The sequence below is a fragment of the Streptomyces sp. NPDC059906 genome (assembly GCF_042730645.1).
Taxonomy (GTDB): domain Bacteria; phylum Actinomycetota; class Actinomycetes; order Streptomycetales; family Streptomycetaceae; genus Streptomyces; species Streptomyces rubrogriseus.
The window spans coordinates 56036-112553 of the sequence record NZ_JBHWKU010000006.1; the positions used below are offsets into that span (position 1 = coordinate 56036).

Sequence of the window (56518 nt, forward strand, 5' to 3'; positions counted from 1 at the left end):
TCGACCCGATCTACGGGCCGATCTCCCGCCGGTTCTACGAGAACCCGGAGGAATTCGCGGACGCCTTCGCCCGCGCCTGGTTCAAGCTGACCCACCGCGACATGGGCCCGAAGTCGCTGTACCTGGGCCCGGAGGTTCCCGAGGAGACCCTGGTCTGGCAGGACCCGCTGCCCGAGCCCGAGGGCGAGGCCGTCGACGCCGAGGACGTCGCCACCCTCAAGACCAAGCTCCTCGAGTCCGGCCTGTCGGTGTCGCAGCTGGTGACCACCGCGTGGGCATCGGCGTCCACCTTCCGCGGGAGCGACAAGCGCGGCGGCGCCAACGGCGCCCGCATCCGCCTCGAACCGCAGCGCGGCTGGGAGGTCAACGAGCCCGACGAACTGGCGCAGGTGCTGCGCGTCCTGGAAGGCGTCCAGCGGGAGTTCAACTCCGGGTCCGGCGCCAAGAAGGTCTCCCTGGCCGACCTGATCGTCCTCGGCGGCACGGCCGCGGTCGAGAAGGCCGCCAAGGAAGCCGGCTTCCCGGTGCAGGTCCCCTTCACCGCGGGCCGCGTGGACGCGACGGAGGAGCACACCGACGCCGAGTCGTTCGAGGCCCTCGAACCGACCGCCGACGGGTTCCGCAACTACCTGGGCAAGGGAAACCGGCTGCCCGCCGAGTTCCTGCTCCTCGACCGGGCGAACCTGCTCACCCTGAGCGCACCCGAGACGACCGTCCTGGTCGGCGGTCTGCGCGTGCTGGGCGCGGGCCACCAGCAGTCCCAGCTCGGCGTCCTCACCCGCACGCCCGGCTCGCTGACCAACGACTTCTTCGTCAACCTGCTCGACCTGGGCACCGAGTGGAAGTCGACGTCCGAGGACCAGACCACCTTCGAGGGCCGCGACGCCGCCACCGGCGAGGTCAAGTGGGCCGGCAGCCGCGCCGACCTGGTCTTCGGCTCCAACGCCGAGCTGCGGGCGCTCGCCGAGGTCTACGCGAGCGACGACGCGGCGGAGAAGTTCGTGCACGACTTCGTCGCCGCCTGGGTGAAGGTCATGAACCTCGACCGCTTCGACCTGGCCTGATCCACCTCGCCCCGCCCGGGACACCCCGGGCGGGGCGGAAACCGGTGGCCGCGCGCGGTGCACGGTGCTGGGATGGTCCGATGCTCAGTGACACGCCCGTGACCGTGGACCGGGGGCGGTACCAGGACACCGTCACCCCCTGGGACGAACCGGCCTGGCGTACCGAGGCCGTCGGCTGGATCGAGGCCCGGCTGGCCGCCCACGGCCTGCGGCCGACGGGACGGTGGCGGGTGCGGCTGCGGCCGTGGTCCGTCCTGCTGCGGCTGTACGTCGGGGGAGACGACGCCGTCTGGTTCAAGGCCAACCCGCCGGCCAGCGCCTTCGAGGGCGCGCTGACCGCCTCGCTGGCCCGCTGGGTCCCCGGGCACGTACTGGAGCCGCTGGCGGTGGACGCCGCCCGGGGCTGGTCGCTGCTGCCCGACGGAGGGCCGCTCTTCCGGGACGTGCTGGCACGCGAACCGGTCGACCCCGGCGACTGGGAGGAACTCCTGCGCCAGTACGCGGCCATGCAGCACGCCCTCACCTCGCGCACGAGCGAGATCGAACGCCTGGGCGTGCCCGCCGTGACCGCCGCTGCGCCGGCCGGCCTCCTGGACCGGCTCGACACCACGCCCCTGCCCGCCCGGGACCGGGCCGCGCTGCGGGAACTGCGCCCCCGCCTGCTGGACTGGTGCGCGGAACTCACGGCCCTGGGTGTCCCCGACTCCCTCGACCACGCGGACCTGCACGACGGCCAGCTGTTCCGCCCCGCGCCCGGCAGGTTCACCTTCTTCGACTGGGGCGACGCCGTCGTCGCCCAGCCCTTCTCCAGCCTCGCCGTCCCCGCCCGCCGCGCCGCCGAACGCTACGGGCCCCAGGTACTGCCGCGCCTGCGCGACGCCTACCTCGAACCCTGGACCGGCGAGGGCCGTACGGCCGCGCAGCTGCGGCGCGCGGTGAGCCTCGCCTGGCGGCTCAGCGCCCTCAACCGCGCCGCCGCCTACGGCAGGCTCTTCCCCGGCGCATCCGGCGCCGCCGGTGCCGAGACGGCCGCGGCGGGCGCACGCTGCCTCCTCGAGCTGCTGGACGAACCACCGTTGTAGGGAGGGCTCGTCCACAGGTCCGTCCCCGGCGTTCGGGTGCCGTTGTCAGTGGCGGATGCGAGGCTTCGAGTCATGGATGAGGTGGAGTTCATGCGCGGCAGGGTCTACGGCGCCGACCACGACAACCCCGGGCCGCGCGCCGGACGCGTCTACGCGCACCTGGTGGGCGGGCCCCTGGACGGACTGCTGCTGGACGTCACGGACCTCACGGAACAGGAGCGCGCCCGCGGCGTGACGCTGGCGACGGAGATAGGCCGCTACGGCCCGGGCGGCCGCTCCGCCTACGCGCCGAGGCCGGGCGACACCCGCCGCTTCGACTGGCGGGGCGACGTGCCCTGATCCGGCACCGCCCCCGTCCCCGCGGTCAGCGCCGCCAGCAGCCAGTCGTGCGCGGACCCGGGCGTCGGTTCCGGTCGCGCGCCCGGAGCGGTGGTCACCTCGGCCACCAGCTCCCAGTAGCCGTCCAGCCGAGGGTCTGCCGCGAGCTGCCCGGCCAGCCGGCGGCGGAAGCCGGGGGTGTCCCGCACCCCGTACGCGCTCGTGTACGAGGCGACGAACGCGTCCAGGGCCTCACCCGGACGCGGTTCCCGGCCGCGGCGCAGGTGCACCCCGGCCAGCTCGTACGCCTCCGCGAGCCCCGTGTACAGCAGGGCGGCCCCCCGTGCCCCGGCGGCCCGGTGCGCCTCGGGCTGGGGCTGGACGGTGCCGGGGCGGCACGGGGCGAGGGTGAGGGCGTTGAGGCGGGCGAAGGCCAGGACCTGGGCCGGGGCGGGTTCGTCCGGGGGCTGCGGGACCGCCACGTCCAAAAACGCGCCGGCCGAGCGGGCCGGCATCCTCGCCGGAAGCCAGCCCCGCCAGAACCGCACCAGCGGGGCCGTGCTCGGCGGGACGGACACGGCACCGATCAACCGCAGCCGGTCGGCCTGCTCGCCCGGCGGGGCCTCCTGCACCAGCCGCAGCGCGGCCTCGCGCCAGCGCAACGCCCTCAACTCCGAGCCGACCTCACGCAGCCGGCCCGCCACCGCGGCCTCCAGCGCCCCGCCCTCGCCGCCCGCCGTGCCGTGCGCGTGCCGCTCGTCGAGGATCCGGCGCACCTCGGGAACGGCCAGCCCGAGGGCACGCAGCGAACGGATCAGCCGCAGCCGGTCGAGTGCCTCCGGACCGTACCGCCGGTGCCCGCCGGCGCTGCGGGACGCCTCCGGCAGCAGACCCCGGTCCGAGTAGAAACGGACGGTCTTGACGGTGACACCCGCGCCCTCGGCCAGCTCGCCGATGCCGCACAGACCGTCGCTCGAGGTGAACACTTGAACCTCCCTCAGGGGGAGTTCCTACCGTACCGGCGACAGCGGGCCGGTGACCGGGCCGGGCCGCGCAGTGGACGGAGGAGAGAAGACCATGACCGCGTTCATCCTGGTGTCGGGCATGTTCACCGGCACGCACATCTGGCAGGACACCGCCGCGCGCCTGACCGCCCGGGGCGCCGAGGCACACACGGTCGCCCTCACCGGCCTCGACGGACCGCGCGCGGCCGCCGCGTCCGGCGTGGACCTGGAGACCCACATCGCGGACGTGCTCGCGGTGATCGACTCGGTGGGCGCGGCCGGGGACCGGCGGATCGTGCTGGTCGGCCACGACTACGGCATCCACCCGGCGGTCGGCGCCGCCGACCGGCGTGCGGAGCGCGTCGACCGGATCGTCCACCTGGACTCGGGACTGCCGCGGGACGGCGTCCCCGCCCTGGCCGCCCTGCCCGACCAGTCCCTGCGCGAGCACCTCACCGCGGCCCCAGCCGCCGACGGGGCCGACGGGGTGCTGCCGCCCCCGGCACCCGAGGAGTGGCCGCGCTGGGGCAGCACCGCGGGCGTACCGGACGCGGCCCTGGACCGGCTCACCGCCCTCGCCGCGCCGCAACCGCTGGGGACCCTGCTCCAGCCGCTGCGGCTGACCGGCGCCGTCGACCCGGTGCCCACCACCGGCGTGCTGTGCACCGGCAACGGCACGAGCATCGAGCTGGTCCAGATGCTGGTGCGCCTCGGAGATCCCGCGCTGCGCCCCCTGACCGACCCCCGGGTGAGCTTCTTCGAACTCCCCACCGGGCACTGGCCGATGCTGTCCCTGCCCGCCGAGCTGACGGACGTACTGCTGCGGGCCGCGGCGGGCGAGGGGCACCGGCTGGAGCCGGTCGACGACGCCGCGGGGCCCGGCCACCTGCAGCCGTTCCTGATGGACGTGCCCGACGTCCCTAGGGAGCGGCACGGGAACGTCGACCTCTACCTGCCCGACGCCGAGGAGCCGCGGCCCGCCGTGGTGCTCGTGCACGGCGGACCGGTCCCCGCCGACGCCCGGCCCACCCCGCGGGACTGGCCCGGGCTGACGGGGTACGCGCGGTGCGTGGCGGGGGACGGAGCCGTGGGCGCACTCCTCGACCACCGCCTGCACGACCTCGGCGACTTCGAGCGTGCCGCCGCGGACGTGGCCGCCGCCGTCGAGGCGGTGCGGGCCGACCCACGGGTGGACGGGGACCGGGTCGCGCTGTGGTTCTTCTCCGGCGGCGGCCTGATCGCCGCCGACTGGCTGGACGCCCCGCCGGCCTGGCTGCGCTGTCTGGCGGCCACCTACCCCGTCCTGGCGCCGCTGCCGAACTGGGGACTGTCCGAATCCCGTTTCCGACCGGTGCGCGCCGTGGCGAACGCCGGTGCCCTGCCCGTCGTCCTCACCCGGGTGGGACGGGAGATGCCCGAGATCGCCGCCACCGTGGAGGAGTTCCTGGCCGCGGCCAAGGACTGCGGGGCCGACGTGGAGGTGGTCGACGTTCCGCACGGCCACCACGGTTTCGAGACCATCGACCTGACCGACGAGTCGCGCACGGCGGTGCGGCACGCGCTGCGCACGGTGCTGGACCACGCCTTCGGCGGGCACGCGCGATGACGGTGGGCGCCGCCCTACCAATCCGGCCTCCGCCCGGTGTCGGATTACCCGCGTGAGCGACCACGACAAGACACCACGGAATCCGTCGGCCAGGACCTGGACACGCCTCGGGCTGGGCGCACTGAGCGGTCTGCTGGCCGGTGGCGCCGCGCTCGCCGTCGCCGAGTTGGTGGCGGCGGCGGTACGTCCCCAGTCCGGCCCGGTCGTCGCGGTCGGCGGGGCCGCCATCGACCGTACGCCGACCGCCGTGAAGGACTGGGCGATCCGCACCTTCGGCACCAACGACAAGCTGGTGCTCCAGCTCGGCATCCTCGCCGTGCTGACCCTGTTCGCCCTGGCCCTCGGCGCGTTCGCCGTCCGCCACCGGCGCACCGGCGCCGCGGGAGTCCTCGTCTTCGGCGTCGTCGGCGCCGCGGCGGCCCTGGGCAGGCCCGACTCCACCGGCGTCACGGACGCCTTCCCCTCCGTCCTCGGGGCGATCGCGGGCGCGGTGCTCCTGTACCTCCTCGTGGGCCTCCTGCCGGCACCACGCCGCGAGGCGCCGGGGGAGCGGGGCGAGGGCTGGGACCGGCGCCGTTTCGTGATCGCGGCGACCGCCGCCGCGGCGGCCTCGGCCGGGGCCGGTGTCCTGGGCCGGGCCCTGAGCGGCGCGGGCGGCCGGGAGGCGGTCGCCTCCCGCGAGAACATCACCCTCCCGCCGCCCGACTCGCGTGCCCCGGCGGTGCCCCGGCGCGCGCAGGCCAGGGTGGAGGGGGTCAGTCCTTTCACGACTCCCAACAGCGACTTCTACCGGGTCGACACCGCCCTGGTGGTCCCCAAGGTGGACGCCACCGCCTGGCGGCTGCGCATCCACGGCGACGGGGTCACCCGGGAGAGGACGCTGACCTTCGACGACCTGCTGAGGCGGGAGCTGATCGAGCGGGACATCACCCTCACCTGCGTGTCCAACGAGGTCGGCGGCCCGTACGTCGGCAACGCCCGGTGGATCGGTGTCCGGCTCGCCGACCTGCTGGAGGAGTGCGGCGTCCGGCCGCCGTCGGCGGGCGGTCCGGCTGATCAGCTCGTGGCCCGCTCCGTGGACGGCATGACCATCGGCAGCCCCGTCGAGGACGTCATGGACGGCCGCGACGCGATGCTCGCCGTCGGCATGAACGGCGAACCCCTCCCGTTCGACCACGGATTCCCCGTCCGCATGGTCGTGCCCGGCCTCTACGGCTACGTCTCGGCCTGCAAGTGGATCGAGGACATCGAACTGACCACGTTCGACTCCTACGACTCGTACTGGGTCAAGCGCGACTGGGCTCGCGAGGCACCGATCAAGACCCAGTCCCGGATCGACACGCCGAAGCCGTTCGCCCGGCCGAAGGCGGGCACGGTGATGGTCGCCGGTGTGGCCTGGGCCCAGCACCGCGGCATCGACAAGGTCGAGATCCGCGTCGACGACGGCCCCTGGGAGGAGGCCGTCCTGGCCGCTGAGGACTCGCGCGACACCTGGCGACAGTGGACGTACGCCTGGCGGGCCACCAAGGGCGGTCACACCCTCACCGTGCGGGCCACCGACCGGACCGGCGAGGTGCAGACGGACAAGCGCACCCGCACCGTGCCCGACGGCGCCAGTGGACGGCACTCGGTGGTGGTGACGGTGGACTGACGTCCCACCGGACGGCAAGCGTTTTCTGTCCGTTGCCTTGACGTGTACGCGCCCTAGTGAGTTTCATGGGGGCAGGCGTGGGAGCGCTCCCACGCCTGCCCCCATGTCCGCACTACCCAGCCCTGGAGTCGCCGTGCGCCCAGCAAGACGCGATACACCGAGAACCCTCCCGGCCCGCCTGCTGGCCGGACTGGCCGCGCTGATCGGGCTGGTCGTCGTCGGCGCCCTCTGTCCGGGCGCGGCCCTGGCCCAGTCGCCCGCGGTGCGGTCCGCCGGAGTCCCGTCACCCGACGCGCAGGCGGCGGGCCTGCACATCAGTGACGGCCGGCTGCTGGAGGGCAACGGCAACGACTTCGTCCTGCGCGGGGTCAACCACGCCCACACCTGGTACCCCGGCGAGACGCAGTCGCTGGCGGACGTCAAGGCGCTGGGCGCCAACAGCGTCCGGGTCGTCCTCTCCGACGGGCACCGCTGGAGCGAGAACGGCCCCGCGGACGTCGCCGCCGTCATCGAGCAGTGCAAGGCCAACCGGCTCATCTGCGTACTGGAGGTGCACGACACCACCGGCTACGGCGAGGACGCGGCGGCCGGCACGCTCGACCACGCGGCCGACTACTGGATCGGCCTCAAGGACGTCCTGGCCGGCCAGGAGGACTACGTCATCGTCAACATCGGCAACGAGCCCTGGGGCAACACCGACCCGGCCGGCTGGACCGATCCGACCGTCGCGGCCGTCAAGAAGCTGCGCGCCGCCGGGCTCCAGCACACGATCATGGTGGACGCCCCCAACTGGGGCCAGGACTGGCAGGGCGTCATGCGTGCCAACGCGCGGTCCGTCTACGACGCCGACCCCACCGGCAACCTCATCTTCTCCATCCACATGTACAGCGTCTTCGACACCGCCCAGGAGATCACCGACTACCTGAACGCGTTCGTCGACGCCGAACTGCCCATCCTCATCGGTGAGTTCGGCGGACCCGCCGACCAGTACGGCGATCCGGACGAGGACACCATGATGGCCACCGCCGAGCAGCTCCGCCTCGGCTACCTGGCCTGGTCGTGGAGCGGCAACACCGACCCGGTCCTCGACCTGGCGCTCGACTTCGACCCGAGCAGGCTCAGCGGCTGGGGCGAACGCATCTTCCACGGCGTCAACGGCATCGCCCAGACCTCGAAGGAGGCCACCGTCTACGGCGGCGGCGCCCCGGACGACACCGAGGCCCCGACGGCACCCGGCACCCCGAGCGCCACCGCGGTCACCGACACCTCCGTCACACTCGGCTGGGCCGCCGCCACCGACGACACCGCGGTCACCGGATACGACGTCGTCCTGGTCGGCGACGGCACCGGGACCACGGTCGCCTCCTCGACCAGCACCACCGCCACCGTGACCGGACTCACCGCCGCCACCACCTACACCTTCGCCGTCCACGCCCGCGACGCGGCGGGCAACCGGTCCGCACGCTCCGCGACGGTGGAGGTCACCACCGACGAGGGCGGCGGCACCCCCGGCGGCACCTGCTCCGTCGGCTACCGCGTCGTGGGCGAGTGGCCCGGCGGCTTCCAGGGCGAGATCGCCGTCCGCAACACCGGGGGCGCCGCCGTCGGCCCCTGGACGCTCGCCTTCGCCTTCGCGGACGGCCAGACCATCACGAACATGTGGGGCGGCACCGCCACCCAGGACGCCGGCGCGGTGAGCGTCGCCCCGGCCTCCTACACCGCCACCATCCCGGCCGGCGGCACGGTCACCCTCGGCTTCACCGCGGGCAAGGGCGCCGACAACACCGCACCGACCGCGTTCAGCCTGAACGGGACCGCCTGCGCCACGCCGTGACCGAGGGGAGGGCGCGGGTGAGGAACGTCACCACGACACCTCGCGGACGTCGGCCCGGCTCCGCGGCTGCGTCGTGGCGGTGATCTCCGAGCGGTGACGGCTCGCCTCGAAGGTCACCTTCAGGGTCTGCGGCGCGCTCTGCTCCGTACGCACCGTGAAGCCCTGGTTCGGCACCGCCGAGATCAGACACACCCCGCCACCGCCGAACCGCACGGTCGCCTTGCCACCCTCGGAGGGCACCGTGTACACCCCCGCCCCGCCCTCCTCGCACCCCGGGGCACCCCCGCCCCCGGGCGGCCGCGGCGCCGTGGTGCGGGGGCTCGGCGTCGGCGTGGGGGTCGGCGTCGGCTCCGGCGGCTCCTCGCTGGTGCGGGACGGGGCCGGGCTGGGCGCGCGGCTCGTGGGCGACGGGCTGGGAGTGGCCGTCACGGTCTTGGACACGGTCGGCCGGGGCGGTGCCGGGAGCTCCTTCGGCGCGGTCTGCGCGACCGGCGCGGTCGGCCGGGTCGACCCCACCACGAAGTGGATCGTGATGATGACGGCCGTGACACTGGCCGCCGTGCAGGACAGCCAGATGATCAGGTAGCGAAGGAGGCGGGACACGACACCATAGTGACGGACCGGCTAACGTGCCTGCCCATGGCCTCCGTACTTGTCGTCGAGGACGACCCTGTGATCCGGGCCGCGCTGATCGAGGTCCTCACCGGACACGGCTACGCGGTCAAGACCGCACACCAGGGTTTCGAGGCGCTGCGCGACATCACCCAGAGCCCGCCGGACATCGTCGTGCTCGACCTCGGGCTGCCCGACCTCGACGGACTCGACGTGCTGCGGATGATCCGGGGCATATCCCGCGTCCCGGTGCTGGTCGCCACCGCCCGCGACGACGAGGCCGAGATCATCCGGCTGCTCAACGCGGGCGCCGACGACTACATGGTCAAGCCCTTCTCCGGCGGCCAGCTCGCGGCCCGGCTCGCCGCCGTGCTGCGCCGCTCCGCGCCCGCCGACCTCCCCGCCGCACGGCCGCCCGTCCTCCGGGTCGCCGACCTCCGCATCGACCCCACCGCGCGCACCGCCCACCTCGCCGGCCGGGAACTCCCCCTCACCCGCAGGGAGTTCGACCTGCTCGCCTACCTCGCCGCCAACGCCGACCAGGTCATGTCGCGGCAGCGGATACTCGCCGAGGTGTGGCAACAGCCGTACGTCGAGGACCAGACGGTGGACGTCCACCTCTCCGCACTCCGCCGCAAAATGGGCGAGAAGGCGCGAAAGCCGCGCTATCTCCACACCGTGCGGGGGATCGGCATCAAGCTGGTCAGCGCGCCATGAGACGTGCCCTCGCCGGGATCGCCCTGGCCGTCACCTCCATGGTGGCGCTGTCGTTCCTCATCCCGCTCGCCCTCCTCGTGCGCGAACAGGCCCGTGACCGGGTCACCACCGCCGCCGAGCAGCGCGCCGCGGCCCTCTCCCCGGTCCTCGCCCTCACCACCCGCCGCGCCGACGTCCAGCAGGCCGTCGCGGAACTCGGCTCCGCCGACCAACTGGTCGTCCGGCTGCCCGACGGCGGCTTCGTCGGCACCCCGCACGCGCCCGAGGAGGCCCTCGACCGGGCCGTACGGGGGCGGGAGACGCTCGCGGTGGACACCGCGGACGGCTGGGCCTACCTGCAGCCCGTCGTCCTGCGGGGCGAGCGGGTCGCGGTCGTCGAGGCCTACGTGCCCGCCGCCGACCTCACGCGGGGGGTGACGGCCTCCTGGGGTGTGATGGCGCTGCTCGCCCTGGGCCTGGTGGGCGGCTCGGTGCTGGTCGCCGACCGGCTGGGCGCCCGGGTGGTGCGCTCCTCCCGGGGCCTCAAGCGCGCCTCGCTCGCCCTCGGCTCCGGCGACCTCGGGGTCCGGGTGGAACCGGACGGCCCGCCCGAGCTCCAGGAGGCCGGAGCGGCGTTCAACACCATGGCCGACCGGGTCGTCGACCTGCTCGCCGTCGAGCGCGAGCTGGTCGCCGACCTCTCGCACCGGCTGCGCACCCCGCTGACCGCCCTGTACCTGGAGGCCGACCGGATGGGCGCGACACCGAGCGCCCTACGGGTCACGGAAGCCGCCGGGCAGCTCGAACGCGAGCTGGACTCGATCATCGCGGCGGCGCGTACACCCCTGGCGGCGGCACAGCTCGCCGGGACCGGGGCGGGCACGGCGAAACCGTGCGACGTCGCCGAGGTGGTCGCGATGCGCCTGGACTTCTGGTCGGTCCTCGCCGCCCAGCAGGAGCGGCCGTTCGAGCGCTCCCTCACTCCGCGTCCGGCCCCCGTGGCCTTCCCCGAGGACGACCTCGCCGCCGTCGTCGACGCCCTGATCGGCAACGTCTTCCGGCACACCCCGCAGGGCACCCGCTTCGTGGTGCGCGTGGAACGCCGGGACCGGCACGTGCGCCTCACGGTCGACGACGCCGGGCCGGGCGTCGCGGACCCCGGGGCGGCCCTCACCCGGGGCGTCAGCGTGGGCGGTTCCACGGGGCTCGGCCTGGACATCGTGGCCCGGGCGGCCCGTACGGCGGACGGCGAACTGACGATCACCCGCGCGCCGCTGGGCGGCGCACGGGTGACGGTGTCGTTCGCGCTGGCCGACGCGCGGGCGGCCGGGCGGCCGGGTGGCGGTGACCGGTGACGCGCCGACCGCGGTGACCGGTGTCAGCGACCGGTACCGAAGTCCTGCGTCCACCAGGGGCCGCCGTCGCCGAAGTGGACGCCGACCCCCAGCTCCTTGAAGGAGCAGTTGAGTATGTTCTCGCGGTGGCCGGTGCTGTTCATCCAGGCGTCCATCACCGCGGCGGCGTCCGCCTGGCCCTGGGCTATGTTCTCGCCCAGCGCCGACCACTGGTAGCCGGCGGCCTCGACCCGGCTCGCCATCGTGGAGCCGTCGGGACCCGTGTGGGACATCACACCGCTGCTCGCCATGACGTCGCTGTAGTCGTCGGCCGCGCGGGTCAGTCTGCTGTTCGCGGTGACCGGGGAGCAGCCCGCCGCGGTCCGCTCCTCGTTGACCAGCGCGAGGACCTGCGCCTCGGCACCGCCCGTCGAGCCGGAGCCCGAGCCGGAACCCGAACCCGAGCCGCTGGACGCCCCCGAACCGCTGCCGGACCCGCTGCCCCCCGACCGGTCGCCGCCGCTCTTCGTGGTGGCCCTGACGGGAGCCTTGGAAGTCGGCGCGGAAGCCTTGGGGGCACGTGTCGTGGGGCTCGCCGTCTTCGTCGGTGTCCTCTTCGGCTCGGCACTCGGACTCGGCGAGCCGCCGGCCGTGGCGCTCGGGCGCGCCGGCGCGGAGGCGAGCGGTGCCGCACCGCCCGCCGCTTCCCCGGCGTTGGACGCCTGGTCGGCGGCGTTCGCGGTGACCCGGTCGGAGGCCCCGCCGTCGTCGCCGTCGCCGACGGCCAGGGTGATTCCGACGCCCGCGGTCAGGGTGACGGCACCGAGTGCCAGCGCGGTACCGCGGTTCCTGAGTCCGCCGCGCGGGCGGGCGTGGGAGCGGGACGGGCGAGCGGCTCGGCGGGAACCCATACGCAGGACACCTCGGCTTGTCGGTCGGCTGGCGGAGCCCCCGTACCCGGTGGACGCGAACGCGCCCACCGGGACTGTGGGGGGTGTTCGAGAGCCTAGGGCGCGACCGGCGTGGAAACGCCCGTTCGAGGGCCGTCTTCAGAAAGCCTTAAAAGAGCCGCCAAAGTCCGTTGAGGATGTCCGGCGCCCCGTTTCGCCCCGTCCGGTCCCTTACGCGCCCGCTGCCTGCCACCCTCGGTCGGTCCCGGGGCGCTTCAAGGTGAAGGGGGGACAGGGGTGCTCGCAGGAGCCCGTCCCGTGCTCCCGATGCTCCGCCGTCCCCCCGTCCCCGGCGCTTACCGTGCCGCACGGCCGGACAGCCTGTCGGCGTGCACCGGCAGGTCGCCGGACACCACCGGCGCGCCCGAGGAACGGGTCCTCCCGCCCACCGCCTCCGGGCGCGCCGTGCACCGACCAAGGGAGTACCGGACATGCCGTCCACCGCCGACGAACGACAGCTGCTCGACGAACTGCGTGACCTGCTCGCCGCCACGGTCGAGGACCTGACCGTGGAGGAGATCGGTCCCGACTCCTCGCTCCAGGACGACCTGGGCGTCGACTCGCTGGCCCGGCTGGAACTGGTCGCCGCGATCGAGGACCGCTGGCAGATCGAGGTCCCCCAGGAGCAGGCGGACCGGCTCACGACGGTGCGGCAGATCGCCGCCCACCTCGCCGAGGCCGTCGCCGCCCCCGCGGGCGGCACCGCGTGAGTCCACGACACGCGGCCGATCCGGCCCCCGAGGAGCGGGCCGCCGTCGTCACGGGGCTGGGACTGACCACCTCGCTGGGCGGCGACGTCCCCTCCACCTGGCGGGCTCTGCTGGACGGCGTGTGCGGCGTCGAACGCGTCGACTTCGGCGGGCCGGCGGGGCCCGCGCAGGTGTACCTCGCGGCCCGGGCCGCGGTCGACCCCACGACGGTCCTGTCGTCCGCCAAGGCGGCGCACTGCGACCGTTCGGCGCAGTTCGCCCTCGTGGCCGCCCGCGAGGCCGTTCGCCACGCGGGGTTCCCCGACCCGTCGGCGCTCGCCGGGGACGGCTCGCGGGTGGCGGTGGTCGTCGGGGTGGGGCTGGGCGGCCTCACCAGCGTCCTGGAGCAGAACCACCGCCTGCAGACGCGGGGCCCGGGGCGGGTGAGCCCGCGCGCCATCCCGGTCATGCTGCCCAACCACCCGGCCGCCGAAGTGGGGCTCATGGTGGGCGCGAAGGCCGGGGTGCACGCCCCTGTCAGTGCCTGCGCCTCCGGTGCCGAGGCCCTCGCCCAGGCCCTCGGCATGATCCGGGACGGCCGCGCGGACATCGTGGTCGCGGGCGGCACCGAGGCCGCGCTGCATCCGCTGGCCCTGGCCGGGTTCGCGCGGCTGCAGGCCCTCTCCCTGCGCCACGACGATCCCAAGGGGGCCTCCCGGCCCTTCGACGCCGACCGGGACGGCTTCGTGATGGGGGAGGGCGCCGGCATGCTCGTGGTCGAGAGCGCCGCGCACGCCGCCGCCCGCGGCGCCCGCGTCCACGGCCGGCTGTCCGGGGCGGGCATCACCAACGACAGCCACCACGTGGCCCAGCCGGCGCCCGGCGGTACCGGCTGTGCGGCGGCCGTCGACGCCGCGCTGCGCGACGCGGGGCTCGTGCCGGAGCAGATCCAGCACGTCAACGCCCACGCCACCTCCACACCGCTCGGCGACCTCGGCGAGGCGCGGGCGCTGCACAGCGTCTTCGCCAAGGGAGTGGACGACGTGACGGTCAGCGCCACCAAGGGCGCCTTCGGACACACCCTCGGTGCCGCCGGAGCCATCGAGGCCGTCCTCACCGTCCTCGCCCTGCGGGACAGAACGGCACCGCCGGCCTGCAGCCTCCAACGGGTCGACCCCGAGATCGGCCTGAACGTCGTCGGCCGCGACCCGGCGGCACTGCCCTCCGGGCCCCTCGCGGCCGTCACCACGAGCATGGGCTTCGGCGGACACAACGTCGCGCTCGCCTTCGCCGGCGCCTCATGACGGACGACCGTCTGGCCCCCGCCGGCGGCACACCGCGCACCGTGCTGATGTGCCCCGGCCAGGGGGCCTACCTGCCCGGCGCCCTGCGTCACCTGAGCGGGGTCCCGTCGGTCGCGCGGGTGCTGCGGACGGTCGACGCCCACAGCACCGCACTCGGCTCCACCGGCACCCCCGTGGGCCGCCTCCTCACCGACAGCGCCGCGTCCGACCCCGACCTGCTCGTGCGTACCGACCCCCTCGCCTTCGACCTGGCCACGTACGCCGCCGTGGTCGCCTCCGCCGCCGTCCTGCTCGATCTCGCGACGCCGCCCGTCCACGCGGTGCTCGGCCACAGCGTGGGCGACCTCGCGGCGCTCACCGTGGCCGGGGTCATCACGATCGAACAGGGCGTGCGGCTGCTGCACGTCCGCGACCGGCTGCTGCGCGACGCCGCGCTGCCGGCCGCGGGCCTGCTGGCCACCGACCTGACCGCCGAGCTGGCGGCCGACCTGCTGCGCGCCGAGGGCCTGCCGCAGGTGCGGATCGCCGCCCGCAACGCCCCCGGCCAGACCGTCCTGGCGGGACCCGAGGACCAGTTGGCCGCCGTCGGGAGAGCGGCCCTGGCGCTCGGCCGACGCGCCACCCCGCTGACCACCCGCACCGCCTACCACCACCCGCTGCTCGCCGAGGTGCAGCGGGCCTTCCGGCGCCTGCTGCGCGCCCAGCCCGTCGTCCCGCCCACGCTCCCCGTGTACACGGCCGCCACGCCGGGGCCCGCCCGCACCCCGGCCCAGCTGCGCACGGTGGCGGCCGCACACCTCTGCGAGCCGCTCGCCTTCCACCGGACGCTGCGCGCGCTGCGCCTGGCCGGATTCACCACCTACCTCGACAGCGGCCCCCGGGCGCTGCTGAGCACCCTGGCCCGGGCCGGCCTGCCCGGCTGCACCACCGCCGCCCCCTCCCGCACACCGGCCGGTCTCGACCGCATCCGCCTGCGCCTGACCGCCGCCCTGCGGTGACGCGGCCGGGAGTGGCCCGGCTCACATGGCGTACGGAGGGCGGCGCCGACACCATGGTCTCGTCACCCGGCAGGCTGAAGGGATCAAGAATGTTCCGCAAGGTGCTGGTCGCCAACCGCGGTGAGATCGCGATCCGTGCGTTTCGGGCGGGCTACGAGCTCGGCGCGCGCACCGTCGCCGTCTTCCCGCACGAGGACCGCAATTCGCTGCACCGGCTCAAGGCCGACGAGGCCTACGAGATCGGGGAGCAGGGGCATCCGGTCCGCGCGTACCTCTCCGTGGAGGAGATCGTGCGCGCCGCCCGCCGTGCGGGGGCCGACGCCGTCTACCCGGGCTACGGCTTCCTGTCCGAGAACCCCGAACTCGCCCGCGCCTGCGAGGAGGCCGGGATCACCTTCGTCGGTCCCAGCGCCCAGATCCTGGAACTGACCGGCAACAAGGCACGGGCCGTGGCCGCCGCCCGCGAGGCCGGAGTACCCGTGCTCGGCTCCTCGGCGCCCTCCACCGACGTGGACGAACTCGTACGCGCCGCCGACGACGTCGGCTTCCCCGTGTTCGTCAAGGCGGTCGCGGGCGGCGGCGGGCGAGGCATGCGCCGCGTCGAGGAGCCCGCCCAGCTGCGCGAGGCCATCGAAGCCGCCTCCCGCGAGGCCGCCTCCGCCTTCGGCGACTCCACCGTCTTCCTGGAGAAGGCGGTCGTCGAACCCCGCCACATCGAGGTGCAGATCCTCGCCGACGGCGAGGGCAGCGTCATCCACCTCTTCGAGCGGGACTGCTCCCTGCAGCGCCGCCACCAGAAGGTCATCGAGCTGGCGCCCGCGCCGGGCCTCGACCCGGCCCTGCGGGAGCGGATCTGCGCCGACGCGGTGAACTTCGCCCGGAAGATCGGCTACCGCAACGCCGGCACCGTCGAGTTCCTCGTCGACCGGGACGGCAACCACGTCTTCATCGAGATGAACCCGCGCATCCAGGTCGAGCACACGGTCACCGAGGAGGTCACCGACGTCGACCTGGTCCAGTCCCAGCTGCGCATCGCCGCCGGCCAGACACTGGCCGACCTCGGACTCGCCCAGGAGAACATCACCCTGCGCGGTGCCGCCCTCCAGTGCCGGATCACCACCGAGGACCCGGCCAACGGCTTCCGCCCGGACACCGGCCGGATCAGCGCCTACCGCTCGCCGGGCGGCTCGGGCATCCGGCTCGACGGCGGTACCACCCACGCCGGTACGGAGATCAGCGCGCACTTCGACTCGATGCTGGTCAAGCTCTCCTGCCGGGGACGGGACTTCACCACCGCGGTGAACCGCGCCCGGCGTGCGGTCGCCGAGTTCCGCATCCGCGGCGTCGCCACCAACATCCCCTTCCTCCAGGCGGTCCTGGACGACCCCGACTTCCAGGCCGGACGGGTCACCACCTCGTTCATCGAACAGCGCCCGCACCTGCTGACCGCCCGGCACTCCGCCGACCGCGGCACCAAGCTGCTGACCTACCTCGCCGACGTCACCGTGAACAAGCCGCACGGCGAGCGCCCCGAGCTGATCGACCCGCTGACCAAGCTGCCGGCGGTGTCCGCCGGTGAACCTCCCGCCGGGTCCCGCCAGTTGCTGACCGAGCTGGGGCCGGAGGGGTTCGCCCGCCGACTGCGCGAGTCGTCCACCATCGGCGTCACCGACACCACCTTCCGCGACGCCCACCAGTCGCTGCTCGCCACCCGGGTGCGCACCAAGGACATGCTCGCGGTGGCGCCCGTCGTCGCCCGCACCCTGCCCCAGCTGCTGTCCCTGGAGTGCTGGGGCGGCGCCACCTACGACGTCGCCCTGCGCTTCCTCGCCGAGGACCCCTGGGAGCGGCTGGCCGCGCTGCGCGAGGCGGTGCCCAACCTCTGCCTCCAGATGCTGCTGCGCGGCCGCAACACCGTGGGCTACACCCCGTATCCCACCGAGGTGACCGACGCCTTCGTGCAGGAGGCCGCCGCCACCGGCATCGACATCTTCCGCATCTTCGACGCCCTCAACGACGTCGAGCAGATGCGGCCCGCCATCGAGGCCGTACGGCAGACCGGCACCGCCGTCGCCGAGGTCGCGCTCTGCTACACCGCCGACCTGTCGGATCCCTCGGAGCGGCTCTACACCCTCGACTACTACCTGCGGCTCGCCGAGCAGATCGTGAACGCCGGAGCGCACGTGCTGGCGGTCAAGGACATGGCGGGTCTGCTGCGCGCCCCGGCCGCCGCGACCCTGGTGTCCGCGCTGCGCCGGGAGTTCGACCTGCCGGTGCACCTGCACACCCACGACACCACCGGCGGTCAGCTCGCCACCTACCTGGCGGCGATCCAGGCGGGCGCCGACGCCGTCGACGGTGCCGTGGCGTCCATGGCGGGCACCACCTCGCAGCCGTCGCTGTCGGCGATCGTGGCCGCCACCGACCACACCGAGCGGCCCACCGGACTCGACCTCCAGGCCGTCGGCGACCTGGAGCCGTACTGGGAGAGCGTCCGCAAGGTCTACGCCCCCTTCGAGGCGGGCCTCGCCTCCCCGACCGGCCGGGTCTACCACCACGAGATCCCCGGCGGCCAGCTCTCCAACCTGCGCACCCAGGCCGTCGCGCTCGGCCTCGGCGACCGCTTCGAGGACATCGAGGCGATGTACGCCGCCGCCGACCGGATGCTGGGCCGCCTCGTCAAGGTCACCCCGTCGTCCAAGGTGGTCGGCGACCTGGCCCTGCACCTGGTGGGCGCCGGTGTCTCCCCGGCCGACTTCGAGCAGGACCCCGACCGGTTCGACATCCCGGACTCCGTCGTCGGCTTCCTCCGCGGCGAGCTGGGCACCCCGCCCGGCGGCTGGCCCGAGCCGTTCCGCAGCAGGGCGCTGCGGGGCCGTGCCGAGGCCAGGCCGGTGGCGGAGCTGGACGCCGACGACCGCGCCGGGCTCGACAAGGACCGCCGGGCGACTCTCAACCGGCTGCTGTTCCCGGTTCCGGCCCGCGAGTTCGACACCCACCGCGCCTCGTTCGGTGACACCAGCGTCCTCGACAGCAAGGACTTCTTCTACGGGCTGCGCCCGGGCAAGGAGTACACGGTCGACCTCGACCCGGGTGTCCGGCTGCTGATCGAGCTGCAGGCGGTCGGCGACGCCGACGAGCGGGGCATGCGGACCGTGATGTCCTCCCTGAACGGCCAGATCCGCCCGATCCAGGTCCGCGACCGGTCGGCGGCCTCCGACGTCCCGGTGACGGAGAAGGCCGACCGGGCGAACCCCGGCCATGTCGCCGCGCCCTTCGCCGGGGTGGTGACCCTCGCCGTCGCCGAGGGCGACGCGGTGGAGGCCGGTGCCACCGTGGCCACCATCGAGGCGATGAAGATGGAGGCCTCCATCACCGCCCCGAAGTCCGGCACGGTGGCCAGGCTCGCCATCAACCGCATCCAGCAGGTCGAGGGCGGCGACCTCCTCGTCCAACTCGCCTGAGTGTCCGGGTCCTTTCACCCGGTGGGTGACGCGCCCCGCACCAGGCGGGGCGCGTCGTCCCTCACGGGAACTGGACGACCTTGGACGGCACGGTGTCCGTCCCCGACGTGGCCGCGCCGGTGTCGTTGACGACATGGCGGTACTGGCCCATGCCGCCCAGTGAGATCACCTGGAGGTTGCGCATCCTGACCCCCGGCTTGACCGGCACCTGGAACCCGTGGTGCTGGACGATGCTCGGGTCGGCGGTGAAGTTGCAGTAGCTGCCCAGCGCCACCGCGTCGTGCACGTTCACCGAGTCGGCGACCTTGTAGGCCGCGTAGCCGACGATGCCGTCGTGGGTGATGGCGGCCTCGTTCGGGGCGTCGTAGGCCTTCTCGTTCTGGAAGAAGATGGTCCGGCCGCGCTCACCGTTCCAGTAGACGTCGTACTTGTTGAAGTGCTCGACGAACAGTCCCGTCGCGAGCACGTCGTCGCCGTTGACCCTGAGGCCGTAGTCGGCGCGGTTGGTCTCCCAGCCGACGCCCTCGCCGTGGTCGGCCCGCCAGATCCAGGTGTGGTCGATGAGCACGTCGTCGCTCTCGACCACGATGGAGTCGGTGGCCTTGCCGGGTCCCGCGCCGCCGACGCGGATGAACACGTCCTGCATGGTCGTGGGGTTGGCGGAGTGGTCGGCGTTCCCGCCCGGCGTCCCGATCCGCAGCAGCGTGTCGGAGTTCTGCGGACCCGCGTCGATGAGGAAGCCCGCGAGCCGCACGCCGTCGACGTCGGCCACGTGCATGGCGTCGACGCCGCCGTCCGGAATGATCGTGGCCAGACCGAGGCCGAGCACGACGGTGTTGGCGCGGTCGACCTCGATGGTCTGGTCGATGTGGTAGACGCCAGGGGTGAACAGCAGGTTGAGGCCCTGGTCGAGCGCGGCGTTGATGGTCGCCGCCGTCGCGCCGGGCTTGACGACGTAGAACTGGCTGAGCGGCAGCGAGGTGCCGCCGGCGTTGGCGGGCCAGGAGACGCCGCGCGCGTTGGTGCGCTTGGCGGGGACCCGCACCTTGTACTCGTTGCCGTCCAGGTACAGGAACGGCTTCTCGCGCGAGACGGGCGTGGTGTCGAGCGTCGTGTACGGGCCGGTCTCGAAGTTGCCCGCCGGTGCGCCCTCGACGCCCGTGAACGTCATGTTCCAGACGCCGTTGGTCCAGCCGCCGACCGAGCTGTCCCGGGTGTACCACTGCTGCTGGGAGTAGGGGCCGACGGTGCCGTCGATCTTCGAGTCGGCGATGTAGCCGCCGGAGGCCCAGCCGTAGCCGTTGGGGGCGAGGTTGAGACCGCCCTTGACGTGGATGCGCCGGAACGGGGCGGCCTGGGCGACGGCCCAGCGGTCGGTGCCGTTGGACGGCGTGATGGCCAGGTTCTCGGCCGAACGCCAGAAGTTCTGGGTCGCGTTGCCGTTGAACCAGCCCGCGTCCACGGTGATGTCACCGTTGATCTGGGTGTCGTCCGGGTTGAGGCCGAGACCGGAGATCGAGGTGTAGAAGCCCAGTTGGGCGTTGATCCCGTTGTACGTGCCCGGCTTCAGCAGGAACTGGTAGCGCCCGCTGCCGAACTGGTTCGACTCCTGCTGGGCGAAGACCTGGTCGAACTTCTGCTGGAGGTTCGGCGTGGACGGGTCCACGACGATGACGTTCGGCCCCAGGTCGCCGCCGCCCTCGACCGGGGGAGTGCCGGTGGTGCCCGTGTGCACGGCGACCTCCCACAGCGAGTAGCCGTAGCCGGTGGCGCGTGCGGTGCCGTGGACGCGGACGTAGCGGCCCGAACCGCCGACGTCGTAGGAGGCCTTGCCGCCGGTGGCGCCGGTGACGCTCTTCAGCGTCTGCCAGTTCTGCCCGTCGGAGGACGCCTCGATGCGGAAGTCCTTGGCGTGGGCGGCCTCCCAGTTCAGGTCCACCTTGCACAGGTCCTTCACGGCGCCCAGGTCGACCCGCACCCACTGGGGGTCGGAGGCCTGGCTGGACCAGCGGGTGCCGGTGTCGCCGTCGAAGGCCGCGGCGGCCGGTGTTCCGGCGTTCTCGACGGAGGAGGCGGAAGCGGGCCTGCCCTGCGCGGCGTTGGCGGTGTCGCAGGAGCCGCCCGGGGCGGTGCCGCCGGTGGTGCCGAAGACCTGGAACTCCCACAGCGAGTAGCCCCAGGGGGTGGCCCGGTGGACGCCCTGCATCCGGACGTAGCGGCCCTGGCCCGACACGTCGAGGGTGTCGGTGCCGCCGTCGCCGCCGGTGACCGTCTTCGCGTCGGTCCAGGTGCTCCCGTCCTGGGAGAGCTGGATCTTGTAGTCCTTGCCGTAGGCCGCCTCCCAGTCGAGCACGACCCGGGTGACGGAGGCGGTGGCGCCGAGGTCGACCTGGAGCCACTGGTCGTCGCTCGCGGCCGACGACCACCGGGTGGCCGTGTCGCCGTCGACGGCGTTCTGCGACGGCGTGCCGGCGTTCTCGGCCGAGGACGACGTGGCCGTCCGGCCCTGGGAGAGGGGAGTGTCGGCCGCGGTGGCCGTCATCGGAGCGGGGAGGGTGACCAGCGCCGCCGTGGCGACGAGCGCGACACCCATGGATCTCAGTCTCATGCGTGAGCTTTCTGCGGATGCGGACAGGACCGACCAACCGCTGTGCGCAGCGGCTTAGTTCAAGGTGTGATTTAAGTGGTGAGGCTTCGATCCGGCAAGACTCCGCACAGGAGTTGTCGCCGTTCAGTGTTCGAGCGGGGCCCGCAGCGCGGGATCCGACGCGGCCCGCCACACCCCGGGCAGCTCCCGCTGCCGGGCCTCCGCACCCGCCCGTTCCCGGCCGTGCAGCACCCCCCACGTGAACGCCGACTCGCCCGCCCCGTGGGCGGCCACCGCCAGCCGGCGCAGGATGTCCTGGGCGACCACGGCGTCCTGGTGCTCGCCGAGCAGCTGCTGCACCGCCTTGGCCTGCTTGCCGAGCCGGGCGACGGGCTTGCCGAGCGCGGGACGCGCGACCTCGGCCGCGTAGCGCAGCCTCTTGGCCGCCTTGCGCGCCTCGTGCAGCTCCCTCTCCCGGGACCGGCCGGACGGCCGCGCGAGCGCGAGGTCCATGCGACCGGCGAGACGGCCGTACTCCTTGAGCACCGCCCGGGCCATCGTCCGGGCCGGCTTCCGCCCGGCCCCGGCGCGCAGGGGCGGGCGCCGGACCAGCGCGTCCAGCGCGTCCAGGAGGCGCAGCTGGCGCGGGCTGCCCAGGGCCTCACGCGTCCGGGACCGCACGTCCTGGTCCCGGGACACGTCCCACACCCGCAGCCGGGCGGCGACGGGGCCGAGCACCAGCTCGTCGGGGAGCCCGTCCAGCGCGGCGCCGATGCGTTCGCGCTGCACCTCCTGGTCCCGCGCGGCCCCCAGCTCGCCCGCCAGCCACCTGAGTTCCGCGGCCACGGGATCGGTGACCCGCCGGTCAAGGACCGACCGGTACGAGCGCAGGCAACTGCGCAGCCGGCGGCACGTGACGCGCATCTGGTGCACCGCGTCGGGCAGGTCGCGGCGTACCGCCGGATCCAGGCTCACCAGGACGCCGACCTGCTCGCGCAGGTAGGAGAGCACGTACGAACCGGAGGACCCGGCGACCACTGCTTCGGGCGGCCGGCGCACGCCCGCGTCGCCCACGCCGGTGTCCCGCAGCGCCCGGGCGAGCTTCGACGGACTGTCGGCCCGGACGATCCCCTTCTTGCGGAGCTTCTTCTCCACGGCGTCGAGCAGTCCGGCAGGGACACCCTCGGCGAGTTCGACCTCCAGCTCGCCCCACTCGGCACGCCCGCCGCCCGCCGCCGTCGCGTCCGCCCGCACCTCGTCGAGGCTCAGCTCGGCCAGCACCCCGCCCTCGGCGTCGTGCAGCCGCCGCACGGCCCGGGTGGACCGGATCCGCACCACCGGACGCAGCGGGGCGCCCCGCGTGCGGGACAGCACCAGCTCGCGCAGCGCCGCGGGCACGTCGTCCGACAACGGGGCCCACACCTCCTCGCGGGTGTCCCCGGTGAGCGGCAGCTTCAGGTGCCAGCCCGCGTCGGGGCCGCCCGTACGGCGGCGCAGCGTGGCCGAGGACCCGGCGAGCCGCAGATCCACCGTGTCGTGGTAAACCGCGTCGAGCTCCTCGGGCCCGGCCGCGGTGACCGAGGCGACGGGTCCGGCGCCTGTGAGGTCCGGCAGCCCGGCGAGGCCACCGGACGGCGGCTCGTACTTCCGCTCTGTCTCGCGCTTCGACTGGGTCATGTTGAGGTTCTCGACACGATCCGCCGGATCAAACCCCGTTCGCGACGACCCAGGGGCGCGGATCGGTGTAGTACCCGTCGAGGATGACTTCGAAATGCAGGTGCGGGCCGGTCGACAGACCCGTGGAGCCGACCCGTCCGATCGGGGCCCCGGCCTCCACGGTCTGCCCCACCGACGCCCCCAGGGAGGCGAGGTGGCTGTAGGTCGTCTCCACCCGCTTGCCCTGGATGGTCCCGTGGTCGATCACGATGCGGTTGCCGTACGCGCTGGTGAGCGCGGCGAACACGACGCGGCCCCGCCGCGCCGCCACGACCTGGGCGCCCTGCGGCGCGGCGAAGTCCACGCCGGTGTGCAGCTTGGTCACGCCGGTCAGCGGGTGCTCCCGGGACCCGAAGGGCGAGGTGATGGTGAGCGGGCTCACCGGCGCGGTCAGCAGGGCACCGGCCGGTCCGCCCGCCCCGTCGGCGGAGTCCTCCCGGTCCAGCGCCTCGTACCGCGGTACCAGGGCCTGGACCTCGGCGAGGTACGTCTTGGCCGCCGCGGGTACCCGCCCCTCCCCGGTCACCGCGTCGGGTCCCACGGCGTACGCGGCGAGGGTCAGCTCCACGAGGTCGCCGTTGACCCGGCCCTCGGTACGCAGCCCGGTCACCTTCTCGGCCAGGGAACAGTCCCGCCGGCCCAGCGCCATGATGGCGTCCGCCGGATCGCGGGGCGAGGCGTGCCCGTTGCCGTCGTCGTCCTTGCCCCAGGTCCGCCACTCGCTGTCGGTGAAGGCGGCGATGCCCTTCTGGCCCGAGAGTTCGTCCGAGTCGTCGCTCCAGCCGGAGAGCTGGTCGATCTGCGCGGCGAGCACCGACGGCTCCAGGACGGTGCAGGCCGAGGCGGCCTTGCGCAGCCACGGGACGTAGGAGGGGTCGATGTTGGCCGCGGTCGACGCCTTGGCGTCCGAGTCGTCGGGCCACGGGTCCGGCAGCCCGCCCAGTACGAGGAAGGCGGCCACACCGGTGACGGTCACGAGAGCCGGCAGCAGCAACAGGGTGACGGGGCCCGGTCCGCGGCGCTTTCGCCGGGGGCCGCGCTCGGGGCCCTCCGGCCGTTCCGGCCGCTCCGGTTCCTGTCGTGGGTCGTCCGCGTCGTCGGCCGTCGGCGCCACGGTCAGCCGCTCGTCGTTCATCTGGCCGCTCGCCGGAACGTGTTGCTCACAAGGCGACGCTATCGCCACCCCTGAGCCGGCGTCACGAGCCGCCGAGGCAGAGGGAGATGCCCGAACGGGCACCTGGGTCAGGGCGGCGAGGGCCGGACGGCGAGGACCGCGATGTCGTCCGCGCTGTCCGCCCCCAGGCCGATCAGCAGCTCGTCGCAGAACGTGTCGAGGGGCTCGTGGGCCAGGTCGGCGGCGTGCCGGCGCAGCCGGTCGAGGGCTTCGTCGCGGCGCTCGACGAGACCGTCCGTGTACAGCAGCAGCGTCGAGTGGGCCGGCAGTACGTCACGCGCCGTGACGCGGGGCGCGTCGGGGTCCATGCCCAGCAGCAGGCCGGTTCCGCCGTCGAGACAGTGGGTCCGGCCGTCCCGGGTGGTCAGCAGCGGTGGCGGATGGCCGGCGGAGGAGTGCTGTGGTTCGCCAGGTCCAGCCTGCGCAGCACCTCCGCGGGCGGCTCCTCGCGGTCCACGGCGATGCCGCGCAGCATGCTGCGCAACTGGCTCATCGCGATGGCCGCGTCGAGGTCGTGCCCCGTGACGTCGCCGATGACCAGCGCGGTGTTCCCGCCGGGCAGGACGAAGCTGTCGTACCAGTCCCCGCCGACCTGGGCGGTGGTCGCTGTCCGCCCCGAACCGCGAGGCCAGCTGCTCCACCAGTGCGAGACCCTGCCCCGTACCGGCGTACGGCGAGCAGTGCACCAGGAGCTGGGCCGTGTCCGCCAGGTCACGGGCGGCGCCGTCCAGCGCGGCACGCACGAACCGGCGGGCCGCCGCCACGCTCGCCGGCCCGTCGGGGAAACGCCGTGACACCGCCGCCGGCGGATCGGGGCAAACCATGACCACAGTGTGTTGCCGCACGGCCCGCCCCGCAGCGCGCGCCGTCGCCGCGCCTCCCGCTCCCGGCGACGCTCCTGCCCGCCGGTCGGGTGACGGCACCCGGTACGAGCCCGGGGCGGAGCCCGCCGGTGGCGGCCGGGTACGGGAGTTCGTACCGGCCGGGGGACGCGCCGGGTCTGGCAGGCGGCCGATTACTCCGATAGCTTGCTGGTGCGGCCCCGCGTTCTCCCCCGTACGCGGGGCCGCACCAGCACGCCCGGGCGGCGGCTCAGGGGGCGAGTACGCCCCGCAGCCCCGGCTGCAGCCGGTCCCCGTGGGCCCGGACCATGTCGTCGCACAGCTGCCAGATCTCCTCGACCCGCAGGGTGGCCGCGGTCGCCGGATCGGCCATCGCCGCGTGCCTGATGTGCCGCGGGTCGTCCTCCGTCGCCGCCCGCACCACCAGGTCGGTGGTGCTGAGGTAGGCCCGGTTGAGGGCCGCCAGCTGCGGGGGCAGCGCACCGACGCGGGTGGGCTGGAGGCCCGCGGAGTCGACCAGGCACGGCACCTCGACGGTGCCCCGGGCGGGCAGGTTCTCGATCAGACCGTGGTTCGGCACGTTGCCGTAGACCGTGCGGGGCGTGCCGGTCACCATGCTGTGGATGATCTGCGGCGCGTACTCCATGGTGCCCTCGACGGTGAGCGGCGCGCCGCACGCCAGCGCGTCGCGGGTCCGCTCGTACTCGGCCACGTTCTCGTCCACGATGCCGAGGTACGCGCCGACGGGCAGCCGCAGCCGCTCGACCTCGCTGTCGTGGTGCAGGTACCAGGGCACGTACTCGGAGGAGTGCTCGCTGGTCTCCGTCGGGTAGTGGCCGAGCCGCCGGTACATGTCCATGCGGACCCGGCGCCGCAGTTGCGGGTCCTCGTCGATCAGGGCGTCCAGGCGCGGATGGAGATCCTCGCCCTGGTGCTCCAGACGCAGCACCCACGCCTGGTGGTTGACGCCCGCCGCTTGGTAGGTGACCTCCTCGTAGGGGACCTTCAGCAGCTCGCACAGACCCTGGACCGTCCAGTACACGGAGTGGCACAGTCCCACCACGCGCGTCAGGCCGGTCGCCTCGGCGAGGTACTGGACGTTCATCGCCATCGGGTTGGTGTAGTTGAGCAGCCAGGCGTCCGGGCAGACCTCGGCGATGTCCTCGCCGAGCGCCTTGAGCAGCGGGAAGGTGCGCAGGGCCCGGAAGATGCCGCCGACGCCCAGGGTGTCGCCGATGGTCTGGCGCAGCCCGTACCGGGCCGGGACCTCGAAGTCGGTCCGGGTCGCCTCTCCCATGCCGACCTGCACGATGTTGATGACGAAGTCGGCGCCGGCCAGGGCCTCGCGGCGGTCGGCGTGCGCGGTGACGCGCGGCCGGGCGCCGCGTTCGGCGGCGATGTACTCGGCGGCGGCCCGCGCGGTGGCCAGGCGTTCCGCGTCGATGTCGTGCAGCGCGATGTGCGCGGACTTCAGCTCGTCGAAGGCGAAGAGGTCGGCGAGCAGGCCCTGGGTGAAGACGACGCTGCCGGCTCCGACGAAGGTGATCTTGGGTGCGGACGGGTGGGCGGTGGTGCTCATGCGGGGTTCTTTCCGTTGCGGGTGGCGGCGGACGGAGGGCGGGCGGTCAGCCCTTGAGTCCGCTGGAGGTGATCGACTGGATGAAGGTCTTCTGCGCGCCGAGGAAGGCGAGCAGGACCGGCAGCACGGTGATGACGTTGCCCGCCATCACGGCCGCCCACTGGGTGTGGTGCTGCCCCTGGAACGTCGTCAGGCCCAGTTGCAGCGTGTACTGCGTGTCGTGGTTGATGGCGATCAGCGGCCAGGTCAGGTCGTTCCACGTGGTCAGGAAGGTCAGCACGGCCACCGTGGCCAGCGCCGGACGGGACAGCGGCAGCACGATCCGCCACAGCACCCGCAGCCGTGAACAGCCGTCGATCCAGGCGGCCTCCTCCAGCTCCCTGGGCAGCGAGAGGAAGAACTGCCGCAGCAGGAACACCGCGAACGGCGTGACCAGTGACGGCACGATCAGCGCGCCCAGGGTGTCGATGAGGCCGAGCTTCTTCATCACCAGGAACGTCGGGATCATGGTCAGCTGGAACGGCACCGCCATGGTGGCCAGCATCAGCCCCATGAGCACCCTGGAGCCCGCGAACCGCATCCGGGCGAAGGCGTACCCGGCCAGCGACCCGAAGACCAGGTTCGCGGCCACGGTGACGGCGGAGACGATCAGCGAGTTGACGAACCAGCGGGGGAACATCGCGTTGCCCAGCACGTACCGGTAGCCGCCGAGGTCGATGCCGGACGGCCACAGGGCCGGCGGGAACCGGTTGATCTCCGCGTTGCTCATCACCGAGCTGAGCACCAGCCACACCAGCGGCACGGCGAAGACCAGGGCCAGCGGCGCGAGCAGCAGGTGCCAGGGGCTGAACGGGAGCCGCGGGCGGCGCCGTAGGGCGGCCGGGCGCGTCGCGACGGCGTTCGCGGTGGCCGGCCGGGTGGAGGTCGCCGTCATGATCGGGCCCCTTCGAGACGGTGGCGTCCCCGACGCCGGACGATGCGGACGGCCCCGGCGACCAGACCGAGCGCGACGGCCAGGACGTAGGCGGCCGAGGCCCCGTATCCCGCCGTGGCGTTCTTGAAGGCCTGCTCCCAGATGAAGTAGACGATCACCGTGGTCGAGCCGAGCGGACCGCCCTTGGTGGTGACGTACACCAGGTCGAAGACCTGGAGGGACTGGATGGCCTGCCACAGCACCAGGAAGACGGTGACCGGGGTGAGCGTGGGAAGCGTGACGTGGCGCAGCAGGTGCCGGCGCCCGGCGCCGTCCAGGCGGGCCGCCTCGATCAGGGACTGCGGCACGTCCTGGAGGGCGGCGAGGTAGACCACGACGCAGAACCCGGTGCCGCTCCACAGCGTGATCGCCACCAGTACCAGCAGTGCCTGGGAGGGGTCGGACAGGAAGCCCTGCGAGGAGACGCCGAGGCGGTGCAGCACCGAGTTGGCGGCGCCGAACTCCGGGTCCAGGATGAACGAGAACAGCACGCCCTGCGCGGTCGCCGACAGCACGAACGGCACGAAGATCAGGGTGCGGTAGAGGCCGACGAAGCGGATGCGCCGGTTCAGGACCAGGGCGAGGGCCAGGCCGAACAGCAGGCTCAGCGGCACGTACAGGACCGTGTAGAGCAGGGTGTTGCGGACCGCCTGGCTGAAGTTCGGGTCCTGGGCGAGGGCGCGGTAGTTGTCCAGGCCCACCCAGCGGCTGGGCGTCACCAGGTCGCTGGCCTGGAAGGACAGCAGCAGCGACCAGACGACCGGGACGATGCTCAGGCCGAGGACGATCAGGACCGCCGGTGAGACGAACGCCCAGGCGGTGCCGGTTTCGCGCCGGCGCTTGCGGCGCAGTGGCCGTGGATCCGGCGGCGGACCCTCGACGGTGATGGGGCGGGGGAGGCGCGGCATGGCGGTGTGGCTCCTCAACGCGGTATGAGCAGGGCGGCGTTGGCTTCGTCGGCGCAGGCACGCAGCGCCTTCTTCGGACTGCTGCGCCCCAGGAGCACGGCGACGATCGCCTGCCCCAGCGCCTGCGAGACCTCCGGGTACGCCGGGTGGACGGGGCGCACGCGCGCCGTCTCCAACGCCGTGGTGAACACGTTCAGGCCCTCGGTGCGGGCGACCTTGTCCTGCCAGGCGGGCAGGGCCTCGGTGCGGCGGCTGAGCGGGAGGCTGCCGGCCTCGATGTCCCAGCGCACGTCCTGCTCGGGCCGGGCCAGCCAGGTCAGGAAGGTCCGGGCGGCCTTCGACCGGGCCTCGCCGTTGTCGAACACCGTCCAGGTGTCCGGTCCCGAGATGGTGACCGGGCGTCCGCTGAAGGAGGGCAGGGGAGCGACGTGGTAGTCGATCCCGGCGGTCTCGATGTCGGGCAGCTGCCACGGCCCGGTGACCACCATGCCCATGCGGCCGGACTGGAACACCTGGTACATCTGCTCGCTGCCGGGCTTGGGGTCGACGTACACGCTCTTGTCCCGGGCCAGGTCGGCCACCACCTGAAGCGCCCGGGCGCCGGTGTCGGCGAAGCCGATGCCCTTGCCGCCGTCGTCGACGACGTCGCCGCCCAGGTCCCAGATCAGCGGCCACAGCCGCCACACGGTGTCCTCGTCGCCCGTGCCCGGCCAGCCGGTGCCGAACCGGCCCCGGCCCGACTCGGTGAGCGTGCGGGCCGAGGAGACGAAGTCCTCCCAGGTCCAGCCGGCCTCCGGCAGCGGCAGTCCGGCCTCGCGGAACAGCTTCCTGTTGCAGACCACGGCGAGCGAGTCGAGCACCGCGGGGGCGGCCCTGACCCTGCCGTTGAGCGTGACGGCGTCCCTGGAGGCCGCCCAGTAGTTCTTCCACGGCACGGGCCCCGACCCGACCATGTCGGTGAGGTCCACCACCTGCGGGCTGCGGGCCACCCGGGCCAGGTCCGACCCGAAGATGTAGGCGATGTCGGGGTAGGAACCGGCGGCGAGGGCGGCCGTGATCTTCTGCAGCATCACGTCCGCCAGCACACCTCCGCCCAGCTTCACCCTGATCTTCGGGTGCGACCGCTCGAAGTCGGCGACGAGGCCCTCCAGGGCCTTCTTCGCCGTGTCCGCCTGGCCGTGCCACATCTCGACGGTGACCGTGCCGTCGGCCGCGACGCCGTCGTCCGTACCGGCCCCGCAGCCGGTCACCGCGCTGCCCGCGGCCGCCGCGAGGGCGGCACCCCCGCCGGCCCGCAGCACACCCCGGCGCGAGGGGCGTGCGGCACGTCGGACCGCATCCATCTGTACCTCCAAGGACTGCACTGGCCGTCGGGTGGTGTCAGCAGGTCTCACGGACGTAGCCGCTGCTGCCCTTCGGCGACACGTCCAGGTCGCGCCGGACGATGCTCAGCTCGTCGCCGAAACCCGCGCACGCCTTCGACAGGCCCTTGGCGGTGTACTCGACGACGATCACCCGGTCGCCGAACTCGGCGGTGTAGTCGCCGCACTCGTCCCACTCGCCGCACTCCTCGGCGACCGCGAAGTCCAGCCCGTTCGCCTCGCGGTTCGGGGCCAGCTCGACGGTGTTCTTCTGCCCGATGGCCAGCCCGTCGGAGTGCGCGCGCTCCGCCAGCAGCTTGATCAGGCCCTGCGCGTCGGCGGCGTCCAGCAGGTCGCCCGCGCGGGTGTAGCTGTCGTAGTTGTCCGGCTCGACGGCCTGGAAGCCCTTGTCCGCGCAGCCGTCGATCCAGGTGCCGACCTTCTCGGCGATGCGCTCGCGCTTGTCCGCGGTGCGGATGTCGAGGAACGCCTCGTCCCAGTCGGTGTCGTAGACGACGTCGCCGTTCGCGTCGCGCAGCAGCAGGTCGTCGTCCCAGTCCTGCTCGGCGCCGGGCTGGGCCTGGAAGGCGTTGACGTAGCAGATGTTGTACAGGCCGGGCGCGGGGGAGGCCGTGTGGTCGCGGCTGACCACCTCCACTCCGGCCGGCGGGGTGTAGGCGCCGCCGATCTGGTAGTCGAAGCCCGCGTGGGCGGGTGGCGGGGTGTAGGTGGCCGCCTCGGCCGGGGTGCTGCCCGGCACGAGGGCCGCGGCGGTGACGAGGACGGCGGTGGCACCGATGCCGGCCAGTACCGGCTTTCTGGGGGTGTGCACCTGTGTACGGCTCATGGTTCGAGCTCCGGAGGATGGTGGGTACGTCCCCGCCTCGGACGCGCGTGGCCGTCCTGGCGACTCAGTCCGGGCTCCTGGCGCGAAGCCAGCTACCGGCTGGGCGTACCTCTGCCGCCGATCACACGGGCATCGGCGTTGATCGGGAGTAAATCGACCGGATATAGGCCCTGTCAAGGGTTCGAAACGAGAGAAGCGATGCATGAAGATGATCGAAATGGGCTCCAAGAGTGCAGAATCAATCATCCGGCGTCGGTTCCGCGCTACCCGGGAACGATGGATGCGGGCCGGGCGGGAGCCGTGATCACGCCGCTGCCGCGGGGCTGGTAGCGTCGCGTGGTCGCGGCGGGCGGCGCGAGAGAGGTGTCGGTGCGTGGGAGAGCGGCAGGACCGTGACTGGGTGGCGATGACGCCGGGCGACTTCGACCGGGACGCCCCACTGGTCCTCAACGTGGGCACCGGCCCCGCCACCGTCCCGGCCGAGCCCGACGCGTACGGCACCGCCCCCCTGTTCGGCGAGACGGCACCGGCACCCGGCACCCGGTCGCGCAACCGGCGGGGACGGCCCGCGCCCGCTCAGGAGCGGCTGTTCTGACCGTCCCCGCCGGGGATCACGCGGCGGGCACCTCGTCCACGAACCCGGTACCGGCGGCGCGGTACCCGGCGACCTTGGCCGCGACCTCGGCCGGCGTGAGCACCTGGTCCTTGACGTGCAGGACGTAGTCGACCTGCTGGTCGTAGGCGCGCGGCGTCGTCGACGTCTGGCCGTTCAGGTCGATCAGCCACTGGTTGAAGTTGATCGACATCGGCCGCTCCGGCAGGTACTGGGCGTCATGCGTGCCGAACGGCTGCCCGTCCACGTAGTAGGTGATGGCACCGGCGTCGATCGTCACCACCAGGTCGTGCCAGCCGGCGTAGCTGCTGCGCTGCTCGGAGTGCTGGTTGACGGCCTGCCACGGATCGGGGTCGTAGGTCTCCCAGGAGGTCGTGTAGAGGATGTTCGACGGTTCGCCCCACCCTCCGTTCGGCAGGTACTCGAAGTCGTACTCGGCGTAGTCGTCGGCCATCGGCGCCTTGAGGTCGTTGATGGTGAAGAAGGTCTGCACCAGATGGTCCCCGTCGGGCCCGGACCTCGGCGTGTCGGCGAACTTGACCCGCGCCGCGTACGTGCCGTCCTTGAACTTCGCCGACTTGGTCAGGATCTCGGTCTGCGTGGTGGACGCGCCGGTGCCGGCCGTGGACGTCTCCAGGTTCATCACCGAGTTGCCCCCGGCGGAGACGAAGGTGACCTTCGACGGGTCCCATGTGGCGCCGGGGACGCCGGGCCCGCCCGGGTTGGAGCGCACGCTCCAGCCGTGGGCCGCGACAGCGGGATCCGTGTGCGAGCTGTAGTCGAAGTCGTCGAACAGGGTCTGACCGCCGCCGGGCGGGTCGGTCGGATCGGTTGGATCGGTCGGATCGGTCGGGTCCGTGGGGTCGTTGCCCTCGGGAGCCGTTCCCCAGACGGTGGCGCCGGCCAGTTGGGCGGTGACCTTGTCCCAGGTCGCGTACGAGGTCTGGCCGCCGCCGAAGGAGTAGTCGTCGCTCTGCCGCAGCGGCTGCCAGTTGCTCTGGTAGAAGCGCAGTTGCAGGTCACCGGTGTCCGCACCGGGCGCCAGGGTGCCGGCCGCCGCGGTGAAACCGATCTCCAGGTAGCGGTCGGCCGTCGCGGTCGGACTGCTCAGGATGCCGAACGTGCCGGTGACCGCGGCGCAGCCGCGCACCGCCCAGGAGCACGCGAAGCGGTAGGAGGCGTTCGGGGAGTCCGCCTTGAAGTAGTAGCGGATCTTCACCTGGCTCAGCCGCACGGTGGACGAGCCGGTGTTGCGGACCTTGAACCAGGGTTCCGTCTGGTCCGCGGTGGCTCCGCCCGCGCTGGTGCGGTACTGGACGGTGAGACCGTCGGCGGCGGGAGCGGCCTGGGCGGGGAGGGCGGTCAGGGCACCGCCGCCCAGCAGAACGGACAGGGCGAGCGCCAGGCGGGCGCGGCCGGCGGTGGGTCGGTTTCTCATGCGGGATCCTTTCGGCGCGGCTCCCGCCCGAGCGGGAGCGTCGACGGGTGGTGCGGGGTGTGGGGGAACGACACGGGGGAACCGGGCGGTGGGGCGGCGTGCGGGACGTCCAGGGCGTCCAGCCGAGCCCGGTGTCCGGCCAGCCGGGCCGTGAAGTCCCGCCAGCCCGACGTGCCGTCCCAGACCCGCTCGGCGAGCGCGCACAGCCGCGGGAACGTGAGGTACTCGATGTGCTCCGGGGTGCGCACGAACTCCGTCCACAACTGGCCCTGGGCGCCCAGCATCCGGGAGGCCGCCTCCGGGGTCGGCGGCGCGAGGTCCACGTCGTGGACGGCGCGCAGGTCGACCACTGCCCCGGGCTGCGCGGGCGGTTCCCCGGGACCGGCGCCGCGCGGGTAGTCGAAGTAGGTCGCGCGGTGGTCGGCGTGCACGACCTGGTGCCCGCGCAGTGCCGCCGCCCGGGCGTGCGCCGGATCGCGCCAGCTCATCACCGTGCAGTCGAGGGGGAGGGCGACGCCGCTCTCGGCCCAGACGACCGGCCCGCGGCCCCGCCAGCCCCTCACGGGCGGCACGGGCCCGCGCCGCCGGGCTCGGCTCCCACTCCGTGGTGGGGACCTCGTCCCCGCCGATGTGCACGTACGGCGAGGGGAAGACGTCCATCACCTCGTCCAGGACGGTGCGGAAGAAGTCCAGGACGGGGCCGCCGGTGCCCAGGACGTTCTCGCACACGCCCCAGTGCGTCCACACGTCCAGTCGGCGGGTGGGGTCGGTGCCCAGCTCGGGGTACGCGGCCAGGGCGGCGCGGACGTGCCCCGGGACACCGGTCTCCGGCAGTACGCTCACGCCGCGCCCGGCCGCGTACGCGACCAGGTCCCGCAGTTCCGCACGGGTGTAGGAACCGCCGTGCGGCACACCGTCGAACCGGTCGCTGCCCGCGGGGCATCCGCCAGCCCTGGTCGTCGGTGAGGTGGAGGTGGAAGACGTTCAGCTTGTGCAGCGCCAGCAGGTCGACGTAGCGCCGCAGATAGGACACCGGCTGGAAGTGCCGGGCCACGTCGAGCATGGAGCCGCGCCAGGCATGGCGGGGTACGTCGGTGATCTCCACGGCCGGCAGCTCCCACGGCACCCCGCGCACCGGCCGCCCGGACAGGGCCTCGTAGGGCAGGAGTTGCCGCACCGTCTGCACTCCGCGCAGCAGTCCGGCCGGGCGGGCGGCCCGCAGCAGGACGCCCTGGGGGCTCACGGTCAGGCCGTACCCCTCCTCGCCGAGGCCGGTCAGGGCGGGGTCGAGGGCGATGACGAAGGCCCCGTCGGCGGCGGACCCCAGGGGCAGTCCGGTGGCCGGGGCGAGGAGGGTGCGCAGCAGGGCCGCGGCGGGACCGGCCCCGGGGGTGACCCGCAGCCGGGTCGTGTCGTCGAGCCGGAAGCGGCCGGAACGGGTGGAGAGGCGGCGGGGGCGGGGGACTAAGGCCAGTTCGGGGCGTGGCAGGTCCACAGGGTGGCTCCGGTGGTCGGCGGTGCGCAACGGAGAGGGGGAGGGAGGGCTGCCCTGCCGTCCGCGGCGCCGTCGGAGGAGCCGCCGGACGAGGAGCAGGCGGTGAGCCCGGCGCTGAGCACCAGCGTGGAGAGCAGGGCGAGCGAACGGTACTTCACGGTTCACCTCTGGGAGAGCTGGAAGGGACGTGGCACCCGCACTTGACCAGTAAGGGGCGCAGGACTTACCAGTCGGCGTTGGTCGAAGGTGGCATGGACCAATGAGGGCGTCAACCCCTCACGTATGTACGGGTTTTCGGCCCATCGTTCGCGGGGAGTGGCTGGTTCGCGCCCGAGGTGGACAGGTAAGCTCGGCTGACCAGCAGGCCAGTCACGGGAGTACTGCATGGAGTTCGACGCCGCCGCCTCCGGTGCGGTGCTCAAGCGGGAGCGCGTCCGAGACGCCATCCTGGAGCTCATCGAGGACCGGCGCCCCGGGGACGCGATTCCCTCGGAGCGCACCCTGTGCGCCGAACTCGGCGTGTCCCGCCCGACGTTGCGGGCGGCGGTCGACGAACTGGTGGTCGCCGGACTACTGGTGCGCGAGCACGGCCGGGGCATGTTCGTCGCCGCCGAGAAGATCACCCAGGAACTGGTCTCCGACCGCCGGGCCTTGAGTCTCCCGCCGGCCGCCGGCGCCTGGACCAGCAGGCTCCTGGAGGTCCGCACCCTGCCCGCGGGCGCCCGGGTGGGGCGCAGGCTGCGCATGTCGCCGGCCGCGCAGATCCACTACGTGGCACGTCTTCGGCTGGTCGACGGCTCGCCCATGGCCATCGAGTACCTGCACGTACCGGCCGCCCTCGTCTCGGACCTGACCAGTGAGGAACTGGAGCAGGGCGACCTGTACGAGCATCTGGGCGAGCGGCACGACGTCCGGGTCAGCGAGGCCGTGCAGTCCATCGAACCCACCGTGGTCACCCGCGCGGAGGCCGACCTGCTCGACGTACCCGAACTCTCCCCGGCGCTGCTCTTCGAGCGACTGACCACCGACACCCGGGGCCGCCCCGTGGAGTACGTGCACTCCCTCTACCGGGGCGACCGCTACCGGATCGTCTCCCGGCTCACCCTGGGCCCCCGCGACCAGGTGCCACCCCCGGGTGAGGGCCACCACCCGGGCATCCCGCCCGGGGACTTCGCCACCAAGGATCCCATCACGCTCTCGACGCGCGGGGTCGTGCAGGACGGTATGTAGCGGCACCTCACGTGCACGGAACTGCGCGAGGCTGCGCGGAAGTGCTCGGAACGGCTTTGCATCGAGCACATATTGACATGTCACGGCTGACGCCGCAGAGTCATGCCCCGAAAGTGTTCGACAGCCCGACGTTGCCCGACCGCGCCCCGACCGTGATGCGAACCGCCACGAGGAGTGTTGCCGTCATGTCCGAAACGCCCGCTGTCTCACGCCGACTGCTCCTGGGCTCCGCCGCCGCCACCGGCGCCCTCGCGACCGGCATCGGGGCCGCCGCCCCCGCCGCGTCGGCGGCCGGGCAGGCGCCCCGCCGCAGGCCCGGCCAGAAGTCGATGACCGGCGTGCCCTTCGCCGCCCACAGAACCGTCCGCGTCGCGGTCATCGGCCTCGGCAACCGGGGCGGCGGCATGATCACCGGCTGGGCGGCCGTGCCCGGCTGCACCGTGACCGCCGTCTGCGACATCCGCGCCAACCGGGCCAAGCGTGCCGCCGACCGCCTGGAGAGCAAGGGCAATCCGCGCCCCGCCGAGTACGGCGGCTCGGCCGACTCCTACGCCCGGATGCTCCGCCGCGACGACATCGACCTCGTGTACGTCGCCACGCCCTGGGAGTTCCACTACGAGCACGGCCGGGCCGCACTCCTCAGCGGCAGGCACGCCGTCGTGGAACTGCCCATCGCGACGGAGCTGCGCCAGCTGTGGGACCTCGTCGACACCTCCGAGCGCACCCGCAGGCACCTGCTCCTGTCCGAGAACTGCAACTACGGCCGCAACGAACTGGCCATGCTGAAGGCGGCGCACGACGGCCTGTTCGGAGACCTCACCAACGGCCACGGCGGCTACCTGCACGACCTGCGCGAACTCCTCTTCTCGGACACCTACTACACCGACTCCTGGCGGCGGCTGTGGCACACCCGCAGCACCGCCTCCTTCTACCCCATGCACGGTCTCGCCCCGATCGCGGCGGCCATGGACGTCAACCGCGGCGACCGCATGACCACCCTGCGCGCCACCACGACGGCCCCGAAGGGGCTGGCCGACTACCGGGCCCGCTTCGTCCCCCGGGACCACCCGTCCTGGAAGGAGACCTACATCAACGGTGACCTGGTCACCTGCATGATCGAGACGGCGAAGGGCAGGACCGTCCGGGCCGAGCACGACGTGAGTTCGCCCCGGCCCTACAGCCGGATCAACACCCTCGCCGGCAGCCGCGGCATCGTCGAGGACTACGCCGGACCCGCCCCGACCGGCGCCCGTATCTACGTCGAACCCGACCACAGCGGCCACACCTGGCGCGACTTCGAGGGCTACCGCAAGGAGTACGACCACTGGCTGTGGCAGAAGGTCGGCGACGACGCCGCGAACAACGGCGGCCACGGCGGCATGGACTACGTCCTGCAGTGGCGCACCGTCCAACTGATGCGCGCGGGGCTGGTTCCGGACATCGACGTGTACGACTCGGCCGCCTGGTGCTCGCCCGTCCCGCTCAGCGTCACGTCGCTGGCCCGGGGCGGGCGCCCCGTCGAGATCCCGGACTTCACCCGGGGTGCCTGGCGTGAGCGCAGGCCCGGCCTGGACTCGGCGCCCACCGACATGCCGCCCGTCGGCTGAGCACGACCCGCGGTCCGCACCGCCGTCCGGAAGGGCCGGCTAGCGCAGCAGGACCTCCCGCGGGCCCATGACGACCACCGGCTCCTTGTCCGGGTCCAGGGCGGTCAGCAACGCGCGCATGTGCTCCTCGCTCAGGGACACGCAGGCGTTGGTCGGTCCGTCGTGGTCCACGTGGATCCAGACCCCGCCCCCCTTGTCCTCGCCCAGGGGACGGGTCTTGTCCAGCGGGGTGGTGCCGGGCACCCGGTTGTAGTCGATGGCGACCACGTAGTCGAACGACCCCTCCAGGGGCTCGCCCAGGTACCCGGTGCCCGACACGGAGAACTCCGGGTCCTCGTCGTAGGGGAGCAGGGCGCCCGGGTCGGGCAGCCTGCCGCCGGCGTCACTGAGGCCGAAGACGCCGATGGGCGTGTGCAGGTCGCCCGCCTCGTGGTCGTCGGTCCAGCCGCGCAGGCCGTTGTGCGCGGGCCAGGGACCGGCGACGGCGCGCCAGCCCTCGGCCGGGTACTGCTCGTAGAGCACCACCTGGGCCTGGGAGGAACTCTCGGTCTCGCCGGTGACCACGAGGGCCTGCCGGGTGCCGTCCGGGAGACGCTCCCGCATGACCGGCCCGACCCCGGGCAGCGGGCGGGGGAAGGAGCGCGGGGGAGCCGGGCGCGGGGCCGCGGAACTCCCGGGTGCGTGCGCGTCCTGGGAAGGGGCGCCCGCGTGCTCCCGGGCGCAGCCGGTGGCCAGCACGCCGGTGCACATGACAGCGCCGATCACCAGGGCCAGCGCTTTCCTGACGGTCATATCGATCTCCGACTCCGTGGGTGGACTCTTCATAGCTAGACCACTTCCGGAACCGGGTTGTGCGGCCGCCTCGCGGTCTCCCCCGGATGGCGCAGCGGGACCCGCACGGCGGTGGCCGAGGACTCGGGTCGGCAACAAGGTTCCCGCTCACACCCCTTACTCACTGGTGAGGCTCGGACATGCCGTGTAGCGTCAGCAGCAGATGTCGTGGTTCGCCCAGACCGCCCGCCCAGGAGTGCGGGCGGTTTGCTGTGCAATGCCGGAGGACCAGGACGACCACCTCCGGGTTCGCGCGGTGCGAATCCGATAACGGCTGAAAGGCAAAAGGCATGGCCAGCGGAACTGTCAAGTGGTTCAACTCTGAAAAGGGCTTCGGCTTCATCGCGCAGGACGGCGGCGGCCCCGACGTCTTCGCGCACTACTCCAACATCAACGCTCAGGGCTACCGCGAGCTGCAGGAAGGCCAGGCCGTGACCTTCGACATCACCCAGGGCCAGAAGGGCCCGCAGGCGGAGAACATCACCCCCGCCTGATCGGGAGATCGCCGCGCAGGGCGGGGCTGCGGGGAACGCCAGTTTCCCGGGGCCCCGCCCTGTGGCATGTCTCCCGCGGGACGGGGCCCTCAGGGGACGCGGTGGAAGAAGTCGAGCAGGGCGGCCGTCAGCTCGGCGGGCGCGTCCTCCTGCACCAGGTGGCCCGCGTGGGCGATCGGCTCCCATCGGGAACCGGGGACGAGACCGGCCAGTTCGCGGCCCTTGGCCACGGGGATCCAGGCGTCGTCCTCGCCCCAGCAGATCAGCGTCGGGACGTCGATTCCGGTGTAGCGGTCCTGGATCTCGTCCGTGTACCGCTGATCCGCCTGGGCGATCTGCCGGTAGAAGGCCGGCTGCCCCGTTTCGCCCAGCCAGGGCTCGACCAGCCGGTCCAGGACCGCCGGGTGCAGCCCCGGACCGCCGGTGGAACCGACGTACTCGCGCACCAGCGCCCGGTGCAGCGCTTCGGGCAGCCGCTCGAAGACCTCGGCGTTCTCGCGGACCAGCCGGAAGAACGGCGACCCCCAGGGCGCCAGCGCGACCGGGTCGACCAGGGCGAGCGCCCCGTACCGGGCACCGTGCAGCAGATGCGCCCGCAGGGCGACGGCACCTCCGAAGTCGTGGGCGGCCACCAGGGGCTCCTCAAGCCCCCAGTGCTCCAGCAACTCCGCGAAGACCCGGCCCTGCGCGGCCAGGGACACGTCCTGCCCGGCGCTCTTCTCCGACACCCCGTAGCCGGGCATGTCCCAGACGAACACCTGGTGGTCGCGCCCCAGCGAGCGGGCCACCGACCGCCAGACGTACGAGGAGAAGGGCGTGCCGTGCAGCAGGACCAGGGGGCGCCCGTCCGGGGCGCCCAGCCGGTTCCAGCGGACGGTGCCCGAACCGCCGGTGAACGCTTCGGGCAACGGCCATGCGGACATGGTGCGGGTTCCTCTCGCTCCGGCGCGGCTCAGGACGTCACGGCTTGCGGGCGAGTCCGCCGTGCTCGCCGATGAGCCCGGGGTCTTCGGCGTCCGCGTCCGGGCGCCACCGGGTCACCGGGACCACGCCGGGCTCCACCAGCTCCAGCCCGTCGAAGAACGCCGTGATCTGGTCGACGGTGCGCAGGATGTACGGCGCGGCACCGCTCTCGTTGTAGCCGTCCTGGGCCCGGTCGAACTCCGGGTCGATGCCGCGCGAGCCGTCGTTGATCGAGAGGTAGCTGCCGGACGGCAGGGCGTCGACGAGCCGGGCGGCGACGGAACGTGCCCGGTCGTAGTCGGGGATGTGCCCCAGGATGTTGCTGAGGATCAGCGCGATGGGCCGGTCGAAGTCCAGCGTCCGGGCGGCCGCCTCGAGGACGGTGCCGGGGTCGAGCACGTCGGAGTCGATGTACGCGGTCGCGCCCTCGGGCGTGGAGTACAGCAGCGCGCGGGCGTGGGCGAGGACCATCGGGTCGTTGTCGACGTAGACGATCCGGCTCTCGGGCGCGATGCGCTGGGCGACCTCGTGGGTGTTGTCGGCGGTCGGCAGACCGGTGCCGATGTCGAGGAACTGCCGGATGCCCGCCTCGGCGACCAGGTGGGTGATGTTGCGACGCAGGAAGGCGCGGCTGCTGCGGGCGATGGTGACGATGCCGGGGAAGACGGCGGTGTACGCGTCGCCGGCCTGCTCGTCGACCGGGTAGTTGTCCTTCCCGCCCAGCCAGTAGTTCCAGATCCGGGCCGAGTGCGGCACGGACGTGTCGATCTTCTGCTGCGCGGTGTGGCCGGGAGTCGTCGAGGGGTCGCTCATGGGTGCGGTCCGTCTTTCAGCCGAGGCGTGGGTGCTTGCCCACAACCTACGTCGCAACGGCCCCTTTCCGTACACCGGTTAACCGACGGGCCCCGGGGCGGCCGGGTGCCGTCGGGACGGTGGCGGTCTCAGAGGCGCGGCGCCCCCGTCACCGACATCACCAGTGAGTACAGGGACGTGGTGGCCGTGATGAACAGGCGGTTGTTCTTGGGGCCGCCGAAGGCGATGTTGGAGACGGGCTCGGGCACGCGCAGGCGGCCGATGAGCGTGCCGTCGGGGTCGTAGCAGTGGACACCGTCGTGCAGGGCGGCGGCCCACAGCCGGCCCTCGTCGTCGAAGCGGATGTTGTCGAAGTGCACGTCCCCCCGGCCCTCGGCGAAGACCTTCCCGTCGGACAGCGTGCCGTCCTCCCGGACGTCGAACGCGTGGATGCGGGCGGCCCGCGAGTCGGAGACGAACAGCCGCCGCTCGTCGGGGGAGAGGAGCACGCCGTTGGGCCCGTCGAAACCGTCGGCGGCGAGCCGCACCTGCCCGGACACCGGGTCGATCCGGTACACGTTGCACGCGCCGATCTCGGATTCGGCCCGATGGCCCTCGTAGTCGCTGGTGATGCCGAAGTCCGGGTCGGAGAACCAGACGGTGCCGTCGGAGCGGACGACGGAGTCGTTCGGGCTGTTGAGCCGCCTGCCGTCGAAGCGCTCGGCCAGGACGGTCACCGTCCCGTCGGGTTCGGTACGGGTGACGCGCCGGTTGCCCTGCTCGCAGGTGACCAGGCGGCCCTGCCGGTCGAGGGTGTTGCCGTTGCTGTGGCCCGCGGGAGTGCGGAAGACGCCGACCGAGCCGGTGGCCTCGTCCCAGCGCAGGATGCGGTCGTTGGGGATGTCGCTCCAGACCAGCTGACGCCAGGCGGGGAGGTACAGCGGGCCCTCGGCCCAGCGGCAGCCGTCGTACAGGACCTCCAGCCTGTTGTCTCCGTTCGCACAGCGTCCGGTGCGGAAGCGGTCGTCCAGGATCTCGTACGGGCCGTCGGTGGACATGGTGTCCTCTCAGCGCGATGATCAGTATCTTGTTCAACGTAGCACGCACCTCACCGAATCAGATATTGTCTACGGATGAAGTCACTGGATGAGATCGACCGACGGCTGATCGCGCTGCTCCAGCAGGACGCGACCCGGCCGTACGCCGCACTGGGCGGGGAGGTGGGTCTGTCGGCGGGCGCCGCCCACGAGCGCGTCCGCAAACTGCGCGAACAGCGCGTCATCCGGTCGACCACGGTCGACGTCGACCCCGAGGCGCTCGACCGCGGTGTCCTCGCCTTCGTGCTGGTCGACTCGACGGCGTGGATGGGCGACCGGGCCGAGGACTTCGCCGCCGTGCCGGAGATCCAGGAGGCGCACGTCATCGCGGGCAGCGCGGCCGTCCTCGTGAAGGTGCGCACGGCCACCACCGAGCGGCTCCAGGACGTGCTGCGCCGCCTCTACGCGATCGACGGGGTGCGCGGGACCCAGGCGACGGTGGTCCTGGAGACCTTCTTCGAACGGCCGTTGGACGCCGGCTAGCGACCTGCCGCTGGCGCATGGGCCGTCCTACTGCGCACTGGCGGCCGGGCGCACCACGATCTCGTTCACGTCCACCTCGGCGGGCCGGGAGACGGCGAAGGCGATGGCGTCGGCGATCGCGGACGCCGGAACGGCCACCGAGCGGTAGGTCTTCATGTCCTCGCGCGCCCGCGGGTCGGAGATGGAGTCGGCCAGCTCCGACTCGGTGACGCCCGGGGAGACCACGCTGACCCGGATGTCCCCGGCCGACTCCTGGCGCAGCCCCTCGGACAGGGCGCGCACGGCGGACTTGGTCGCGCAGTAGACGGCGGCGGTCGGCACCACCTCGTACGCGCCGACCGACGCGATGTTCACGACGTGCCCGCCGCCCTGCGCCCGCATGAGCGGCAGGGCGGCCGCGATGCCGTGCAGCACCCCGCGGACGTTCACGTCGAGCATCCGGTCCCACTCGGCCACCTTCAGTTCCGAGAGCGGCGAGAGCGGCATCACGCCCGCGTTGTTGACCATGACGTCCAGCCGTCCCCAGCGCTCGACCGCGGCCGACACGAAGGCCCGTACGTCGGCGGCGTCGGTGACGTCGAGCCGTCGGAAGCCCGCGGTGCCGCCGTCCTCGGCGATCCGCGCGGCCAGCTTCTCCAGGCGCTCGGTACGGCGCGCGCCCAGGAATACCCGGTGGCCGTCGGCGGCCAGGCGCAGGGCCGTCGCCTCACCGATCCCGCTGCTCGCGCCGGTCACCAGGACGACCTTGGAGGTCTGCGTCATGACGATGTCCTTCCGATGGATGGTCCCGCATCTGCTGCGCCGAGTCTGTACGGGGCATCGGGGACGGACCAGGACGGTCCCCGCCTGGGTGCGGCACACCCCGGCAACGGGGTGCGGCACACCCCGGCAACGCGGGACGACGACGTTCGGACACAGGTGGTCCGCCGGCCTGCGGCGTGCCCGGAGTGCGGGAAGCCGGCGCGTGGGGAGGCCGGGCCGGGCGGCTAACCGATGCTCGCGGCGCCCCGTGCGGACAGTGTGCGGAGCACGTCGAAGCACTCGGCGAGCAGGGGCCGCAGCGGCCGCTCCCGGCCCCCGTCGATCCAGCGCCGGAAGGCGACCTTGAGCACGGCGATCGCCGACTCGGCGGTCAGCTCCGCCGCCGGTTCGTCCACACCGCGCCCGCGCAGCGCGTCGGCGAGCGCGCCGGACAGGGAGGCGAGCTTGATCAGCTCCCGCTCCCGCAGCTCCGCGTTGGCGTCGATGACGCCCTGCCGCAGGCCGACCAGGTCACCGCGCTCCTCGAAGACGGCCGCCGCGGCGTCGAGTGCGGCGGCCACCGCCTCCATCGGACTCGCCGCCGGCGGCGCCGCCGCGACGGCGCCCACGCACAGCTCCTCCAGCCTGCCGGACCCGGCGAAGAGGACCTCCCGCTTGTCGGCGAAGTGCCGGAAGAACGTCCGCTCCGTCAGCCCCGCACGCTTGGTGATCTCGGCCACCGGGGTCTGCTCGTAGCCGCGTTCCACGTACAGCTCCAGCGCCGCCTGCTCCAGGCGGCCGCGCGCGTTCGGCTCCCATCGACCCATGGCGCGGAGTCTACGTGAGGGCAGGCACTGTCATGCGGGGCGCGGTGCCGTGGGGCGCAGGCCGTCCAGGACGAGGTCGAGAAGGCGCTCGGCCTGCTCGCGCTGGTCGGGGTGGGACGAGGTGAGGGCGATGCCCGCGAGGGCGGCGAACATGTCGGTCGACCTGATGTCGGACCGGATCTCACCGGCCGCCGCGGCGGCGTCCATGAGGGCCGTCAGGGCGGACTGGATCAGCTGCCGGCTGTCGCCGTAGGGATCGCCGCCCGAGGCGACGACGGCCCGCAGGGCGTCAGCCATCCCGAACTTCGCGGTGGCGTAGTCGATGAAGCGGCGGGTCCACGCGCGCAGCGCCTCGGCCGGGGGCAGCTGGGCCAGCAGACCGGGCACGGAGTCGCACAGTCGCGCCACCTCGTTGCGGTACGCCGCCTCGATCAGGGCCTCGCGGGTGGGGAAGTTCCGGTAGAGGGTGCCGCTGCCGACGCCCGCCTCCTTGGCGATGCGCTCGAGGTGCGCGTCCAGCCCCTCCTCGCTGAACACCCGCACGGCGGCGGCCAGGATCCTGTCCCGGTTGCGCTGTGCGTCGGCCCTCAGCGGCCGTTTCGTGGCGTCGGACATGGGCGGCCCTCTCCTCGTCGCCGGTTGCTAAGTGGAGGCGCCCCCGCTTACGGTGGTGAAAGTGGCGGCGCCTCCACTTTCACTCTAGGGCACGAGACAGCTCTGCCCATGTCCCCGTCCGGAAGGACTGCCCAACATGTCGGGAATCGAAGGCAAGGTCGTGGCGATCACGGGTGCCAGTGGCGGCATCGGCGAGGCGAGCGCCCTCCTGCTCGCCGAGCGCGGAGCCAAGGTGGTGCTCGGGGCGCGCCGTCCGGAGCGTCTGGAGGACCTGGCCCTGCGCATCGGCAAGAACGGAGGGGAGGCGGCCTGGGCCCGTACGGACGTGACCCGCCGCGAGGACCTCGCCGCACTTGTCGCCCTGGCCCGCGAACGCTTCGGCCGGCTCGACGTCCTCGTGAGCAACGCCGGCGTCGGCCTGATCTCACCCCTGGACGAACTCCGCGTCGAGGACTGGGAGCGGATGATCGACGTCAACCTGAAGGGCGTCCTCTACGGCATCGCCGAGGCACTGCCCGTCTTCCGGGACCAGGGCTCCGGCCACTTCGTCAACATCGTCTCCACCGCCGGACTGCGCATCACCCCGCTCATGTCCGTCTACGCCGGTACGAAGAACGCGGTGCGCACCGTGTCGGAGGGGCTGCGCCAGGAGGCCGGCGACAGTCTGCGGGTCACCGTGGTCTCACCGGGATTCGTCCACACGGACTTCGCGGACGGCATCCCGGACGCCGGGGCCAGGGCCCAGATCCTCGACACCATGGACCGGATCGCGATCCCGCCGCAGGCCGTGGCCCGCGCGGTCGCCTTCGCCGTCGAGCAGCCCGACGGCGTCGACGTGGGCGACATCGTGGTCCGTCCCACCGCGCAGGACTAGCTCGTCGTCGTCATAGGTGTCCGACCGGTGCGCTCCTGACGCGCACCAGCCGGGTGAACGGCCAGGCGGCGAAGAGCAGGCAGGCGCTCGGCGCGTGCAGCCGGAAGAGCGGCGGGGCGTCGGCGATCGCCTCCGGCCGGGCCCCGAGCACGAACAGCCCGCGGAACCGGTCCGACACCGTGCCCCGGCAGTCGTAGCCGCCGCCGAAGACGTCGTGCGCGGCGGTCGCGGAGATGCCCAGCGGTATCGCTCCGGCTCCATTCGTGCGGTCACCGCGGACGGACGGCGGGGGAACCGCCCGGCGGGACGGCCGGCCCGACGGTCCGGGACCGCCGCTCGTCCGGCCGCCTCTCGCCGTTCCCTTCGGGTGCACGCCGGGTGCTGTCGGTTCGAGCGTCGCCCGGCTGGCCCGGGACGCCAGGGGCCGCTCGGCCCCGGCACGGGCCGTGCGGCCCTGGTCCCCCCACCGGTGCTCAGCCCGCGCCGGTCCCCCGGCCGCCGCCGAGGACCGCGACGGCCAGGGGCCGCTCGCCCACCGGGAGCCGGGCCACCCGGCCGGTCGCGACGTCGACGACGCTCAGGCCGTTCCAGTAACCGTCGCGGGTGAAGCCGCCCGAGACGTAGGCGGTGCGGCCGTCGGCCGAGAGGGCGACGGTCTCGTGCGGGCCGTCCAGCGGGACCACCCGTTCGTCGCCGTCGGGCGAGCGGACGGTCAGGGACGGGCCGTCGTCCTCGGACGGGTCGATCGGGCCGGTGCCCACCACGTAGAGCGTGCCGTCAGCGCCCGCGGTGACGCCGTGCTGGTGGGTGTTGGCGGTCATGTCCTCGATCCGGACCCGCCCCGTGCCGGGGTCGACCACCGCCAGGCGCTCGCCCTCGAAGGGCAGCAGCAGGGCCCCGTCGGAGGGGCGTACGGCGGTGTAGTGCGGCTTGAGCCAGGAGCCGAGGCCGCCCTCGGTGCCGTACGGGGCGACCTCGATGCGGCGCGCCGTCCAGTCGCCGGTGTCGACGACGCTCACGTCGAACGAGTCGTGGTTGGTCGCGTAGACCTGCCGCCCGTCGCGCGAGACGTCGACGTCGAAGGGACGGCGACCGACCGGGACCACCCGCGTCACCTCCCGCCGTACCGTGTCGACGACCTCCAGGGCGCCCTTGCCGCCGGGGACGTTGACCCCGACGTAGACACGGCTGCCGTCGGGGGACAGGGCGATGCCCATGCCGCCGCCCCGGTACTCGCTGGTCGTCACCGGGCCCGTGTCCGTCCGGTAGGGGACGAGGGCGGTGCGCTCGCGCGTACGGGTGTCCACGGCGGCCACTCCCTCCGCGGTCGCCACCCACGCCGTGCCGTCCTTGCCCAGCACGATCCCGTACGGCGCCGTCCCGACCCGTACCGAGCCCAGGTCGGCCGCCTCGCCCCGCCCGGCGGGGTCGACGAAGGTGACGGTGTCGGAGCCGAAGTCCGTGACCAGCAGGGCGCCTTGGGGGGTGCGTGCCGAGGTGCCGCCGGACTCGGGGGTGGGCCGGGCCGTGGTCCCGGGCGGGGCGGACACCGGGGACGCGGCCCCGTCGTCGCCGCCGTCCGACGCGCATCCGCCCAGCGTCGCGGTGACGGCGGCCAGTACGGCGAGGCGGCCCGCCAGGGAACGCCGGTTCACCGCCCGCCACCCTCCGTGCGAGGGTCGTCGCCGCCCTGCGACTCGGCCCGCCGCAGCAGGTCCGCGATGGCGCCGAAGCCTCTGCGTTCGGCGTGGGCACGGGCCGTGACACCGTCGCCGTCCGGCAGCGAGGGGTCGGCGCCCGCGGCGAGCAGGGCCGCCACGACGTCCCGGTGCGTGCGGTCGCCGTCGCCGAGGACGACCGCTTCGAGGAGCGCCGTCCAGCCGAGCCGGTTGACGTGGTCCACGTCGATGTCCGTCTCGGCGAGCACGGCGCGTACGTAGGCCACGTGGCCGCGTTCGCTCGCCGGGATGACCGAGACGCCGCCGAAGCGGTTGGTCAGCGTGACGTCCGGGCCGCCGGGCAGCAGCGCCCGCATCATCGCGACGCTGCCCGTGACCCCGGTGACCAGCCACGCGCTGTCGTCCCGCGCGTCCTGCGCGTTGACGTCCGCACCGGCCGCGACCAGGACTTCGGCGACCTCGACCCGGTCGGCCAGGGCCGCCAGGAGCAGCGGCGTGCGGCCCTGTTCGTCGCGCAGTTCCCGGTCGGCGCCGGCCCGCAGCGCGGCCCGGGCGGCATCGGCGTCGCCGCGGCGAACGGCGTCCGACAGGGCGAGGTCGGCGGGGGTGGGTGGCTCGGCGGTCATGGTGGGACGGCTCCACGGTGTCGGGGACGTGTTCCTCCAGCCTGGACCCGCGAGGCGTCGGCAGGCGTCGACGCACCGGCTCCTCTCCACCTGCCGGACGGACGACGACCCTGTCGTCCGATCGGACGACCCGCCGGACCACTCCCGGGCCCTTCCGGCGGGCCCGGACATGCCGGTCAGCCGACCGGAAACGGGAGCCGCGCCGCCAACTCGCCCAGCGCGGCCGTCTCCGCGGCGGTCGGCGTCCGTCGTCCGGTGCCGATCAGCAGCGCGTCCCGGTCGGTGAACGCGGTGGGGAACGCCGTACCGACGACCCCTTCCAGCAGCTCCCGCGAGCGCCTGAGCCCCGCCGCGGGCGGCGGCGCCGCCTCCGGGAGGTGTGCGATCAGGTCGAGGTGGTGCAGGGACCACTCCAGTACGTACGCGGAGAGGTAGTCGCCCGCCGTGAGCACCTGGCCCTGCGTGCCGACCCGGCCCGCGGGGTCCGCGAGCGCGGCGGCGCGCCCGGCGGCTGAACCGACGTCGTCCAGATGGAACTTGAGCAGCCCCGGCTGCTCGTAGGCGGCGGCCAGGCGGACGATCAGCGCGTCGAGCGGGTCGTCCCCGGTCGGGGGTTCGACGACCTGCCAGTAGGTCACCGCGTCCCGGGTCGGTTCCTCGGCGGTCGGGGTGGCCAGGGTGATCAGGACGTCCTGGGCGTCGACCACCAGATGGCACACCAGGTCACGGACGAGCCAGCCGGCGCAGCCGGACGGCCGGGCGAAGTCCTCGTCCAAGAGGTCGGCGACCGCGGCCAGCAGGGCCGACCAGGAACGGGAGAAGAGATCCACGTCCGCCAGCCAACACCACCGCCCGCCCGGCCGCGACCCAATTCGCGCGAGGGGCCCGTCATTGACACGAGGGAGCCCGTCGGTCGGACTCAGCCGTCGGCGGTCGCGGCCGCCTCGGGCGGGTCGGCCAACTGCTCGCGCACGTAGTTCCACACCACCGCGATCAGCGCGGCGAGGGGTACGGCGAGCAGGCTGCCCACGATCCCGGACAGGCTGCCGCCCAGCGTCACCGCCAGGAGGATCACCGCCGCGTGCAGACCGAGGCCCCGGCTCTGGAGGATGGGCTGGAAGACGTTGCCCTCCAACTGCTGCACCACCACGATGATCGCGAGCACGATGAGCGCGTCCGTCAGGCCGTTGGACACCAGGGCGATCAGCACGGCCACGAAGCCCGCGAACAGGGCGCCCACGATGGGCACGAACGCGGACACGAAGGTCAGGACCGCCAGCGGCAGCACCAGCGGCACGTCCAGGATCCACAGGCCGAGGCCGATGAACACGGCGTCGAGCAGCCCCACCAGGGCCTGCGACCGGACGAAGGAGCCCAGGGTCTCCCAGCCCCGCAGGGCGACGACCGGGACGTCGGTGGCCAGCCGGCCGGGCAACTGGCGGGCCAGCCAGGGCAGGAACCGCGGCCCGTCCTTGAGGAAGAAGAACATCAGGAACACGCCCAGAACGGCCGTGATCAGGCCGTTGACCACCGCGCCCACGCCCGTCGCCACGGCGGTGGTGATGCTGCCGACGCTGTCCTGGACGCGTGCCACCGCTGAGTCCATCGCACCGGTGATCTCGTCGTCACCGATGTTCAGCGGCGGCCCCGCGGCCCACTCGCGCAGCCGCTGGATGCCCTCGACCACGCCGTCGGTCAACTCGTCCGTCTGGGAGGACATCGGCACGGCGATCAGTGCCACGATGCCCAGGACGACCAGCAGGAAGGCCACCGTCACCACCGCGGCGGCCAGCGCCGGACGCCACCCGTGCCGCCGCAGGAAGCGGGCCGGGGGCCACGTCAACGTGGTCAGGAGCAGACCGACGAGCAGCGGCCACACCACCGACCACATACGGCCGAGGACCCACAGGGTCACCGCGAGCATGACAAGTATCAGCAGCAGTTCGCCCGAGACGCGCGCGCTGGTGCGCAGCGCGGCCCGGGTCCTCGCGGCGCTCAATCCGGCAGACATGGGATCACCCTAAGGGGGCGCCCTCAGGGTGATCCCATCAGTCCCAGGTTCCTGCCGCGATCAGCTCTCCGGGACCTTGACCCAGTCGAGGGTGCGCTCCACCGCCATCTTCCAGCCCGCGTAGCCCTGCGCGCGCCGCTCCTCGGACCACTGGGGCTCCCAGCGCCTGGACTCGCTCCAGTGGGTGCGCAGTTCGTCGGTGTCCCGCCAGAATCCCGTGGCCAGCCCCGCGGCGTAGGCCGCGCCGAGGGCGGTGGTCTCCGCGACGACGGGACGGCTGACGGGGACGCCGAGGACGTCCGCCTGGATCTGCATGCACAGGTCGTTGGCCGTCACCCCGCCGTCGACCCTGAGCACGTCCAGGTGGACCGAGGAGTCCTGCTCCATGGCCACGACGACGTCGCGGCTCTGGTAGCAGATGGCCTCCAGCGTCGCCCGGGCCAGGTGCGCGTTGTCGTTGTACCGGGCGAGGCCGACGATGGCGCCCCGCGCGTCGGAGCGCCAGTACGGTGCGAACAGGCCGGAGAAGGCGGGGACGAAGTACATCCCGCCGTTGTCCTCGACGGTGCGGGCGAGTTCCTCGCTCTCCGCCGCGGTCTTGATGATCTTCATCTGGTCGCGCAGCCACTGCACCGCGGACCCGGTCACCGCGATGGAGCCCTCCAGCGCGTAGACCGGCGGGTTGTCGCCGAACTGGTAGGCCACGGTGGTCAGGAGGCCGTGCTGGGAGCGGACCAGTTCCGTGCCGGTGTTGAGGACCAGGAAGTTGCCGGTGCCGTAGGTGTTCTTGGCCTCGCCGGGCGAGAAGCAGACCTGTCCGACGGTCGCCGCGTGCTGGTCGCCCAGCACCCCCGTGATGGGTACGGCGGCGCGCAGCGGCCGGGAGGTCCGGGTCGTGCCGAACGCCTCGGGGTGCGAGGAGGGGTTGATCGTGGGCAGCATGCCGCGCGGGATGCCGAAGAAGCCCAGCAGCTCGTCGTCCCAGTCGAGCGTCTCCAGGTTCATCAGCATGGTGCGGCTCGCGTTGGTCACGTCGGTGGCGTGGATGCCGCCGTCCGGGCCGCCGGTGAGGTTCCACAGGACCCAGGAGTCGGTGTTGCCGAACACCGCGTGTCCCTGCTCCGCGGCCGCGCGGACGCCGTCGACGTTCTCCAGGATCCACTGGATCTTCCCGCCGGAGAAGTACGTCGCGGGCGGCAGCCCGGCCTTGCGGCGGATGACGTCGCCCCGGCCCGACCGCTCCAGGTTCGCCGCGATGGCGTCGGTACGGGTGTCCTGCCACACGATGGCGTTGTAGTAGGGACGGCCGGTGCGCGGGTCCCAGACCACCGTGGTCTCCCGCTGGTTGGTGATGCCGATGGCCGCCAGGTCCGTCCCCGACAGACCGCCGTTGCGCAGCGCGTTCTGCATCACCGAGTTGGTGCGCTCCCAGATCTCCACCGGGTCGTGCTCGACCCACCCGGAGCGCGGCAGGATCTGCTCGTGCTCCAGCTGGTGCTTCGCGACCTCGTTGCCACCGTGGTCGAAGATCATGAACCGGGTGCTCGTCGTTCCCTGGTCCACCGCGCCGATGAAGTCCGCCATGTTCGCTCCGCCTCTTGGGCCGGTGTCGGTCCTGGTCCGGGCATCTCCTCGGACAGACTAAGGCGGGTTCCGGCAATCCGCACATAAAGGGCGGAGCGGGGGTGCCGGCGGCGGCCGACGCCGCCACCGGCCGCCGGTCAGGGCGCGATCGGCAGCCGGCGCTTGTGGTCGGTCTGCCGGTAGCGGGTGACGATCGTCTCGAACGCCTGTTCCTTCACCGGCTTCCCCTCCAGGAAGTCGTCGATCTCCTCGTAGGTGACTCCGAGGGCGTCCTCGTCGGCCTTGCCGGGGTCGAGGGTCTCCAGGTCGGCCGTCGGCACCTTCCGGACCAGCGCGGCGGGCGCGCCCAGCGCGTCCCCGACCGCGCGCACCCGGCGCTTGGTGAGGCCCGTCAGCGGTACGACGTCGGCGGCGCCGTCGCCGAACTTGGTGAAGAAGCCGGAGACCGCCTCGGCCGCGTGGTCGGTGCCGACCACCAGGCCGCCGTGCGCCCCGGCCACCGCGTACTGCGCGATCATGCGCTGCCGGGCCTTGATGTTGCCGTGCACGAAGTCCTGGTGGTGGGGGTCCCGGAAGGCCACGTCGGCGGCGAGCAGAGCGTCGAGCGCCGCGTCGCTCGCGGGCTTGATGTCCACCGTCAGTACGTCGTCGGCCCGGATGAAGGAGAGGGCGAGCTGGGCGTCGTGCTCGTCGGCCTGGACGCCGTGTGGCAGCCGCATCGCGTAGAAACGGGCCTCGTGCCCCGCGGCGCGGGCCCGCTCCACGGCCAGCTGGCACAGCCTGCCCGCGGTGGTCGAGTCGACTCCGCCGCTGATCCCGAGCACGAGGGCGCGCAGACCGGTGGAGGTCAGCCGCTCGGCGAGGAAGGCCACCCGGCGCTCGATCTCCCGCTCGGCGTCGAAGGTCTCCGCGACCTCCAGTTCCCGGGCGATCTCCTTCTGCAGGGCGATGGACGCCGGCTCGCTCAATTCCGCTCCTCGTTCGACGGGCAGGGTGTTCCTCGATTCACCCTACCCAGAGGCGGCCGGAGCTCCGGTCCGCCCACCGGATCCGTGGAGCGGGAGGTGCGGGGCGGCCGTCGGGAACCGCCCCGCACGGCTGCGGGATGCTCCTATGGATGTCAGTCCAGCGGTTCGATCCGGATGTCGCGGAACCGGACCTTGTTCCCGTGGTCCTGCAGCCGGATCGCCCCGGCGGCCGGGGTCTCGGCCCGGCCCGCCGCGGTGGGTCCGTCGAGCGCGACGTCGTCGTGGACCGTCTCGCCGTTCCACACCACCGTCACCCGCGCGTCGGCGGTCTTGGCGCCGTTCTCGTCGAAGCGGGCGGCACGGAAGACGATGTCGTACGTCTGCCAAGTCTCCGGGGCCGTCGCCGCGTTGGTGTCGGGTGCCTTCTTCAGATAGATCGCCCCGGCCTCGTTGGTGTCGAGGGTGGTGTCGCCGTAGGAGTCTAGGATCTGCAGCTCGTAGCGGTCCTGGAGGTAGATGCCGCTGTTGCCGCGGTCCTGGCCGGTCACGTCGTCCGGCAGCAGCGGCACCCGGAACTCCACGTGCAGCCTGAAGTCCTGGTAGGCGTCCTTGGTGCGGATGTCACCGCAGCACACCTCCATCGACCGCTCCTCGGCCAGCGGCCAGGCCACCTTCCTTCCGTCCGTGTGCTGCCACTGCTGCTGCGAGGCGGCGGTGCCGTCGAACAGGGCGACCCGGGCGCCGTGCGGGCGCACGGTGATCAGGTCGAGGTTGACGTGGCCGGTGTCGCCGGGGTCGTAGCGGTAGGAGACCGTGTTGTGGCCGGCCCGCAGCCGCACGCTCTCGGTGCGGGTGGACCAGGTGTCCCAGTCCCCGGTGGACGGGAGCCGTGTCTGGCGCACCTTCTTCCCGCCCGCGTACAGGGAGAGCGACTTGGTGCCCTCGAAGGGGTTCGGGCCGTTGGAGTAGCGCAGGCCCACGTCGTAGGTGCCGGTCTTCGGGACGGTCACGTCGAACGTCGTGGTGGCCTCGCCCTCGGTGGCGTAGCGGTCGACGAAGCCGCTGCCGGAGTAGCCGACGTGGTCGGTGTTGATGCCCGCCTTCCCCGTCAGCCGCGCCTCCTCGGCCTCATACAGGGTGGCCGGCGGCGGCTGCCTGCCGGGCATCTCGTTCAGCGTGTACCAGGCCTCGGTGCTCCAGAGCGTCTCACCGGAGGCCGAGGTGAACGGGCGCGGGGAGCGCACATGCACGACGCGGTCCGGCTTCAGGCCGTCCAGCCGCAGCCGCACGGTGCGGCCGTCGTCCGAGAGCGTCGCGGACCGCACGGCCAGCTCCTCCTCGGCGATCTTCGGGCCGCCGTAGTCGCCGGTCGGCGTGTAGCGCCACTGCTGGGCCTCGTAGCGGTCGGCGAGTTCCGCGGCCGTCTCCTCGGACAGCGGCTGGGTGTACGTCAGGTCGAAGCCGCCGGGCACGGCCCGCATCTTCTGGACGTCGAAGGTGTTGCCCCCGTTCGGCGTCAGCTTCTGCAGGCCGAACTTGAGCTTGCCCTCCTGCCCCCAGTTGCCGTCGGCGCCCAGGCCGCCGGTGTAGATCGCGCCGTCGGGGCCCATGGAGACCCGGTTGACGCCCGCCTCCAGGCCCTGCGTGTAGCGGAAGACGGCACCCTGGTACTGGCCCTTCACCTTCTCCAGGTAGGCGCGCTGGAGGCCGCCGTAGGTGACGTCGCCGATCAGCATCTGGCCCGCGAACGTGCCCTTGGTGAGGTACAGCGGGGTGGAGGGCGAGTTGCCGATCTCGTTCTGCGGCAGCCACAGCACCGGCTCGGTGACGGGGGAGTCCTCGAAGGGCCCGGCGGGCTCGGTGTAGTGGTTGAAGAAGCGGTCCTGCTTGATCTGGACGAGCTTCGAGGCGGGCAGCCAGCCGCCCTGGTTGTCGGTGGCGAACAGACTGCCGCCCGGCCCCCAGCCGATGCCGTTGGGCGTGCGCAGCCCGCCCGCGATCGGGCTGATCTTCCCCGTCTTCTTGCTGATCTTGTACGTCGTCCCGCGGTTCGGCGCGGGCTGCGGGTTGGTGGTCGCGCCGCCGAGGTCGATGGCGACGGAGAGGTTGACGTAGAAGTAGCCGTCCCGGTAGAGCAGGCCGAACGCGAACTCGTGGAAGTTGCCGCCGTACGGCCAGGTGGCGATCGTGCGGTACTCGTCGGTCACGTCGTCGCCGTCGCTGTCGACCAGCCGGGTCAGCTCGTGCTTCTGCGAGACGTAGAGCGAGCCGTCCACGTACTTGATGCCCATCGGCTCGCGCAGCCCGCTCGCCACCTTCTCGACGGTGACCTTGTCGCGGCTGGTCTCACCGGTGACGTTGTCCAGGAGGTACACCTCCCCGGCAACGTTGTCGGTGCCGCCCCAGGTGCTGATCGCCAGGCGGCCGTCGGGCAACCAGTCCATGCCGGTGACCTGCGGTTCGAAGCCCTCGGGGCGCAGGTCGGTGAGGTCGAGGTCGGGGCGCACGGAGGTGAGCGGCAGACCGTCGCCGGGGGTGTCGCGCCCGGCCTCGCACTCCTTGCGGCCCGGCGCCGTCACCCGGACGACCCCGGCGTCGGTGCTCAGCGCCTCGTTGGGTACGACGGTGAACCCGCTCTCGCCCGGCGGCATCCAGGACAGCTGCAGTTGCTGGCCGCCGCCGCGGTCGAAGTGGTCGATGCGCAGCGGGTGCGCTCCCGCGGTGAGTTCGACCGTGCCGTCCTTGGGCTCCGCGCCGTGCAGCCCGTCGTGGTCGATCACCGTGGCGTCGTCGAGGATCAGCCGGGAACCGTCGTCGCTGACGAGCCGGAACACGTAGGTGCCGTCACGCGGTGCCACCAGGTAACCGGACGCCTGGGAGACGAAGTTGTCGGCGATGCCGCCGAAGTCGGCGGTGGTGGACCAGTCGACCGTCGGCATCAGCTTGTCGTGGTTGGGGGTCTGGCCCGGCTTGAGGGTGCACAGCTCGTTCAGCGGCGTCTGGACGTCGAACACGCGCAGCGTGACGCCGGGTTCCTGCGGCGGGATGCCGGCGGGGGCCGCCGAGGACGCCGGGGCGGCCCAGGCGCCGCCGAGCGCGACGGCCGACGTCAGCAGGAGGATGAGGTGTCTTCGGGCACGCGAGAACAGCCGTGGGTGCATGGGTCCTCCGGGTGGTGGGGACCGGACCGTGCCGGATGTCGCTCCGGTCTTGTGCGGCAGGACGGACGTTCCGCCGCCAAGGTAGGAGACTTCCGCTTGGCATGTCCATACTTTGTCATCAGGGTGTGCAAAGTTCCGGACGTCAAGTCCCCCTCCAGGACGGCACGTTCGCCCGCGGGATCAGCGGCCCCTGCGCACCCGGGCCGCCGCGCGCGCCTCTGCGGCCTTGCGCGCCTCGACGGCCTTGCGGGACCCCTTCGCGCCCCCGCCCGGACGGGTGCCCATCCCGCGGAAGGGGGCGTTGCCGCTCTCCTTGCCCCGCCCGGCCGGCGGGCGCTTCGCGCCGGTGAGGTCCGTCAGCTTCTGCTCGCCCGACCGCACCGGGGTCACCGTCGGCCGGATCCCGGCCTCGGACATCATCCGGTTCACCTCGCGCCGCTGGTCCGGGGTGACGAGCGTGACCACGCTCCCCGCCCGGCCGGCCCGCGCCGTACGCCCGCCGCGGTGCAGGTAGTCCTTGGCGTCGGCCGGCGGGTCGACGTTGACGACGAGGTCGAGGTCGTCGACGTGGATGCCCCGCGCCGCGACGTTGGTGGCCACCAGCGCGGTGACCCCGCCCTCGACGAACCGGGCGAGGGTGTGGGTGCGCTGCGGCTGCGACTTCCCGCTGTGCAGGGCGCCCGCGGACACCCCGGCGGCCCGCAGCTCCCGGGTGAACCGGTCGACCCCGGCCTTGGTGTCGAGGAACATCAGCACCCGGCCGTCGCGGGCGGCGATCTCGGTCGCGGTCGCGTACTTGTCGGCCGGGTGGACGGTCAGTACGTGGTGCTCCATCGTGCTCACCGAGGCCGACGCCGGGTCGACCGACACGGGGACCGGGTCGTGGAGGTGGTCCCGCACCAGCTGGTCGACGTCGCCGTCGAGGGTGGCCGAGAACAGGAGCCGCTGCCCGTCGGCGGGGACCTGGTCCAGGATCCCGGAGACCTGCGGCAGGAACCCCAGGTCGCACATCTGGTCCGCCTCGTCCAGCACCGTGATCCGCACCTGGTTCAGGTGGCAGTCCCGGCGGGAGACCAGGTCGGCCAGGCGGCCCGGCGTGGCGACGACCACTTCGGCGCCGTCGCGCAGCGCCTGGGTCTGCCGGTTGATCGACAGCCCGCCGACGACCGTGGTCAGGCGCACGCCCAGCGCCCGCGCGTAGGGCGCCAGCGCGTCGCTCACCTGCTGGGCCAGTTCCCGGGTCGACACCAGGACGAGGGCCAGCGGCCGCTTCGGCTCCGCGCGGCGGCCCGCGGTCCTGGTGAGCAGGGCGAGCCCGAAGGCCAGCGTCTTGCCGGAGCCGGTCCGCGCCCGGCCGAGGACGTCGCGCCCGGCCAGCGCCTCGGGCAGGGTCGCCGCCTGGATCGGGAACGGCTGTGTCACCCCGAGGGAGGTCATCGTCTCCACCAGCACGGGCGGCAGTCCGAGGCCGTCGAAGGATGCGGTCGGCTTCGCGTTCATGGGAGACCTTTCTGATCAGGCGCCCGGAACGCGACCGGGTCCGTACCCCTCGGTACGGACCCGGGCGCCTCAAAGCGTGGCCCCATTTTACCAGCGGGCGTCCCCCCGCCTCACGGCCGAGGGTGCGGGGCCTGCTCGTGGAGGTGGGCCCAGGTGAGCCGTTGCATCGCGGCCACTCGGCGGGGGCCCTCGTCCGGGGGAGATACACGGAACGCCGTCCCGTTTGGTCAACGCGTGCCTTCCGCAGCCGGCGGCGACCCGCGCCGCGCCGGCCGCAGCCGGCGATGGCTCCACCC

Annotated in this window: 51 protein-coding genes and 1 pseudogene (2 of these 52 cut by a window edge); 19 read left to right on the forward strand and 33 right to left on the reverse strand. The window is 73.0% G+C overall.

Annotated features, from left to right (window positions below; all coding sequences use genetic code 11):
* From katG to ACFV9J_RS11805, 3 genes are all read left to right on the forward strand, one after another.
* Window positions 1-1064, forward strand: the 3' portion of a protein-coding gene (gene katG, locus ACFV9J_RS11795) for a catalase/peroxidase HPI (protein WP_385353016.1). 1159 nt of this gene lie to the left of the window's left edge; only the last 1064 of its 2223 coding nucleotides appear in the window; its start codon lies beyond the left edge, outside the window; its stop codon occupies window positions 1062-1064.
* Window positions 1065-1144: 80 nt separating this feature from the next.
* Window positions 1145-2146 carry an aminoglycoside phosphotransferase family protein gene (locus ACFV9J_RS11800; protein WP_385353018.1) on the forward strand — a complete coding sequence of 334 codons (1002 nt, stop codon included), beginning with the start codon at window positions 1145-1147 and terminating at the stop codon, window positions 2144-2146.
* 72 nt (window positions 2147-2218) lie between these two features.
* Window positions 2219-2485, forward strand: coding sequence for a hypothetical protein (locus ACFV9J_RS11805; RefSeq protein ID WP_385353020.1), 267 nt, complete (start codon window positions 2219-2221; stop codon window positions 2483-2485).
* Here the strand turns inward: ACFV9J_RS11805 and ACFV9J_RS11810 are convergent.
* Window positions 2428-3450, reverse strand: a complete 1023-nt coding sequence (locus ACFV9J_RS11810; RefSeq protein WP_385353022.1) for a MerR family transcriptional regulator — start codon at window positions 3448-3450, stop codon at window positions 2428-2430. The genes ACFV9J_RS11805 and ACFV9J_RS11810 overlap by 58 nt on opposite strands.
* Before the next feature lie 91 nt (window positions 3451-3541).
* Here ACFV9J_RS11810 and ACFV9J_RS11815 point away from each other — a divergent pair, with 91 nt between their 5' ends.
* From ACFV9J_RS11815 to ACFV9J_RS11825, 3 genes are all read left to right on the forward strand, one after another.
* The gene (locus ACFV9J_RS11815) at window positions 3542-5074 is read left to right on the forward strand and encodes an alpha/beta hydrolase (RefSeq protein ID WP_385353024.1); all 1533 of its coding nucleotides are present in this window, start codon (window positions 3542-3544) and stop codon (window positions 5072-5074) included.
* Window positions 5075-5126: 52 nt separating this feature from the next.
* Window positions 5127-6725 carry a sulfite oxidase gene (locus ACFV9J_RS11820; RefSeq protein WP_385353026.1) on the forward strand — a complete coding sequence of 533 codons (1599 nt, stop codon included), beginning with the start codon at window positions 5127-5129 and terminating at the stop codon, window positions 6723-6725.
* A 133-nt stretch (window positions 6726-6858) separates the two neighbouring features.
* Window positions 6859-8559, forward strand: coding sequence for a cellulase family glycosylhydrolase (locus tag ACFV9J_RS11825; RefSeq protein ID WP_385353028.1), 1701 nt, complete (start codon window positions 6859-6861; stop codon window positions 8557-8559).
* Between the two features lie 27 nt (window positions 8560-8586).
* Here the strand turns inward: ACFV9J_RS11825 and ACFV9J_RS11830 are convergent, their stop codons facing one another.
* The gene (locus tag ACFV9J_RS11830; protein WP_385353030.1) at window positions 8587-8799 is read right to left on the reverse strand and encodes a hypothetical protein; all 213 of its coding nucleotides are present in this window, start codon (window positions 8797-8799) and stop codon (window positions 8587-8589) included.
* 1 nt (window position 8800) lies between these two features.
* On the opposite strand from ACFV9J_RS11830, the gene ACFV9J_RS11835 reads away from it, so the two are divergent.
* The 3 genes from ACFV9J_RS11835 to ACFV9J_RS11845 are packed head-to-tail and all read left to right on the forward strand — an operon-like array spanning window position 8801 to window position 11222.
* Window positions 8801-9145, forward strand: coding sequence for a hypothetical protein (locus tag ACFV9J_RS11835; protein ID WP_385353032.1), 345 nt, complete (start codon window positions 8801-8803; stop codon window positions 9143-9145).
* Between the two features lie 53 nt (window positions 9146-9198).
* A complete protein-coding gene (locus ACFV9J_RS11840) occupies window positions 9199-9888 on the forward strand; it encodes a response regulator transcription factor (protein WP_385353035.1) in 690 nt (229 codons plus the stop codon).
* Window positions 9885-11222 (forward strand): ATP-binding protein, encoded by a 1338-nt coding sequence (locus ACFV9J_RS11845; protein WP_385353038.1) that lies wholly within the window; start codon window positions 9885-9887, stop codon window positions 11220-11222. The genes ACFV9J_RS11840 and ACFV9J_RS11845 overlap by 4 nt, the downstream gene beginning before the upstream one ends.
* 23 nt (window positions 11223-11245) lie before the next feature.
* Here ACFV9J_RS11845 and ACFV9J_RS11850 read toward each other — a convergent pair whose 3' ends face one another.
* A complete protein-coding gene (locus ACFV9J_RS11850; RefSeq protein ID WP_385353040.1) occupies window positions 11246-12112 on the reverse strand; it encodes a CAP domain-containing protein in 867 nt (288 codons plus the stop codon).
* Between the two features lie 470 nt (window positions 12113-12582).
* Between ACFV9J_RS11850 and ACFV9J_RS11855 the strand changes: the two genes are divergently transcribed.
* From ACFV9J_RS11855 to ACFV9J_RS11870, 4 genes are all read left to right on the forward strand, one after another.
* On the forward strand, window positions 12583-12861 hold the full coding sequence (locus ACFV9J_RS11855; protein ID WP_003978314.1) for an acyl carrier protein: 279 nt from the start codon (window positions 12583-12585) through the stop codon (window positions 12859-12861).
* The gene (locus tag ACFV9J_RS11860; protein ID WP_385353043.1) at window positions 12858-14144 is read left to right on the forward strand and encodes a beta-ketoacyl-[acyl-carrier-protein] synthase family protein; all 1287 of its coding nucleotides are present in this window, start codon (window positions 12858-12860) and stop codon (window positions 14142-14144) included. The genes ACFV9J_RS11855 and ACFV9J_RS11860 overlap by 4 nt, the downstream gene beginning before the upstream one ends.
* Window positions 14141-15142 (forward strand): ACP S-malonyltransferase, encoded by a 1002-nt coding sequence (locus ACFV9J_RS11865; RefSeq protein WP_385353045.1) that lies wholly within the window; start codon window positions 14141-14143, stop codon window positions 15140-15142. Before ACFV9J_RS11860 ends, ACFV9J_RS11865 begins: the two co-directional genes overlap by 4 nt.
* An 89-nt stretch (window positions 15143-15231) precedes the next feature.
* The gene (locus ACFV9J_RS11870) at window positions 15232-18606 is read left to right on the forward strand and encodes a pyruvate carboxylase (protein ID WP_385353047.1); all 3375 of its coding nucleotides are present in this window, start codon (window positions 15232-15234) and stop codon (window positions 18604-18606) included.
* 61 nt (window positions 18607-18667) lie between these two features.
* On the opposite strand, the gene ACFV9J_RS11875 is transcribed toward ACFV9J_RS11870, so the two are convergent.
* The 10 genes from ACFV9J_RS11875 to ACFV9J_RS11920 form a co-directional block, all read right to left on the reverse strand.
* Window positions 18668-21214, reverse strand: coding sequence for a discoidin domain-containing protein (locus tag ACFV9J_RS11875; protein WP_385353049.1), 2547 nt, complete (start codon window positions 21212-21214; stop codon window positions 18668-18670).
* 123 nt (window positions 21215-21337) lie between these two features.
* Window positions 21338-22870 carry a CHAD domain-containing protein gene (locus ACFV9J_RS11880; RefSeq protein ID WP_385353051.1) on the reverse strand — a complete coding sequence of 511 codons (1533 nt, stop codon included), beginning with the start codon at window positions 22868-22870 and terminating at the stop codon, window positions 21338-21340.
* Between the two features lie 28 nt (window positions 22871-22898).
* Window positions 22899-24044 (reverse strand): M23 family metallopeptidase, encoded by a 1146-nt coding sequence (locus ACFV9J_RS11885; RefSeq protein ID WP_385353053.1) that lies wholly within the window; start codon window positions 24042-24044, stop codon window positions 22899-22901.
* A gap of 107 nt (window positions 24045-24151) precedes the next feature.
* Window positions 24152-24454 carry a SpoIIE family protein phosphatase gene (locus ACFV9J_RS11890; protein ID WP_385353563.1) on the reverse strand — a complete coding sequence of 101 codons (303 nt, stop codon included), beginning with the start codon at window positions 24452-24454 and terminating at the stop codon, window positions 24152-24154.
* Complete coding sequence (locus ACFV9J_RS11895; RefSeq protein ID WP_385353565.1) at window positions 24448-24798, reverse strand: PP2C family protein-serine/threonine phosphatase; 351 nt, start codon at window positions 24796-24798, stop codon at window positions 24448-24450. The genes ACFV9J_RS11890 and ACFV9J_RS11895 overlap by 7 nt, the downstream gene beginning before the upstream one ends.
* 377 nt (window positions 24799-25175) lie before the next feature.
* Window positions 25176-26504 (reverse strand): alpha-glucosidase/alpha-galactosidase, encoded by a 1329-nt coding sequence (locus tag ACFV9J_RS11900; RefSeq protein ID WP_385353055.1) that lies wholly within the window; start codon window positions 26502-26504, stop codon window positions 25176-25178.
* 46 nt (window positions 26505-26550) lie between these two features.
* Window positions 26551-27438, reverse strand: coding sequence for a carbohydrate ABC transporter permease (locus ACFV9J_RS11905; protein ID WP_385353057.1), 888 nt, complete (start codon window positions 27436-27438; stop codon window positions 26551-26553).
* Entirely contained in the window at window positions 27435-28385 is a 951-nt protein-coding gene (locus ACFV9J_RS11910) for a carbohydrate ABC transporter permease (protein ID WP_104630048.1), read from the reverse strand. The genes ACFV9J_RS11905 and ACFV9J_RS11910 overlap by 4 nt, the downstream gene beginning before the upstream one ends.
* A 14-nt stretch (window positions 28386-28399) precedes the next feature.
* Window positions 28400-29728 carry an ABC transporter substrate-binding protein gene (locus ACFV9J_RS11915; protein ID WP_385353060.1) on the reverse strand — a complete coding sequence of 443 codons (1329 nt, stop codon included), beginning with the start codon at window positions 29726-29728 and terminating at the stop codon, window positions 28400-28402.
* 37 nt (window positions 29729-29765) lie between these two features.
* The gene (locus ACFV9J_RS11920; RefSeq protein ID WP_385353062.1) at window positions 29766-30593 is read right to left on the reverse strand and encodes an endo alpha-1,4 polygalactosaminidase; all 828 of its coding nucleotides are present in this window, start codon (window positions 30591-30593) and stop codon (window positions 29766-29768) included.
* 373 nt (window positions 30594-30966) lie between these two features.
* Here ACFV9J_RS11920 and ACFV9J_RS11925 point away from each other — a divergent pair, with 373 nt between their 5' ends.
* Window positions 30967-31188 carry a hypothetical protein gene (locus ACFV9J_RS11925; RefSeq protein WP_385353064.1) on the forward strand — a complete coding sequence of 74 codons (222 nt, stop codon included), beginning with the start codon at window positions 30967-30969 and terminating at the stop codon, window positions 31186-31188.
* Window positions 31189-31204: 16 nt separating this feature from the next.
* On the opposite strand, the gene ACFV9J_RS11930 is transcribed toward ACFV9J_RS11925, so the two are convergent.
* The 3 genes and pseudogenes from ACFV9J_RS11930 to ACFV9J_RS11940 all read right to left on the reverse strand — a co-directional run bounded on the left by ACFV9J_RS11930 (window position 31205) and on the right by ACFV9J_RS11940 (window position 34297).
* Window positions 31205-32644 carry a cellulose binding domain-containing protein gene (locus tag ACFV9J_RS11930; RefSeq protein WP_385353066.1) on the reverse strand — a complete coding sequence of 480 codons (1440 nt, stop codon included), beginning with the start codon at window positions 32642-32644 and terminating at the stop codon, window positions 31205-31207.
* Window positions 32641-34139: pseudogene (locus ACFV9J_RS11935) on the reverse strand (beta-N-acetylhexosaminidase). Before ACFV9J_RS11935 ends, ACFV9J_RS11930 begins: the two are co-directional and overlap by 4 nt.
* On the reverse strand, window positions 34109-34297 hold the full coding sequence (locus ACFV9J_RS11940) for a hypothetical protein (protein WP_385353068.1): 189 nt from the start codon (window positions 34295-34297) through the stop codon (window positions 34109-34111). The pseudogene ACFV9J_RS11935 and the gene ACFV9J_RS11940 overlap by 31 nt, the downstream one beginning before the upstream one ends.
* A gap of 226 nt (window positions 34298-34523) precedes the next feature.
* Here ACFV9J_RS11940 and ACFV9J_RS11945 point away from each other — a divergent pair, with 226 nt between their 5' ends.
* Window positions 34524-35369 (forward strand): GntR family transcriptional regulator, encoded by an 846-nt coding sequence (locus ACFV9J_RS11945; RefSeq protein WP_385353070.1) that lies wholly within the window; start codon window positions 34524-34526, stop codon window positions 35367-35369.
* A 185-nt stretch (window positions 35370-35554) separates the two neighbouring features.
* Entirely contained in the window at window positions 35555-36976 is a 1422-nt protein-coding gene (locus ACFV9J_RS11950) for a Gfo/Idh/MocA family protein (RefSeq protein WP_385353072.1), read from the forward strand.
* Window positions 36977-37015: 39 nt separating this feature from the next.
* Here the strand turns inward: ACFV9J_RS11950 and ACFV9J_RS11955 are convergent, their stop codons facing one another.
* Entirely contained in the window at window positions 37016-37768 is a 753-nt protein-coding gene (locus ACFV9J_RS11955) for a hypothetical protein (RefSeq protein WP_385353074.1), read from the reverse strand.
* Between the two features lie 329 nt (window positions 37769-38097).
* On the opposite strand from ACFV9J_RS11955, the gene ACFV9J_RS11960 reads away from it, so the two are divergent.
* Entirely contained in the window at window positions 38098-38301 is a 204-nt protein-coding gene (locus tag ACFV9J_RS11960; protein WP_003978336.1) for a cold-shock protein, read from the forward strand.
* Window positions 38302-38390: 89 nt separating this feature from the next.
* On the opposite strand, the gene ACFV9J_RS11965 is transcribed toward ACFV9J_RS11960, so the two are convergent.
* From ACFV9J_RS11965 to ACFV9J_RS11975, 3 genes are all read right to left on the reverse strand, one after another.
* Entirely contained in the window at window positions 38391-39224 is an 834-nt protein-coding gene (locus ACFV9J_RS11965; RefSeq protein WP_385353078.1) for an alpha/beta fold hydrolase, read from the reverse strand.
* Window positions 39225-39261: 37 nt separating this feature from the next.
* Entirely contained in the window at window positions 39262-40077 is an 816-nt protein-coding gene (locus ACFV9J_RS11970; RefSeq protein ID WP_385353080.1) for an SAM-dependent methyltransferase, read from the reverse strand.
* Between the two features lie 128 nt (window positions 40078-40205).
* Complete coding sequence (locus tag ACFV9J_RS11975; RefSeq protein WP_385353082.1) at window positions 40206-41114, reverse strand: SMP-30/gluconolactonase/LRE family protein; 909 nt, start codon at window positions 41112-41114, stop codon at window positions 40206-40208.
* An 84-nt stretch (window positions 41115-41198) separates the two neighbouring features.
* Here ACFV9J_RS11975 and ACFV9J_RS11980 point away from each other — a divergent pair, with 84 nt between their 5' ends.
* A complete protein-coding gene (locus ACFV9J_RS11980; RefSeq protein WP_385353567.1) occupies window positions 41199-41636 on the forward strand; it encodes an Lrp/AsnC family transcriptional regulator in 438 nt (145 codons plus the stop codon).
* A gap of 27 nt (window positions 41637-41663) precedes the next feature.
* On the opposite strand, the gene ACFV9J_RS11985 is transcribed toward ACFV9J_RS11980, so the two are convergent.
* The 3 genes from ACFV9J_RS11985 to ACFV9J_RS11995 form a co-directional block, all read right to left on the reverse strand.
* Window positions 41664-42398: an SDR family oxidoreductase gene (locus tag ACFV9J_RS11985; protein ID WP_385353084.1), complete on the reverse strand. Its 735-nt coding sequence runs from the start codon at window positions 42396-42398 to the stop codon at window positions 41664-41666.
* Between the two features lie 224 nt (window positions 42399-42622).
* The gene (locus tag ACFV9J_RS11990) at window positions 42623-43204 is read right to left on the reverse strand and encodes a helix-turn-helix domain-containing protein (protein WP_385353086.1); all 582 of its coding nucleotides are present in this window, start codon (window positions 43202-43204) and stop codon (window positions 42623-42625) included.
* Between the two features lie 30 nt (window positions 43205-43234).
* On the reverse strand, window positions 43235-43819 hold the full coding sequence (locus tag ACFV9J_RS11995) for a TetR/AcrR family transcriptional regulator (protein ID WP_385353088.1): 585 nt from the start codon (window positions 43817-43819) through the stop codon (window positions 43235-43237).
* A 136-nt stretch (window positions 43820-43955) separates the two neighbouring features.
* On the opposite strand from ACFV9J_RS11995, the gene ACFV9J_RS12000 reads away from it, so the two are divergent.
* Window positions 43956-44693 (forward strand): SDR family oxidoreductase, encoded by a 738-nt coding sequence (locus ACFV9J_RS12000; protein ID WP_385353090.1) that lies wholly within the window; start codon window positions 43956-43958, stop codon window positions 44691-44693.
* A gap of 10 nt (window positions 44694-44703) precedes the next feature.
* Here ACFV9J_RS12000 and ACFV9J_RS12005 read toward each other — a convergent pair whose 3' ends face one another.
* The 10 genes from ACFV9J_RS12005 to ACFV9J_RS12050 all read right to left on the reverse strand — a co-directional run.
* The gene (locus ACFV9J_RS12005; RefSeq protein WP_385353092.1) at window positions 44704-45066 is read right to left on the reverse strand and encodes a respiratory nitrate reductase subunit gamma; all 363 of its coding nucleotides are present in this window, start codon (window positions 45064-45066) and stop codon (window positions 44704-44706) included.
* A 100-nt stretch (window positions 45067-45166) separates the two neighbouring features.
* Window positions 45167-46348, reverse strand: coding sequence for a hypothetical protein (locus ACFV9J_RS12010; RefSeq protein WP_385353094.1), 1182 nt, complete (start codon window positions 46346-46348; stop codon window positions 45167-45169).
* Window positions 46345-46998: an ankyrin repeat domain-containing protein gene (locus ACFV9J_RS12015; RefSeq protein ID WP_385353096.1), complete on the reverse strand. Its 654-nt coding sequence runs from the start codon at window positions 46996-46998 to the stop codon at window positions 46345-46347. Before ACFV9J_RS12015 ends, ACFV9J_RS12010 begins: the two co-directional genes overlap by 4 nt.
* Window positions 46999-47174: 176 nt before the next feature.
* Window positions 47175-47828, reverse strand: a complete 654-nt coding sequence (locus ACFV9J_RS12020) for a maleylpyruvate isomerase N-terminal domain-containing protein (RefSeq protein ID WP_385353098.1) — start codon at window positions 47826-47828, stop codon at window positions 47175-47177.
* 89 nt (window positions 47829-47917) lie between these two features.
* Entirely contained in the window at window positions 47918-49009 is a 1092-nt protein-coding gene (locus ACFV9J_RS12025) for an AI-2E family transporter (protein ID WP_161376279.1), read from the reverse strand.
* 60 nt (window positions 49010-49069) lie between these two features.
* Window positions 49070-50593 carry a glycerol kinase GlpK gene (gene glpK / locus ACFV9J_RS12030; RefSeq protein ID WP_385353100.1) on the reverse strand — a complete coding sequence of 508 codons (1524 nt, stop codon included), beginning with the start codon at window positions 50591-50593 and terminating at the stop codon, window positions 49070-49072.
* Window positions 50594-50730: 137 nt separating this feature from the next.
* Entirely contained in the window at window positions 50731-51561 is an 831-nt protein-coding gene (gene nadE / locus ACFV9J_RS12035) for an ammonia-dependent NAD(+) synthetase (RefSeq protein WP_385353102.1), read from the reverse strand.
* A gap of 152 nt (window positions 51562-51713) precedes the next feature.
* The gene (locus ACFV9J_RS12040; RefSeq protein ID WP_385353104.1) at window positions 51714-54722 is read right to left on the reverse strand and encodes a family 16 glycoside hydrolase; all 3009 of its coding nucleotides are present in this window, start codon (window positions 54720-54722) and stop codon (window positions 51714-51716) included.
* A gap of 180 nt (window positions 54723-54902) precedes the next feature.
* Window positions 54903-56222: a DEAD/DEAH box helicase gene (locus tag ACFV9J_RS12045; protein ID WP_385353106.1), complete on the reverse strand. Its 1320-nt coding sequence runs from the start codon at window positions 56220-56222 to the stop codon at window positions 54903-54905.
* 227 nt (window positions 56223-56449) lie between these two features.
* Window positions 56450-56518 carry the 3' end of a PGPGW domain-containing protein gene (locus ACFV9J_RS12050; RefSeq protein WP_385353569.1) on the reverse strand. The gene runs 366 nt beyond the window's last position, so 69 of the gene's 435 nt are visible here — the last part of the coding sequence; its start codon lies beyond the right edge, outside the window — the gene reads right to left on this strand; its stop codon occupies window positions 56450-56452.

Coding starts and splice junctions, on each gene's coding strand:
- ACFV9J_RS11800 (WP_385353018.1), top strand. CDS start 1,145: ATGCTCAGTGACACGCCCGTGACCGTGGACCGGGGGCGGTACCAGGAC.
- ACFV9J_RS11805 (WP_385353020.1), top strand. CDS start 2,219: ATGGATGAGGTGGAGTTCATGCGCGGCAGGGTCTACGGCGCCGACCAC.
- ACFV9J_RS11815 (WP_385353024.1), top strand. CDS start 3,542: ATGACCGCGTTCATCCTGGTGTCGGGCATGTTCACCGGCACGCACATC.
- ACFV9J_RS11840 (WP_385353035.1), top strand. CDS start 9,199: ATGGCCTCCGTACTTGTCGTCGAGGACGACCCTGTGATCCGGGCCGCG.
- ACFV9J_RS11845 (WP_385353038.1), top strand. CDS start 9,885: ATGAGACGTGCCCTCGCCGGGATCGCCCTGGCCGTCACCTCCATGGTG.
- ACFV9J_RS11850 (WP_385353040.1), bottom strand. CDS start 12,112: ATGGGTTCCCGCCGAGCCGCTCGCCCGTCCCGCTCCCACGCCCGCCCG.
- ACFV9J_RS11855 (WP_003978314.1), top strand. CDS start 12,583: ATGCCGTCCACCGCCGACGAACGACAGCTGCTCGACGAACTGCGTGAC.
- ACFV9J_RS11865 (WP_385353045.1), top strand. CDS start 14,141: ATGACGGACGACCGTCTGGCCCCCGCCGGCGGCACACCGCGCACCGTG.
- ACFV9J_RS11870 (WP_385353047.1), top strand. CDS start 15,232: ATGTTCCGCAAGGTGCTGGTCGCCAACCGCGGTGAGATCGCGATCCGT.
- ACFV9J_RS11875 (WP_385353049.1), bottom strand. CDS start 21,214: ATGAGACTGAGATCCATGGGTGTCGCGCTCGTCGCCACGGCGGCGCTG.
- ACFV9J_RS11880 (WP_385353051.1), bottom strand. CDS start 22,870: ATGACCCAGTCGAAGCGCGAGACAGAGCGGAAGTACGAGCCGCCGTCC.
- ACFV9J_RS11885 (WP_385353053.1), bottom strand. CDS start 24,044: ATGAACGACGAGCGGCTGACCGTGGCGCCGACGGCCGACGACGCGGAC.
- ACFV9J_RS11900 (WP_385353055.1), bottom strand. CDS start 26,504: ATGAGCACCACCGCCCACCCGTCCGCACCCAAGATCACCTTCGTCGGA.
- ACFV9J_RS11905 (WP_385353057.1), bottom strand. CDS start 27,438: ATGACGGCGACCTCCACCCGGCCGGCCACCGCGAACGCCGTCGCGACG.
- ACFV9J_RS11910 (WP_104630048.1), bottom strand. CDS start 28,385: ATGCCGCGCCTCCCCCGCCCCATCACCGTCGAGGGTCCGCCGCCGGAT.
- ACFV9J_RS11915 (WP_385353060.1), bottom strand. CDS start 29,728: ATGGATGCGGTCCGACGTGCCGCACGCCCCTCGCGCCGGGGTGTGCTG.
- ACFV9J_RS11920 (WP_385353062.1), bottom strand. CDS start 30,593: ATGAGCCGTACACAGGTGCACACCCCCAGAAAGCCGGTACTGGCCGGC.
- ACFV9J_RS11930 (WP_385353066.1), bottom strand. CDS start 32,644: ATGAGAAACCGACCCACCGCCGGCCGCGCCCGCCTGGCGCTCGCCCTG.
- ACFV9J_RS11945 (WP_385353070.1), top strand. CDS start 34,524: ATGGAGTTCGACGCCGCCGCCTCCGGTGCGGTGCTCAAGCGGGAGCGC.
- ACFV9J_RS11950 (WP_385353072.1), top strand. CDS start 35,555: ATGTCCGAAACGCCCGCTGTCTCACGCCGACTGCTCCTGGGCTCCGCC.
- ACFV9J_RS11955 (WP_385353074.1), bottom strand. CDS start 37,768: ATGACCGTCAGGAAAGCGCTGGCCCTGGTGATCGGCGCTGTCATGTGC.
- ACFV9J_RS11960 (WP_003978336.1), top strand. CDS start 38,098: ATGGCCAGCGGAACTGTCAAGTGGTTCAACTCTGAAAAGGGCTTCGGC.
- ACFV9J_RS11965 (WP_385353078.1), bottom strand. CDS start 39,224: ATGTCCGCATGGCCGTTGCCCGAAGCGTTCACCGGCGGTTCGGGCACC.
- ACFV9J_RS11970 (WP_385353080.1), bottom strand. CDS start 40,077: ATGAGCGACCCCTCGACGACTCCCGGCCACACCGCGCAGCAGAAGATC.
- ACFV9J_RS11975 (WP_385353082.1), bottom strand. CDS start 41,114: ATGTCCACCGACGGCCCGTACGAGATCCTGGACGACCGCTTCCGCACC.
- ACFV9J_RS11985 (WP_385353084.1), bottom strand. CDS start 42,398: ATGACGCAGACCTCCAAGGTCGTCCTGGTGACCGGCGCGAGCAGCGGG.
- ACFV9J_RS11990 (WP_385353086.1), bottom strand. CDS start 43,204: ATGGGTCGATGGGAGCCGAACGCGCGCGGCCGCCTGGAGCAGGCGGCG.
- ACFV9J_RS11995 (WP_385353088.1), bottom strand. CDS start 43,819: ATGTCCGACGCCACGAAACGGCCGCTGAGGGCCGACGCACAGCGCAAC.
- ACFV9J_RS12000 (WP_385353090.1), top strand. CDS start 43,956: ATGTCGGGAATCGAAGGCAAGGTCGTGGCGATCACGGGTGCCAGTGGC.
- ACFV9J_RS12015 (WP_385353096.1), bottom strand. CDS start 46,998: ATGACCGCCGAGCCACCCACCCCCGCCGACCTCGCCCTGTCGGACGCC.
- ACFV9J_RS12025 (WP_161376279.1), bottom strand. CDS start 49,009: ATGTCTGCCGGATTGAGCGCCGCGAGGACCCGGGCCGCGCTGCGCACC.
- glpK (WP_385353100.1), bottom strand. CDS start 50,593: ATGGCGGACTTCATCGGCGCGGTGGACCAGGGAACGACGAGCACCCGG.
- ACFV9J_RS12040 (WP_385353104.1), bottom strand. CDS start 54,722: ATGCACCCACGGCTGTTCTCGCGTGCCCGAAGACACCTCATCCTCCTG.
- ACFV9J_RS12045 (WP_385353106.1), bottom strand. CDS start 56,222: ATGAACGCGAAGCCGACCGCATCCTTCGACGGCCTCGGACTGCCGCCC.